This is a genomic window from Micromonospora alfalfae, from assembly GCF_022230925.1.
GTDB classification, from domain to species: domain Bacteria; phylum Actinomycetota; class Actinomycetes; order Mycobacteriales; family Micromonosporaceae; genus Micromonospora; species Micromonospora alfalfae.
This window is the reverse complement of the sequence record NZ_JAKKFH010000001.1, coordinates 57,672-113,810: the sequence shown is the minus strand read 5'-3', so window position 1 is coordinate 113,810 and position 56,139 is coordinate 57,672. Positions and strand designations below refer to the sequence as shown.

Sequence of the window (56,139 nt, the reverse complement as noted above, 5' to 3'; positions counted from 1 at the left end):
TGGGCACCGACGACCGGGCGTACGCCACTGTCGAGATGGTCACCCGCCTGGCCGGCGCGTTCGATTTGGCGGTGGTCGCCGAGGGGGTGGAGACCGAGCGTCAGCACGAGGCGGTCACCGCGATCGGCTGCCCACGAGGCCAGGGCTATCTGTACGGGCGGCCGGACGGCCCCGCAATGGTGGGCCAGAATCGGAGTTGACTCTCACGTAGCGGCAGGCAGGAGCCTGGTTCCCGGAAGGGAGGGGGACCATGGCGTACACGGTGGGTCAGGTCGCGAAGGTGGCCGGCGTGACGGTGCGGACGCTGCACCACTACGACGAGATCGGGTTGCTCTCGCCCAGCGGGCGCACCTCGGCCGGTTACCGCCGCTACGACGACGCGGACCTGCAACGGCTGCAACTCGTCCTGTACTACCGGGAGCTGGGTTTCCCGCTTGAGGAGATCACCGCGATCATCGACGACCCGGCGGCCGATCCGGCCGCGCACCTGCGCCGGCAGCACGAACTGCTGACGGTACGGCTCAAGCGGTTGCAGGAGATGGTCACGGCGATCGAGTTCGCGATGGAGGCGAGCAAGATGAACATCCAACTCACGCCGGAGGAGCGGTTCGAGGTCTTCGGTGACTTCGACCCGGAGGAGCACCAGGCCGAGGCGGAGCAGCGCTGGGGTGACACCGACGCGTACCGGGAGTCGAACCGGCGGGTCGCCCGTTACAGCAAGGACGACTGGCTGCGGAACAAGGCGGAGAACGAGGACTGGGGTCGGCGGATCGTCGCGCTGATGGCCTCGGGGGCACCGGCGGACAGCCCGGAGGCGATGGAGTTGGCCGAGGAGCACCGGCAGCTCATCAGCCGCTGGTTCTACGAGTGCTCGTACGAGATGCAGACCGGGTTGGCCGACATGTACCTGGCCGACGAGCGGTTCACCGCGCACTACGAGAACATCGCGCCGGGGCTGGCCGCGTATCTGCACGAGGCGATCCACGCCAACGCGATCAGCCGGGCGTGACGAGGGGCGGTCCGGCTAGTCTGGCCGGACCGCACCGCCCGGGGGAGATGACAGTGCAGAAACCGAAGCTGATCGCCGCTGGTGTCATCCTCGCCGTGGCCGTCGCCGCCGGGGTGTGGGCGTTCGTGACCACCGGGGACGAACCCGATGAGGGTCGGCCGGCGGCGTCGGCGGGCCCGACCGAGGCGATCGGTGTGCTCAGGGCCGCCGCCGGGAAGGTCGACCAGCAGACCTACAGGCTGGCGTTGAGCAGCGGCGGGACGACGGGCGGGGACGCCACGCTGGTCCTCTGGGACCCGAAGGCGAAGCGTGGTCTGGAGACCACCTCCCTGAAGGTGCCCACGGGCGAGGTGAAGATCGAACGGCTGACCACCGGACCGGACGTCTACGTGCGGATCAGCGCCCCGGACCGGCGCGTTCCGGTCTGGGACGGCAAGACGTGGTGGCATGTCGGCGCTCCGGGTTCACCCCCCGCCCAGCAGGGCCTGGACAACACCAGACTGGCGAGCACGCTCAGCACGGCGACCGCCGTCCGGCAGACCGGTGCGCGGGAGTACGCGGGCACACTGGACCTGCGCCAGAGCGGCGCGGTGCTGGGCAACGGGGTCGGCGGTGTGCTCGGTGACCGGGCCGCCGCGGTGCCGTTCACCGCTGCCGTCGACGAGCAGGGTCGGCTGGTCCGCTACCGCATCGAGTTGGCCAGCCAGCAGTCGGAGGTCGCCCAGCTCGACCTGACGTACTCGGATTTCGGGCTGCCGGTGTCGGCGGACCCGCCGGCGGCCGACCTGGTCGGCGAGGACCCGCCGGCGAACATTCCCGGCGCCTGAGGTCGGCTCACTCCTCGACCGCCCCGGCGACCGGGGTGACCAGGAAGTCGTAGACGGTGCGGGCCATCCGCCGGACCGTCTCGTCGCCGGTGGCCATGGGACCGGCGGTGAGGAACGCGACGGCGGTCTCGGTGCCGGGGATCAGGTAGTAGCCGACGTCGTGTGAGGCGTCCGGCAGGTCACCGGTCTTGTGGGCCACCGGCACCCCGGGTGGCAACGCCGCCGGGATCTTCGTGTTCAGTGTCTGCTCCCGCATGAACCCGATCATCAGGTCGCGGGAGGCGGGGGTGAGGATCTCGCCGTCCCAGACCGCGCCGAGCAGTGACACCACGTCGTCGGGGCTGGTGTAGTTCTCCTCGCCGCGCTGGGCCGCCGCGCTGTCGAGCATCCGGCGGGCCAGGATGGTGGACCGTTGGTTCATCGAGTCGATCAGCGCGTTGACCGGGGCGAACCCACCCAGGTAGGTGATCAGCACGTTCGCGGCCACGTTGTCGCTGTACTTGATCAGATACTGGGCGAGCCGGTGCACTGTGACCACCTGCGGGAACGTCTCGAACTGCAACTGGCCGGTGCCGCCGACCACGTCCTCCGGGGTGACCAGCACACCGTCGTCGAGGAAGACCTGTCCACAGTCGACCCGACGCAGCAGTTCGACGAGGATCCACAGCTTGATGACGCTGGCCGCCTTGGGGCGCAGCGATCCGTTGACGGCGATCTGCTGGTCGCCGTAGCGGCCGGACAGGTCGCGGACGGTGACTCCGGCCGGGTTGAGGCTCGCGTCGGCGACCACCCGGGCGAGCTGCCCGCTGAGCGGGAACAGCCGGGCCCCGGCGACCGGGTCGGTGGGCGGCTGCGGGCTGGTGACCACCACGCCGGTCAGCGTCGTCGGCGGGCGGTGCCGTTGGATCACCTCCAGCGTGCCCTCACTGCGCCCCACCAGCGGCACCCGGTAGCGGTAGGCCGTCCCCCCGACCACGACAGCCCCGCTGGCCACCCCGGCGGCGACCCGCATCGTCGGGTCGGCGACCCGGCCGGTGTCGCCGTCGCAGGCGCGGTAGCGCACCGTGTGCCCGAGTGAGTCCACAGCGAACACCCCGCCGGGAAACGACAGCCAGGACACCTCGCTGGTCGGTGGGCGCTCCGGTGTGGGGTCCACCCCGGGCTCGTGGCTCTCCGCGACGGGCGCTTGGCCTGGATTGTCCGCGGTGGCCGGCCCGGTCGTCGCGAGCACCGCGAGCGCGACCGCCGCCGTCAGCACCTTCAGTGGTACGCGGGCAGAGTTCCCCAGCAGGGAAGATGAGCGCCTCTTGTCGCTTTTTCTCACGTTTGCACGATATGAAGCGCCGGGGGCTGGTGAGGCCGACGGGACCGGTGTCACCCGTCTGGGCTGGGATGTCCTGACGAGCGTGATGACACGCAGACATCACGATGACTCACAGGCATCATGCTCATCAGCAACCCCCATCTCTGGAGGTCCATCATGTTGATCATCGCCGGCAGTCTGCAGGTCGAACCGGGCACCCGCGAGGCGTACCTGTCCGACTGCGAACAGGTCATCGCGCGGGCGCGCGCCACCGCCGGCTGCCTCGACTTCCTGCTGGCGGCCGACCCGTTGGAGCCCGGCCGGATCCACGTCTACGAACGCTGGGAGTCACCAGAGCAGTTGGCCGCGTTCCGCGGCTCCGGGCCGGACGACGCGCAGGAAGTGGCCATCCTCGACGCCGACGTGCAGCGCTACCTGATCGCCGCCGTCGAAGCGCCCTGACCCGGCGGGCCGGCACCGCTCACGTCTGCGGTTCGGGGCCGGTGGGCAGGCCGGGCGCCATCCGGCGGATCGAGGTGAAGGTGGGCGTGAGGGCCTCGTACAGCTCGGCGAAGAGCGGCAGCAGCGCCGCGTAGGTGGCGGCGGCGGCCGGGTCGGGGCGGACCGTCTCCTCGATTCGCACCAGGTCGGCGGCGACGTCGATGCTGGGGATCAGCCCGAGCGCCTCCATGCCGAGCAGCGCCGCACCGAAGCTCGACCCCTCGTGCGCGGCCGGGAAACTCACCGGCAGGCCGAGGGCGTCGGCCAGCATCTGCCGCCACAGGCCGCTGCGGGCGAAGCCGCCACCGGCCCGGACCTCCCGGACCTCGTTGCCTGCCGCGCGCACCGAGCTGAGCACCAGCGCGAGCTGCTGGCAGACGCCCTCCAACGCGGCCCGCACCAGATGCTCGCGGCGGTGTGCGTGGGTCAACCCCACGTACGCGCCGCGCGGCAGGGCGCTCCAGTGTGGTGCCCGTTCGCTGTGCAGGTACGGCAGCATGATGAGCCCACCCGAACCGACTGGCGCGCGGGCCGCCACAGCCACCAGTTCCTCCTCGGAGTGCTCGCCCAGGTCCGGTGCGAGCGCCGCGCCGGCCCACTTGAGCACGATGCCGCCGTTGTTTATCGCGCCACCGACAGCCCAGCGATGCTCGGTCAGCGCGTAGCAGAACACCCCGCCGAGCGGGTCCACGCCGGGCCGCTCAACCATCACCCGCATCGCCCCGCTGGTGCCGATCGAGCAGGCCACCATGCCGGGGTGCACCGCGCCCAGGCCCAGGTTCGCGAGCGGCCCGTCGCCCGCGCCGACCACCACCGGCGTGCGTTCCGGCAGGCCGGTCTCGGCCGCGGCCTGCGGGGTCAGTGTGGGCAGCACGGCGGTGGTGGCGACAAGCTGTGGGAGCTGTTCCGTGGTGATGCCGGCGATGGTCAGCGCCTCGCGGTCCCACTCCAGCTTGTGGATGTCGAGCAGGCCGGTGGCCGAGGCGATCGAGTGGTCGGTGACCAGCGCGCCGCAGAGCCGCAGCAGCACCCAGTCCTTGATGCCCACCCAGTGCGCCACCCGCTCGAAGAGTTTCGGCTCCTGCTCGGCGAACCAGAGCAGCTTGGGCAGCGGCGACATCGGATGCATCGGCGTGCCGGTACGCCGGTGCAGGGCCAGCCCCGACGGCACCGCCCGTAACCGCTCGGCCTGGCGGGTGGACCGCGAGTCGGCCCAGGTCACCGACGGGGTCAGCGGATTGCCGTCCCGGTCCAACCCGATCAGGCTGTGCATGGCGGAGCCGAACGACAGCCCGGCCACCGGCTGGACCAGCTCGGCCACGACGATGCTGATCGACTTGAGCACCGCGTCGAGGATGAGCTGCGGGTCCTGCTCGGCGTAGCCGGGTTGCGGGTTGTTCAGCGGGTAGTCGGCCAGGTGACTGCCGAGCTGCCGCCCGTCGGTGTCGTACGCGACGGCCTTGGTGCTCGTGGTGCCGATGTCGACCCCGATCACGACCCCGGGCAGCGTGACACGCGGCACGACCGTCACCCCCTCGGAAACATGAACGTCGGCATCAGTATCCCCCTATCGTGCTGGTTGCTCCGCCGATCGGGTACTTCGCCCGTTTCGGCGTTTCCGTGCGGCGCGCCGGACCTGTTAAACCTCGTGACACCCCAGATTGGTGGCCAGCGCGGCGAAGGAGTCGGCGTGGCGAAGACTGATTCGACGGGTTCCACCTGGCGGTACCGGTGGGCGCACCGGCAGAACGTGCGGCGGGTCAGCACGTACCGCGGCGCTGAGGCGGCGTGGCGGCGACGCGACGACGAGTTGCGGCGGCTACGCGTTCTGGCCGCCGACTTCCAAGGCTCGGCAGCCGCCGGCGCGGGGCTGGCATTGGAGCTGGCCGCCGACGAGGTGGTGCTCTGGGCACTACCCGCCGCGCAACTGGTCGAGGTGCGGCACAGCACGGTGCTGCCCGCGCCGGACCTCACTGTCGCCCCGCGAACCGGGCAACTGCGCCCGCGCCGCCCGGACGGCGTACGCGTCACCGACGCCGGCATGGCCGTGATCACCAGCCGTCGGCTCGTGCTGCTCGGCGGGCGGGGCCGGCGCGACTGGGCGTACGGCCGGATAACCGGCCTGGCCCACGACCCGGCGGCGCCCGTCACCCTGATCCAGGTGCTGGACCGACGGAGCACCTCCGGGTTGTTGCTGCCCACCGACGCGACACCGGACTTCCGGTTCAAGCTCACACTGGCCTTCGCCGACGCGATCGAACAGCGCGCCGCGGTGATCGCCCAACTCGACGAGCTGATCGCCGAGCACGCCCAGCTCAAGCCGTTCCGGCCGGCTGCGGCCACCCCCGGGCAGGCCCGGCTGTCGTCGTTGGTGCCCGGTGGCCGCAGGACCATCGCGGTGGCGGCGGCCATCGCCCTGCTGGTGCCGGCGGCGCTGATCGAGTCGGACCCGTCCGACCCGACCGGTGGCGCGGAGGTCGCCGTCGCCGCCACCCCGGCACCCACCACCAGCGCGGCGCCCGCGCGGATCCGCCAGGCCGGCCCGGCGCTCGCGCTGAAGACCCCGCCGCCCAAGCCGACACAGTCACCACGCCCGTCGCCCAGCGCCACCCAGCGATCGCGCTGCGGGGGACCGGAGAACCCACTGGGGTACGGCTTCTGCGGCGGCACCCGGATCCGCAAGCCGGCCGCCGAGGTGTGCGACTGGTTCGACTGCGTACCCCAGTTCTGGGCCGGTCGCGGTTACCTCGTGCAGTGCCGCGACGGTTCGGTCAGCCTGGCCGGCGGCCGGGCCAACGCCTGCGCCCAGCACCAGGGCGTGCGGCGAACCATCACAAAGTGACCGATTCAGGGCCTGAAGTCTGCTTCGCTCGGCCAGAATGATCGAGTGGAGATCCGGTCTGACGATGGCGCTCGGGTGCGGGTACGCCCCGTCGGCTACCAGCCCGGCATCGACCCGCCCGACGACCTCGATGGGACCACGTCCGGCTGGCACGACTGGCTGCTCATCGAGGTGGACGCCCGGACCGCCGACGGTCAGACCTGGTCGCACCACTACCCGAGCCTCATGGTGGAGGAGGCCCGCGCGCTCGGCGGTTGGCTGCACGGGCAGGCCACCGCTGCCCTCGGGCTGAGCGCGCCACCGGCGATGGTCCGCTTCACCGAACCCAACCTGGCCCTGCGCAGCCGGGTGCTGCGCCGCCGCCGGCTGGAGCTGATCGTGGAGTTCTCCGCCGAGTCACTGCCACCGTGGATGCGCCGCCCGTCCAGCGCGATCTACCCGCTGATCCTCACCGTCTCCGCTGACGCCCTCGCCACCGCCGCCGAACACTGGGCCGAGCACTGCGAGGCGTACCCACCGCGTACCCAGTCGAGGTTCCCGACCCACGGCCCGCAGCCGTACCGGCGGCGAGCCGGCTGATCACCGTCAGGTACGGTGATCGTCGTCAGCCACGAGAGGAGGTGAGCCCGGTGACCATCCACCGTCATTCCTGGGCGCTCCTCTCCGCCGTCCCCCTCAGCTGACCTCTCGCGTCGGGGAGCGCCCTCCTTTTCCGGAGGACCAATGTCTTTCTCTTCCTTCCGCATCGACGTGCCCGATGCGGTTCTCGACGACCTGCGGGCCCGACTGGCCCGTACCCGATTCACCGACCGCAGCGGCAACCAGCCGTGGCAGGGCGGCGTCGACCCCGACTACCTGCGGGACCTGGTGTCCTACTGGCACGACGGGTACGACTGGCGCTCTCGCGAAGCCGAGCTCAACGCGTACCCCCAGCACCTGGCCGTCGTCGGCGGCCGGAAGCTGCACTTCCTGCACGTCCGGGCCGCGCGCCCGGCGGGTACGCCCGCGCCGTTGCCGTTGATCCTCAGCCACGGTTGGCCCAGCAGTTTCATCGAGATGCTGCCCCTGGTCGACCGGTTGACCAGCCCTGCCGGCGGCGGCTTCGACGTGGTGGTGCCGTCACTGCCCGGCTTCGGCTTCTCGGAGGTCCCGGACGAGCCGGTCACCCGGGCGTCGCTGGCTCGGACCCTGCACGAACTGATGACCGACGTGCTCGGCTACGAGCGGTACGGCGCCTTCGGCGGCGACGTCGGGGGAGTGGTCACGGGCTGGCTGGGCGCCCTCTATCCGGAGCAGGTGGCCGGCATCCACATGATCCATCCACCGTTCCCGGCCAGCTTCGACGCCCGCCCATTGTCGGCGGCCGAGCAGGCGTACCTGGACGCCGAAGCCGCGTACGACGAGACCGACGGCGGCTACAGCGCCATCATGGGCACCCGCCCGGACACTCTCGCGGCGGCGCTGGCCGACTCACCCGCCGGGCTGGCCGCGTGGATCGTCGACAAGTACCGCGACTGGAGCGACAACCACGGTGACCTGGCGAACAGCGTCGACCGGGACACCCTGCTCACCATCATCACGCTCTACTGGGTGTCGGGCACTATCGGCTCGTCGTTCCGGCAGTACGCCGACTTCGACCACAACACACCACGACCCGACATCACGGTGCCGGCCGCGTTCACGGTGAGCACCGAACCCGCGCAGGCCAACTTCCCGCGGGAGATCGCCGAGCGGGCCTGCACCGACATCCGGCACTGGAGCGAGCCGGGCCGGGGCGGGCACTTCATGCCGCTGGAGGAGCCGGATCTGCTGGCCACTGAGATGAGGCAGTTCTTCACCTCGCTGCGCCCGTAGTCGGGGCCCTGGCGTCGTAGGTCCAGACTGGCCGGCGGCTGTTGTGGTGACAACCGCAGCAACCGCCGGCACCCGGGCTACGCGCCGAGCGACGCCTTCGCGGCGTCGATGGCGTCGGACAGTTCCTCGGTGTACGTGAAGCCGTCCTCGACGATGGCCATGTCGACCCCGCATTCGCGCTGTCGCGCTCGCAGCAGCGTCTCCTCCACCGGGGCCACCGGGAAGGCCAGCGGGTCGAGACCGTTCACGCCGTCCACATCCTCGACCAGGAGCCACCTGCTCTGCTCGTCGTAGACGACCACCCCGGCGTTGATGCCCCTGGTCCACTGATCGAAGAGCGTGGCCAGGCTGGTGGCGGCGCGGACCGAGTCCCAGGCGTCGGGTGAGATCTCGTAGCGCCAGATCTCACCCTCGTGATCGCTGGCCAGCACGAACGTGTAGAGGACGACATCGAAGAAGAACAGGGGCAGTTGGTGCCGCCAGGGGAACGGCGTGCCGATCGACAAACCCAGATAGTGCAGCGCGTCCGCGCCCTCTGGCCATGGCATCCGCCACCCCACGTCGGGTAGCACCTGCCGGTCGGGCCATGGCTGCGCCTGCAACCAGGTCAGTTGCTCCGCGATGTGCTCCACGCCGAAGATCCGGTAAACCTGCTCCGGCGCCTGCCCGGCCGGCGACTCGCCGTAGTCCGGCCAGTCGAGGCCGGCAGCCGTCGCCGCCAGGCGATAGTCGCGTACGGCCTCCCGCAGCACGCGCAGGTCATCGAGCACCAGGAAACTCCTCCGCTGTAGGGATCACGCGCAGGCTAGCCCGGCGGCACGCGCCTCGGTGTCCGTCAAATCTCTCCTTTCGGACGCAACGGGATGCATCGATCCGGGTCGCGTTGCCTGTCACGTACGTGGGCGGTTGTACCGCGTGTGACCGTGACGTCTGTGTCCTGTGCCCCCTGGCGGATCGCCTGGGCCGAGCGCGAGAACGAGCGCCGGCAGCGCGCGTACCGCGACGCCACCGACGCCTGGCGGCGCCGCGACGACCACCTGGCCCGGCTCCGCATCGAAGCCGCCAGCTTCCTCGGGTGTACGCAGCCCCGCGCCGGCCTACCGGTGGACCTCGACGACGACGAACTCGTCTTCCGCGTCCTCCCCGTCGCCACGCTCGTCGAGGCCGAAGCGCGGCACGTCCCCGGCCTACCCAGGCCGGACGGCTTCTGTTCCTTCGCCGAGGCTTCTTCCGAGGCCCTGCCGCCGGGCCTACGGGCCGTCGACATCGGCATGGCCGTCGTGACCAGCCGACGGGTGGCCTTCGGCGGTCGGGAACACCGGCGCGAATGGCGGTACGCCGACCTGGTCGGCCCCGCCCACCACCCCGACGTCCCGGTCACCCTGCTGCCCGACCGCAGTCGACTTGATGGGTTGCTGGTCCCGGCGGGTGCCGTGGTGAACTTCCGCTTCTATCTCACCCTCGCGGCTGCCGACGATCGCGCTGCCGTCATCGCGCAGGTCGACGCGTTGCTGGCCGCACACCGGGCCGCCCCGCCTGCGCCAGTTGTGTTGGTGGACCCCGACGACGCGCCGCTGACGGCGGTACGCCCCGACCGGCGGGCGCTCGGCGCTGCCGCCGTCGCGGCCATGGTGTTCGTGACGCTCGGCCCGGGCGCTCTGGGACCTGGCGCATGGGGGGCTCGCGGGCCGGTGCCCTCGGCGGAGATCGTCGCCTTGGACGCCCCTCGGGCCGGGGTGGGCCTCGTTCCGATCGGTCCCGTCGGGCCGGCGGCACCCAGGTCACGGGTCGGCTCGGCCGACAGTGCCGTATGGAGCCCCCCGAATGCCCCGGCTGTCCGGCCGTCGGCTCTCTCTACAGTGGAAGCCGCTGTTGCGGTGGCCCTGCCGCCGGCTGCTCCGCCGTCCGTCGCTCCCGCGCCGTCCGTCGCTCCCGCGCCGTCCGCCAGCTCGGTGCCGACGCCTGGTCCGGTCCCCACTACCGACCCGCCCGCGTCGGCCCTGCCGACGCCGCCTGTCGTGTCGGCCTCGCCGACGCCGACCCCGGCTGTTACGGCGACACCCTCCGCGGATCCGGGGCTACTGGCGATCTGCCTGGACCCTCTTCAACTGCCGTTGCTGGACCCGCTGCTCTGCCCGTCTCCGGCGCCCTGATCAGCGATCGTGCCTGACGGTCTGGCGTTTGCTCAGCTCATGGCGCTGAAGTCGGGGACGGTTAGGGTGCCGTCCTCCGCGAGGGTGAAGCCGGGGTTCCAGGCAATCTCCCACAGGTGACCGTCCGGGTCGGCGAAATAGCCGGCGTAACCACCGTAGAAGGTCTCAGCGGCCGGCTTGGTCACCGTGGCACCGGCCCTGGTCGCCGTGGAAATCACCTCGTCTACCTCGGCCCGGGAGCGGACGTTCTGGGCGAGGGTCATCCCACCGAAGCCAGCGCTGCCCGGGTCGTCGATGCCCGCGTCTTCGGCCAGCTTGTCGCGGCCCCAGAGGACGAGGGCCAGGCCGCCGGCCTGGATGAAGACCGTCTCCTCGACCTCCTGGCCCTGCCAGCCGAGCTGTTCGTAGAACGCCTTCGCGCGGGCTACGTCCGCGACTCCCAAAGTGATCAGGCTGATCCGCTGTTCCATGCCCTCAACCTAACGCCAGGAGCATGCTCGCGGCCTCATCCCATAGCATTGACGCTATGAGGTGGAGCGATGAGTGATCGCCTGGAGTGGAAAAACCTGCGTGAGCGTCGGATGGCGGAGCCGGGAGCGGCCGAGACCTACGAGGCCACCCGGCTCGCCTTCGAGCTTGGGCAGGAGGTGCGCCACCTGCGCGAAGGGCACGGCTGGAGTCAGAGCCAGTTGGCCCGCGCCGCAGGCATGACTCAGTCTGCGGTGGCCCGCTTCGAAGCGGGTGGGACGGTGCCGACCCTGCCGGTCCTGGAGCGTCTGGCTCGGGCCCTGGACCGAAGGCTGGACGTCAGATTTGCCGCGAACGCGGACGCTGCCTGACTGTGCAGGGCTAGGCGGCGATCGTTCGGGCGGTGGCGTACACGTCGGCGGGTAGGGCGTGGTGGAGCTGCCACAGGACGCGCATGGGTCGGTCGCCAGTGTGCGAGTCGTACGTCATGGTGCCGGCGTACAGGTACGGCGGTGCGCCCAGGTCGCGGTCGGCGATGCGGGTTTCCCGCACGAAGAGGTGCACTGTCGAGCCGCCCGAGGTGTAACGCTGCCCGGTCACCGACGCCGCAGAGGTGGTGCTCTGCGACTCCCACTGGAACAACGTGTCGGTGATGGCGCGGTCGGCGTACATGGTGGTGGGGGAGTAGTGCGCCTCCGACTTGACCAGGGTGACGAAGAACAGGTCGGCCTGGGCGTCGGGCAGCCACTTCACCCCCTCGCGCAGCGACCCCGGGTTCGTCATCCCGAAGGCGGCGCATGCCTCGTTGCGGCTGTAGCGGGCGTGCACCCGCAGCGGCACCGCACCCGGAGTTGCGGTCGGCGTCACCCGGTGGATGCGGTCCCGCAGCACCTCGGCGACCTGCCGCAACTCGACACAGCGCGCCGGTTCCTTCCACAGTCGTGCCAGCCGTTCGTCTCGCGTCGCGAGTGGGGCGTTCGGCCCCCAGAGGCTGAAGTGCAGCATGTCCAGCAGTCGGCTGTTGCCCGCGTACACCTGCTGACCTGGCGCGGGCGGTCCGGCCGCGACCCGGGTCAGCAACTCCAGCCGGTCGGCGTCGTCGGTGTGCAACATGCGGCCAATGGCACGGCCCAACTCCCGGTCATCGGGGCCGGGTGCGGACGTCTCGATACCGGCGAGCCGCCGCAGTCCGGTCCAGCCGCCGATGCTGGCCGACCGGTACACGTCTTCGACCTCCAAGCCGGTCTCGCGCAGGAACATGGCGAGGCTGACGTCGCCGAGTTGCCGCAGCTCGGACACGAGTCCGGCCTTCGAGGTGGGCAGTGCCGATCGCAGGTTGGCGAGCACGATCTCCTTCGCCACCCGGTCCAGCTCGACATGGCAGCCGCTCGGCAAGCTCGGGAAGTCGTCGCGGACGGCTTCGGTGATCGCCCGCCGGCTCACCCCGGTCAGTGCGCGCCAGCGCAGGTCGAAGCGGAAGTTGGCGTTTTGACCGCCGATGAAGTCGAGCACGGTGAGGCAGGGCTTGTCGTCGTCGAGGCGCAGGCCACGGCCGAGCTGTTGCAGGAAGATCGTGGCGCTCTCGGTGGGCCGCAGCATCAGGATCGTGTCGACCATCGGCAGGTCAACGCCCTCGTTGAACAGGTCCACTGTGAAGAGCACCCGCAGCTTGCCGATCTTGAAGTCCCGCAGCAGCGCGGCCCGATCGGTGCCCGCTCGCGAGGTCACCGCCGCCGCCTCGACACCGTGCTCTCTGAACGAGTTGGCCATGAACTCGGCGTGCCCGATGCTGACGCAGAACCCGAGCGCGCGCATCCGCCCGACGTCCACCTTCTCGCGGACCGCCCGCAGCACCGTCCGCGCCCGCGCATCGTTGCCGGTGTAGATCGTGCTCAGCTGCGTCGGGTCGTAGCCCTGGCCGCGTTTCCAGGTGAGGTGCGAGAGGTCCTCGTTGTCGTGTAGCCCGAAGTACTGGAACGGCGACAACAACTGCCGCTCCAACGCTTCCCACAGGTGCAGCTCAACGGCCGCCCGGCCGTCGAACCACCGACGCACGTCGCCGCCGTCGGCCCGGTCGGGGGTCGCCGTCAGCCCCAGGAGTACGCGGGGACGCAACCGCTCCAACAGTCGCGCGTACGTCGGTGCCTCGGCGTGGTGGAACTCGTCCACGATCACCATGTCGTACGCCTCGGGATCGACCTCCCGGCGGTGCAGCGACTGAATGGAGGCGAAAACGTGCTTCCAACCGTTCGGTTTCTCGCCCGCGACCAGCATCTCGCCGAAGCTGCCGTCGCCCATCACCTGCCGGAACGTGGACAAGCTCTGCCGCAGGATCTGCTCCTGATGAGCGACGAAGAGCAGCGAGTCTGCTCGTTTCGCCTTGTGTAGCCGGCGGTAGTCGAGGGCGGCCACCACCGTCTTGCCCGTACCGGTCGCCATCACCACCAGGTTGCGCCAGCGCCCGTGCACCAGCCGCTCGGCGTCCAGGTCGGCAAGGATTTCTGCCTGATAGGGGTACGGGCGCACATCCAGGTTCGAGATCTCGGTCGGTGCCTCGTCGCGGCGCTCGCCGCTCAACGCATGCCGTAGCCGTTCGGCATCCCTGGTCGCGTCGTACGCCTCGAACGCCGGATCGTTCCAGTAGTCCTCGAACGTCGCCGTGAACGTGTCGATGACGTGCGGCTGCTCCAGGTTCGAGATGCGCACGTTCCACTCCACGCCGTCTACCAGCGCGGTCTTCGACAGGTTCGACGAGCCGACGTACGCGGTGGTGGTGCCGTTGTTGCGGCGGAACAGCCATGCCTTGGCGTGCAGGCGGGTGGTCCTCGTCTCGTAGGACACCTTGACCTCAGCGCCCAGCTCGGCGAGCCGGTCCAGCGCTCGCTGATCCGTCGCGCCGAGGTAGGTGGTGGTGATGACCCGAACCTTGCCACCTCGGGCGATCAGCTCGCGGATGGCCGGCTCGACGATGCGCAGGCCGTACCACTTGATGAACGCGCAGAGCAGATCGACGCTCTCGGCCGACGCCATCTCGTGGTTGACCTCGTGACCGATGCGGGGCTGGTGACGGCCGTTGACCAGCAGCGCGCCGGTGGAGAGGGGGGTGGTGGGGCGCTGCGGGAAGGCTGGCAGCGCCGGTGGAGTTGGTGGGGCGGCGATGGCGTGGAGTAGGTGCTTGGTGTCGGTTACCTGGTCCTGATCCGTCGCTGCCTTCGGGCTGAGGGCGGCGATGGCGTCGGCGATCTGGTTCGCCATCTCGACCTGGTGGTGGAGCTTGTCATCACCGCTGGGGACAGCCTGGAGGGCGCGGGCGGCCAGGGTGGCGATGTGCCGGGCGAGGGCGGTGTGTGCGTCGGCAGGGTCGAGCTTGTACTGCTGGACCAGGGCGGGATCGACATGCTGGAGGCGATCGGCCAGCTCACGGGTGATGAGATGCTCGTAAACACCCCGCTCAAGATCCTTCATCCACGCAATCTAATCCGTCCCGAGCTGAGGCGATGCCCTGACTACGCGTCGAATTACGTCTGTCGGGGCGCCGACAGAAGAGTAAGTCGGTCGTTAGCCACCACAGCTAGCTGAAGGGACGAGGGCAAATTTGGGTGATGCGTACCATGACATCGAAAGTCGGCGCAGTCTCCCAGTCGGGGCGCAGCTTAGTGACCTTGTTCCAGCCCCAGGACCGGTACGCCATCTGGGCGGCATCATTGTCAGGCCGGACCAAGAGCGTGATCCGCGGTTCAGCCCGACCCACGACCAACTCGTCATGCAGTGCCGCCGCCACGCCCTTACGTCGCCAGTCGGGGTGTACGAGCAATTCGCTGAGCGCGAAGGTGCGGTTTCCATTCTCCTCGGTAAACCCGGGTGGCACCGGCTCATGGATGCCTTCCCACCACCGTGTCTGTGCAGCTAGCGGAAAACCATATACGTAGCCGATTAGACTCCCGTCGACCGTTGCGGTAATCAACTCCCAGCCAACTCGCTGCATATGCAGGTCGAGCTGACGCCGGTAGCGGTCCTCGCTGTAGAACTCGCCGCCGCCCGCGTAGACCCTTAGGTAGAGGTCCACGAGCTGATCGAGGATCCCCTCAGCCTCGTCGGCATTGTGATGGCGAAGCTGCAAGCCCTCGATCATGCACTCACCGCTCGGTCGTAGGCGGTGACGAACTGGCGCGTTGCCGTGGTCGCCTGCCGTGGTGCCGCCAAATTCGAGCGCACCTGCCCAAGGTGCCGGCTGATCCGCCCGGAGTTCATCTGGCTAACCGTGGGCAGGACGTCCAGCGCGATGCGTGCTGCCTCGTTGACGTTGCCCTGCTGATACTCGGCCTCCGAGAGGTGCACGGTGTAGTAGACCTGATTGCGGCGATGGCCGGGCGACGGGTTGGCGATGATTGCGCGGAACGACTGTGCGGCACGGTCGGGCCTGTCCAGCGCGAGGTAGGAAAGCCCCTGGATGCCGTTCACTTCCTGCTCGTTCACGAAGTCGACAAAACCCAGGTCATCCTCGTGCGGTCCGCGCTCCAACTCGCGGCGAGCCTTGGTCATCTCCCGGCTGAAGCCGCCGGCATCCGTCAGCACGGCGTACGTGTGCGCTCGCCGCAAATGAAGCAGGGTGGAGAGCCGAGGCGTTGCCCACCTGGCGGAGACGCGCAGCGCGGCTTCGGCGCAGTGCAGCGACTCGCCGGGCTGACTCTCGCGGAGCAGCATGGATAGCTGGGTCAGCGCCTGCACTTCCATACGAGGGTCGTCGGCGATGCGGGCACGGGTAATGGCTTCGTTCAGGTAAGGCCTGGCTTCGGGCCTACGTTCGGCATCGGTTGCGAGCCACGCGGCCTGAATGCTGAGGTCAGCCAGGGCGCTTTGAAGGGCATCGCCGACCTCTCGACTGTAGTTCGCCTTCGCCGCCCACGTGGACAGCCGGGCATGTGCCTGGACGGCAACGTCGCAGAGCTGGTCGGCGCCGGCTGCCGCATCGGCTCGCCGGAAGTCTTGAACCAGCGAACTGGCCAGTCGTACCTGTTCCATGCCAATGTTCCGGGGCACTTCGGCGGGGTCCGTCATCAGGTATGGGTGACCGACTGCGGCGATTCCCGCGAGCGCGGCCATTGCGTTGAAGCGTCGCCGGTCCGTAGCGCCACCCCCTCCGGTTGATGCCCTCTCCACGGTAACCGCCATGGCCGGCAGTTTGCCCTGCTCAGTTATCGCGTCATGCGCATAAGGATCGTCTGCTGTGCCCTCTGCGGCGCGATCGTCGACTCGGTAGGGCTGTCCAGGAAGACCGAACCAGAGACGGGAAGCCGGTATCCCGAGAAGCTGCGCCCAGTGCGCCAGTCTGTCCAGGTGCACGAGCGGCGGGCCGTTCTCCACCCGGCTCAACTGTGCCTGCGTGATCCCCAACCACCCCGCCACAACGGACTGCGGCAGGGCGACCCGCCCGTGGTACGGATGGCACCGGTACGCCCGGATCACCCGCCCCAGGTGCCGCTCGGCGAGGGCCTGTCGTACCGGCTCGTGCTCCCAGAAGCTCGCCGGCACCGGCGGCGGCGCGCTCAGCCGGTCCCGCTCTGCGGCCTGGCATGGCGTACACCGTCCGCTGTCGTTGTCCCGGGCCAGCCGTCCGCCGCACCGAGGGCAGTTCGCGTGGGTCACCGGCGGCTCCGTCCATCTCGCCTCATCGAGCCTATCCATTGAACACGCTGCGTGGGGCGCTGGTATACGCACAACGCATATCGTCAACGGGCCGCCAGGCAAGGGAGCAGACGGCAACTGCTCAGGACGGGCGCACCGCCCGCGCCGCTTCGACGACCACGCCCCAACGCCCCGGCCCGTTCATCGAGTCCAGCGGCTTCCCGTCGGCGACCACAACGCCAGCAGCCCGCAGCACCGCCAGGTGACCCGCGTACGCGGGATGGGCAGCCAACTCCGCCTTGGTGTGCGGAAACGCGATGATCGGCAACCCCGCCCCCAGCGATTCGTTGAGGACGCCGAGCGCCAGCGTGTCGTTGATGCCCAACGCCCACTTCGTCACCGTGTTGAACGTGACCGGCGCGGCCAGCACCACATCAGCGGGCGGGTGCGGCTCCGGGTCGCCGGGCATCCGCCACTCCACGCGTACCAGATAACCGGTCTTGTCTTGCAGCGCGGCCCGGTCGAGCCACGGCGCGGCGGTCGGGCTGACGATCATGCAGACCCGCCACCCGTCGTCGACCAGGAGGTCGACCAGCTCGTCGATGTGTTCCGCCGGGCCCGCGGCGCAGACGACCAGATACAGCACCGGACGTTCCGTCATGCCCGCAGTCTGCCCGATTCGACAGTCGCGACGTCGAGCGCATACCGATTGCGCATGCCACCGATGATCACCGTGACATGGCGTCGTACCTGGTCAGCCGCGACAGTCGACGCATGGCCCGGGGCGGGTGCCTTGTCCCGGAGTTGCGCCGGCCCTCAACGGCGCAGCTTCTCCCTGCCCGCCCCGGTGCCAGCCCATGACTCAACGACTTGGAGCCGGCATGCCCACCGTGAACGACGACTATCCGCCTCGGGTGGGGCTGGCCGCCGCCTGGGAGTCGGTTGATGTGCGGGCCGCCGCCGACTTCTGGTGCACCCTCGAAGACCGCCGCTCCGGGCTGATCCCACACCGCGACGCGCCGCTGTTCTTCACCGCGCTGGGCCGCCTCCTGGTCGGCGGCGACGACCCGGCGAGCCGGGCGGCGCTGCTCCGGGTGCTCGGCCACGCGTACCGTCATTTCGACCTGCTCCCGTACTCCACCACCATCGGCGACGCGCTGCTCGCCACGGTTGCCCGCCACGTGCGCCCACTGTGGACGCCGCAGCTCACGATCGCCGCCGAGCGCGCCCTGTGCCGCGCCACGCACGCGATCCGCCGCGCCGCCGCCCGGGCCGGCGACGGCCGGGCCTGGTGGCACGTCGAGGTGATCGGCCACAATCGGCCGTCGTCCGACATCGCCATCCTGACGGTACGTCCCTGGCGGCGCCTGCCCTTCCAGCCAGGTCAGGCCGTGCCGGTCTGCACGCCGCGCCTGCCGGGGCACTGGCGCTGGCTCTCACCGGCAAACGCCCCACGCGCGGACGGCACCGTCGAGCTGCACGTCCGCGCCGTACCCGCCGGCACCGTCTCCCACCGCCTGGTCCATGAGGTACGCCCCGGCGAGCTGCTCTGGCTCGGCCCGCCCGTCGACACCGGTCTGAGCCTCGACCCGGCGAGCACCAACGACCTGCTCCTCGTCGCCGGTGGCACCGGCCTGGCGCCGCTGCGCGCCCTGGTCGAACAGGTCGCCGCCGCACCGGACGGCCGGCGGGTGACGCTCATCGTCGGCGCGCGCACCTTCACCGACCTGTACGACGCGATCGCCCTCGACAAGCTCCAGTGCGCCCACGACTGGCTGACGATCGTGCCGGCCCTCTCCGACGACCCCTGCGCCGAACCGGCCGAGTGGGGCGACGCCCTGACCATCGCCCTCGACCACCACCAGCCCGGCCAGGACGTCTACCTCTGCGGCCCACCCGCGATGCTGGCCGGCGCGCGGCCGCGGCTGCTCGCCCTCGGCATCCCCGCCGCGCGCATCCGCCTGCCCGAGAGCTACACCTGCTGATGGCCTGCCTGCCGCACTCGACACACCCTGACCGGGCCGTGCACCCCTCCGGCCGAGGTGGCGATCAGGATTCTTGACGTTCGTTCACCAATGGGAACTGAGCTGCCTGGCGGCCTGGCGGACACGCCGCGGCGGCAGGACGGACCGGAGCTTGTCGGCGGCGTCAGCGAAGTCCGAGATCGTGGTGACGCAGCCGTGGCCGAGGTGGGCGAGCTGGATGACGCCAAACCGCTCGACCACGAGTGCCTGGGACAACGGGACCGTGTGCACGTTGCCATCACCATCCACAGTGGAGAGGGCGTCGGTGCCGACGACCAGCGAGCCCTTGTTGCGGAACCTCTTGGAGAACGTCGGCCTGACCACCTCACCTGTCGGCACGAAGCGGGTGGTCGGGCAGGAAGCGTCGGTGGTGCCAGGAAGGTTCGGCGTCGACCCGTACGGCACGACGATCATGGCGCTTGAGAGCCAGGCCGATACGATGTCCCGCGCCGATTCCGGAGTGAGTCCGGCCAGTTCGCTGAGCGATTCCCAGTAGTCGATCTTCGCCGTGCCGAGCAGCTCCCGCTGGGTCAAGGATTCGAGGCTGGAGATCGCGTCGATCCATTCAACGTCGACCGTCGGGTCCTCGTCCTGCGTTGGCATCAGGTCAGCGATCTCCACCCGGTCGATTCCGTCGGAGACAAACCGCCGCAGCTCGGCCCAGAGCAGCTCCGCCGCGACGGTGGCGTCGAAACTCTTGCCCTTCCTGCCGAACTCCGGCGTGACCCTCAACCCGAGCTCGTGCCGCGTACTGTCGACGACCTCGCACACGAACTCGGCACCGAGGGCCACCCCGGCCCGGTGTACTGCCTCAGCGACCCGCGACCGCAGGGCCCACATCAGGAAGGCCGCTTCCGCGCTGGGCTCGACACTGATTATCAGCGCTACGCCGCGGACCTCGTCGGCGTACCAGATGGGCCCGACCTCGTGGTTCACGAGTGCCGTGCTGCGGGTGACTCGCGGGCCAGCGGGCAAGGGGAGTCGCATCGCCTGCGGCGGTTCGCCAGTCAGGGTGAGAACCGCGTTGCCGCTGGTGAAGAACCTTTCGACATGCCGTCGGATCTCGTCCGCCGTGAAGAGCTTGTAGTCCACTGCGGGCCAGCGCGACAGGCCGTATCCGCTGGGCCCGAAACGCCGCGACAGCAGCGCTCCCCACGGGTCGCGCAGACCTTCTTCGATGTTCGAGACATACCGGCTGTCCGCATCGAGGCCCACGACGGCGTCGGACAGATCCTCCGGCGGAAGATTACTGATAGCCGAGCAGATAGTGGCGAAATGCTCGGCGACCCGATCCGGTGGGCCGCCTGCGAGGAATTGCGTTTCGTTCATCCACACGTGGTCCTGGTAATTCTCCGCGACGTGATCCTCGGTCCAGTCCACCAGGTGCTGTACGAGATGAGTCAGGCCGATGGAGTCGATCTCTTCGTCGCGGGCACCGCAGCCAAACGTCAGCGACGCGGCCAGGGTGCCAGGCACATTGCGTTGGATGACAGTAACTGCGTCTATCTCCTCACGCCGCATGAGCGGATCGTAAGGTGACCGGTCAAGCCAGGGGCTGAGGCGCTCAATCATCAGAGGAGGCGGTGCCGTTGGGACGCCAGAGCCAGGACGCGGGACGGTCGGGAGTAGTTCCCCGAGAAGCGTGATGCCTGTGAGTCATCATGATGATTCACAGGCATCACGTCCGTCAGGACAAGGCCACCCAGACCCGGGGCACGCCGGTCGCCCGGCGCGTGCCCGGGAGTGGTCAGGAGTAGGTGTCGCCGAACTCGCGGACCCCGTCGACGTCCAGTGTGATCCGGTCGTTCTCGGTCCACTGGCCGGTGGCGGCGAGCCAGCTCGGGTCGTCGCGTTCGTCGATGTCGCTCCAGCTGTGCCGGTGGTGCCGCAGTTGGATCGGCCCGGTCGACTGGCCCGGCGCGAGCGTGCCGTCGGTGAAGGTCAGCTCCACCCAGCCGGGGACCGGCGTTCCCGGGGCCGGGTACGGCGGTGCTGGCGTCGTCATCGCGCCGGGCGGCCCTCCGGACGGCCCGCCCGGCGGCCCGCCCGGCGGGACGAAGAACTGCACGGTCTGCCGGATCCGGTCGCAGCCAAGTGCGGCCCAGTCGCAGTGCGGCACGAGCGAGGTGTTGCCGCCCTCGAAGCGCAGGTGGTAGCGGACCTGGACGGTGCTCAGGTCGAGTGGCGCGGTGCCGGTGTTTGTCACCTTCAGGAGGTGCTGGATCTGGTTGTTCGTCGGTGACCAGTCCAGGTTGAGGTAGCTGACAGTCGCGCGGCCGGCCGCGGTGCGCACTGTGGTGGTGGGCGAGGTGTCGGAGTAGCCGCCGAGCGCGCGGGCGGCGATCCCGATCCGGTACGTCGTGCCGGGTGCCAGGTCGGTCAGGGTGATCGTGGTGTCGGTGGTGGAGCCGAGGAAGCGGTACGTGTTCGGCCCCAGCGGCACCTGCACCTCGTAGTTGATCGGCTGCTCCGTGCCGGGCTCGACCCAGGTGGAGGGCGTCCAGTTGAGCGTGAGCTGGTGGGGTTCGTTGACCACCACGGTGGGGGTGCCCGGGGTGCTGATCGCTGGGCCGTCGGCACGGGCGGCGTTGACGGCGAGCAGGCTCGCCAGCGCGGCGAGGGCGATGGTGGCGGTGACGCGGCGAGCAGGCATAGCCGAATGGTATGCATGGTCATCGATGCATGCGCATCGTCCATCAGGCCAGTGACGCCGACGGCGAGACCAGTCCGTTACGCGACGTAGTCGGTTTGGAGATAATGCCTGGTCGGGTGGCTACCTAGCGTGAACCCGTCATCACGAACGGCCTCGACGTCGGCGTCGCACCTGCCGCCCCGTCCGGCCTCAGACGGGAGAAACACATGCGTACTCAGAACGAAACCCGGCGGATCGGCGCCCGAGCGTCAGTACTCGTGCTCGGTCTTGTCGCGGCCGGGGCGGTGCTCGTCCCGGCGAGCCCGGCGTCCGCCGCGGTCCCCGGTCTGGTGCGGGTCGCCGCGACAAGCGTCAGCAGCTCGGCCGACTACCACAGCGTCACGGCGACCTGCCCGGTCGGGAAGGTGCTCACCGGCACCGGCTACGAACTCAACGGCGTCACCGGCGAGGGCATCGTCGACGACCTGCGCCCCAACGGTGGCGTCGCCACCGCGCCGACCGCTGTCACCGTCGGCGCCTACGAGACCGAGGCGTTCGCGGGTAACTGGTCGGTGACGGCGTACGCGATCTGCGCCAACCCCCTCGCGGGCCTGGTCCGGGTGGCCACAACCAGCGTCAGCAACTCGACCGACTTCCGCAGCGTCACCGCGACGTGCCCGGTCGGGAAGGCGCTCACCGGCACCGGCTACGAACTCAACGGCGTCACCGGCGAAGGTGTCGTCGACGACTTCCGCCCCAACGGTGGCGTCGCCACCGCGCCCACCGCGGTCACCGTCGGCGCGTACGAGTCGGACGCCACGGCCCTGAACTGGTCCGCCACCGCGTACGCGATCTGCGCGAACCCCCTCGCGGGCCTGGTGCGCGCCTCCGCCGTGGGAGCCAGCACCTCCCTCGACTTCCGCAGCGTCACCGCGACCTGCCCGGTCGGGAAGGTGCTGACCGGCGCCGGCTACGAGCTGAACGGGGTGACCGGCGAGGGAATCGTGGACGACTTCCGCCCCAACGGCGGCCCCGCGACCGCCCCGACATCAGCGGCGTCCGGCGCGTACGAGGAGGACGCCTTCGCCGGAAACTGGTCAGACACGGCGTACGCCATCTGCGCCACGCCGTAGAGACCGCTCAGCCGGTGCAGCAGCCCTGCGAACAGGAGCCGCTGCACCGGCTGAATGCTCGGCTCAGGAGCCGCCTTGGCGCTTGAGGCGCAGGTCGCCCGGCTGGATTTCCGCGTAGACCTCGGCGAACTCCTCCTCGTCCGGCGGGAAGTCCGGCGGATATTGTTCTCGCTCCTCGACGGCCACGCCTGCCGGCACATACATGACTTCGCCGTAGCGCTTTCTTCAGGCCAGCCGAACAGCAGCAGTTGGCCGTCGGACGGCAGGGGGAGGTCGGTCACGTCTGCCGGAAGAGCAGCGCAGTCGATGGTGGCGATCAACGGGTACTCGGGGTCCTCGGCGTCGGCCGGAAGCATCACGGGCCCACGGATGGCGCCCACGACCGGCCCGTCACCCCCCCTGTGTCAGCAGGGCGGACGGGCGGGCAAGCTCCAGCCAGCGCTCCACGTCGGCAGCGGGGATGTCGCGTCGCAGCGCCTCGGCGCGGACCTGATCGAGGATCTTCACTTTTCGGGGAAGCGCGGGAGCACCGTAGGTCAACAGTGCGACGTTCTCGACCCGCCAGATGCGGTGTCTCTGATAGCTGCCCGGAAGGTCGATACCGCGATTTGCCGTCGGCGGGCGGTGTGTGGGAGCGCCCGACCATAGCGTCCGAACCACGGAGTTCCGCGAGCGCGCGCTCCGAGGGAGGCGACGATGCAGACGACCAAGGGTGTGGAGTTACCGGGCGAGCGGGCTCCGGTCCGGGTCAACATGGACCGCTGGCGGGCGGGGCTACCGCCCGACGCGTGGCCAGAGGGCCTTCCGCCGACCGGCGAGCTCTGGCGGCGCGACGTCTTCGCGGTGGCCGACGCTCACCGGGCGGGGTCCGCGAGCCCACGGCACCTACTGACGGCCGTGCTGGCCTGGGCTTACGGACCCATCGGGTACGGCCCGTGGCGCGCCGCCAGGTCGCTCGACGCCGATCCGCACGGCAAACGCCTGGCGTACGCGCTGGAGGAGGTGTCCACGCCAGCGCCCGACGAGGACGCGCTGCGTACGGCGTACCGCCGCTTCCGCGACCCCGACCACGCTCGTCTGCCCTGGTTGGGGCCGGGCCTGTGTACGAAGGTCCTCTACTTCGTCGGCTACCGGCGAGGGGCGGGCGGGGTGCAGCCCCTGATCCTCGACCGGGTCGTGGCCAGCCAACTCCCCGCCGAGGCGGGTGTCGGCCGGCGCAACTGGTGGTCGTCCGAGGAATGGCTGGCCTATCTGCGGTGGGCGGCCGAGCAGGCTCGGATCAGGGGAGTGGAGCCGGACGCGGTGGAGATGGCGGTCGTGCCCGACCGGTGAGGTGGCTATCGGGCGGTGCGGAGGCGGGTGTCGAGCGCGTCGAGGTCGGGGACGAACCAGATCTGTCCACCCTGGTTCGACTCGTGCACCAGCGCGCGCAGCGCGGAACTCTCCGCGAGCTGCGCCGAGATGTCGCCGACGACGGCCAGCCGCACCCGGTAGTTGACGAACTTCTGCATCACGTCGCCGGCGAAGCGGGTTCCCAGCGAGAAGAAGCGTTCGTCGAGTCGGTTGGCCGGCACGGCGACCACCTGGGCGCCGAGGAACGCCGCCCCGATCAGGTCCAGCGCGTCCTGCTCGGTGGCCACCGGCGGCCCCGCCGGGTCGCAGACCAGCACCGGCACTCCGGCCCGTTCCTGGATCTCGTCAGACATCGTGGACCTCCCGGTCGAGCAGGCCGTTGTCGGCGTTGAGTACGGCGTCGAGCAGGTGCAGCAACTCGGCGGTGGCGGCCGGGTCACCCAGGATGATGATCTTCAGACGGTGGCGTTCCTCGTCGTGCACCGTCTGCACCCGCAGCGGGTTGGCCTGGTCGTGGCCCGTGTTGGCGCTGGTGAGCACGAGCGTGCCGAGCCGGTCGGCGGCGGCTCTGCCGACACCGTCGATCTGGACGATGCTCGACACCTCCGCCTGCCTGGCGACGCTGGGCGCGGTCGGGGCCTGTCCGGTGAGGGCGTCGAGATCGCTGGCGGCGATCCGGTACTGCTTACCGATCCGTACCGCGCGCAGCCGGCCCGAGCGGATATAGCCGCGCACGGTGCGCACATGCAGGTTGAGCCGTTCGGCCACCTGCTCAACTGAGTACATGTCTTCCGTCATCGTTCCCTATGCTACCCGGATAGGGAAGTATAGGTAACGATGGGGCCGACTCGTTTGTGACATCAGCTCCAAAGGCTCCGAACCCGCCTGGACCGGTGAGACCCCGCGAGGCGTCCGGCCGGCTAACTCGCTCGCGCTGTCGGACAGGTCCAGTACCGTCTGGAAACCATGGACGCGCTCGGCGACGCCATCATCGGGCGGGATCACCCCGCGGGTCTGCTGCGTGCCGAGTTGGATCGCGCCACCACCAGCCACGGCGGTCTCGCCCTGGTCACCGGCGAGCCGGGCATCGGCAAGACCACCCTCGTCACGTCGGCGGCCCGGGAGGCCCGGCAGCGGGGCGCGCTGGTGCTCGGCGCCGCCTGCTGGGATTCCGACAGCGCCCCCGGCTACTGGCCGTGGGTGCAGGTGCTGCGTTCCCTGCGGCGATCCGCCGACGACTGGGAGGTGGCGCGGCAGTCCGCCGAGCCGGCCCTCGCGGCCCTGCTCGGCCAGTCCGGCGTCGGCGGCGAGCAGGCCGGTCGCCTCGTCAGTTGGGCCGGCGTCGACCCCGGCCCGGACGCCGCCGACCAGGAGGCGTTCGCGCTGTACGACGCGGTGACCGCCGCCCTGGTCGCCGTCTCCCAGCACCGGCCGGTAGTGGTCGTCCTCGACGATCTGCACTGGGCCGACCCGGCCTCACTGCGGTTGCTGAGCTTCGCCGCCCAGCACACCTGGTTCGAGCGGCTCCTGCTGATCGGCACCTACCGCGACGCCGAGGTCGAGTCGGGCGAGCATCCGCTGCGCCCACTGCTGATGCCGCTGGTCGCGAAGGCCACCACGATCACCCTCACCGGTTTCACCCGCGACGAGGTAGCCGCACTGATGACCCGGACCGCCGGCCGGGAGCCCGAGGCCAGCCTGGTCGACGAGGTGCACCGGCGCACCGGCGGCAACCCGTTCTTCGTCGAGCAGACCGCGCGGCTGTGGCACGCCGACGACGCGGTCGGCACTATCGCACCCGGCGTACGGGAGGCGGTGCGCCGCCGCCTGGCCCAACTGCCCGCCGCCGTTGTGGAGGCGCTGACCGTCGCCGCCGTCCTGGGTCGCGAGTTCCACCGTCAGGTCCTCGCGGCCTGTGCGGCCGCACCGGCGGCGCAGGTCGACCGGCTGCTCGACCGGGCGGTGACCGCCCGACTGGTGGTCGCCCGGGGTGGTGGCCGCTTCGCCTTCGCCCACGACCTGGTCCGCGAAACCCTCTACGACGGGCTGACCGACGACGACAGGCGGGCCCGCCACGGCGCTGTCGTCCGGGCGGTCGACGACCTGCGGGAGCTCACCGACCGGCTGATCCCGGCCGACCTCGCCCGCCACGCCTACCTGGCCGGCCCCGCGCTCGACCGGGCCCGGGTGGCCACGCTGCTGGTCGCCGCCGGGCGGGACGCGTTCGCCCGGCTGGCCGGCGACGAAGCGGCGGTGCACTTCCGCCGAGCCCTCGAGGTCGTCGAAGACCCGGCACAACGTGTGCGGATCCTCGTCGAGTTCGCCGAGTCGCACTATCACCACGCCCGCCGGGAAGAGGTCGCGCGACTGCTGGCCGAGGCCGCCAGGCTGGCCCGTTCGCTCGACGACCCGGTGCTGCTGGCCCGGGTCGCGCTCACGGTGAACCGCTCCCGCCAGGTCGATACCGCCCAGTCGGTCGAGGCGGCCGATCTGGTGCGCGAGGCGTACCGCCGGTTGATCGGCGAACCGGACGCCACCGCGACGGTCGGCGCCCTGGTCGCCGACCTGATCACCGCCAGCGAGACGATCGCCCGTCGAGGGCAGGACGACGAGGCGCTCACCTTCAGCCTCTGGGCCCGCCACGACACGACCTGGGGGCTCGGCACCGCCGCGACCCGAGCCGCACTCACCGCCGAGATCCGGGACGTGGCCCGTCGGACGGGCGACCGGGAGACCGAGCTGTGGGCGACCTCGCTGCGCTGGGTGGCGCTGCTGGAGCTGGGCGACCCTCGCTTCGCCGAGGAGCTGACCACCTTCGTCGACGCCGAACGGCAGGGCGACTTCGCCCGGCACCGGATGGCCGCGGCCGTCGACAGCGGGATCATCGCGGCGTTCCGCGGCGACTTCACCGCGGCCGACGAGCGGTTCACCGTGCTCGGCGACCACGCCGACCCGAGCCACGCCGAGTTCGGCTTCATGGGCCACCACCTGCGCTGGTCCCGACTGCTGCTCCAAGGCCGGGTCGCCGAGGCCGCAGCGCTGGTGGACGGGCTGGCCCCGATCGACTACCCCTACCGGGAGCTGCTGCGGGCGATCACCGCGGCCGAGCGGGGCGACGGCGAGACGGCGATCCGGCTGACCGCCGGCATCGAGGCCGACGGCATCCGGTACCCGCGCCCGGTGTCACCGCTCTGGCTACGGCTACGCGCGCAGGCCGCCGCCGCGTCCGCCGACCCGAAGCGCTGCGACGCCGCGCGAGCCGCGCTGGCCCCGCACCGTGGAGAGTGGACGGTAGGGCTCTTCGGCTGCGATATCAGTGGCCCCGTCGACCACTGGCTGGCGCTGATCGACGCCGCCCAGCAACGCTGGGACGACGCCATCGCCGGCTTCACCGCCGCTCGGGACTCCGCCGACCGGCTGGGCTCGCGACCCTGGTCGCTGCTCGCCCGCACCGGCCTCGCGAACGCCCTCGCCGGCCGAGGTCACCCGGGCGACACCGCGACGTCGACAGCGCTGCGCGCCGCCGCCATCCAGGAGGCGACCGCCCTCGGCATGACGCAGGTGCTCCACCGTCTCGCCGCCCCGACAGCCGCCGACGCCGACCTCCCGGCTCAGGCCGTCGGGTCGGCTCAGGCCGTCGGGGCAGGCCAGGCCGTCGGGGCAGGCCAGACTGCTGGGTCGGGTCAGGTTGTCGCGCCGGGCCAGGCCGCTGGGTCGGGCAAGGACGTCGGGTCGGGCCAGGTCGTCGGGTCGGGCCAGGTCGTCGGGTCGGGCCAGATCGTCGGGTCGGGTCGGGTTGTCGCGCCCGGCCAGGCCGTGCCGGTCGCGGCTGCGATCGAGGGGTACGAGTTTCGACGCGACGGGCCGGTCTGGCAGCTCGCGTACGACGGTGTCGTGGTGCACCTGCCCGACGCCAAGGGCCTGCACGACCTGCACCTGCTGCTCAGCCGCCCAGGCAGCGACGTGTCCGCCGTGGAGTTGCTCGACCCGGCGGCGGGTCCGGAGCTGGTGGCCGCCCGCCGGATGGGCGCCGACCCGGTCCTCGACGACGAGGCGAAGGCCCGCTACCGGCGGCACCTGGCCCGCCTCGACGAGGAGATCGACCGGGCAGCCGCCCGCGACGACGACCAGAAGGTGTCCAAACTGGACGTCGAGCGGGGCGCGTTGCTCGACGAGCTGCGTGCCGCGGCGGGCCTCGCCGGCCGGAGCCGTCGTCTGGGCGACGAGGCCGAACGGGCCCGCAAGACGGTGACCGCGCGGATCCGCGACACGCTCCGCAAGCTCGACGACCGACACCCGGCACTCGCGAGCCACCTACGCGAAGCCGTCTCCACCGGCACCACCTGCCGCTACCTACCCCCGGCTCCGCTGCCCTGGCAGCTCTAACCCCCGCCCCGCCCCCGCCCCCAGCCCTCAGCCCTCAGCCCTCAGCCCCGCGATCTTGCACTTTCGGTCGTCGATTCAGGGGGATTTGCCACCCTTGTCGGGACAGGAAGTGCAAGATCGCGGGGGTCGAGCGGGGGCGGGGCGCGGGGTGCGGGGTGGGGGTGGGGTTAGCGGCGGTTGTACTTGTACATGGTCAGGGTGCCGAAGACCAGGACGAAGCCGGCGCTCCACAGCAGCAGCCACATCGTGGCCGACGGGTCCGACTCGCCGCTCATCGCTCCGCGGATCGCGGCCACCAGTTGCGTCACCGGGTTGACCTTCACGAACGCCTGGAGCCAGCCGGGCATGGTGCTCGGCTCGACGAAGACGTTGCTCAGGAACGTCAGCGGGAACAGCACCATCATGCTGACGCCCATCACCGACTTCTCGCTGCGCAGGATCAGCCCGAAGAACGTCCACACCCAGGAGAACGCGAACGAGAAGACCACCAGCAGTCCGATCCCGACGACAACCCCGACCACACCGCCTTCGGGGCGGAACCCGAGCACCAGCCCGAGACCCAGGATCACCACGGCGGCGAGGATGTAGCGCAGCACGTCGCCGAAGATCATGCCGACCAGGGCGGCCGGACGCCAGACGGGCAGCGTTCGGAACCGGTCGAAGATGCCCTTCTCGATGTCGGTGTTGAGGCCGACGCCGGTGTACATGGTGATCATGACGACGCTGGTCACCATGATGCCGGGCAGGAAGAACTGCAGGTACTCACGCGGGCTTCCGGCCAGGGCGCCACCGAACAGGTACGTGAACATCAGCACCATGATGATCGGGAACGCGGTCACGTCGAAGAGCTGCTCCGGCACGTGCTTGATCTTCAGCATGGCCCGCCAGCCGAAGGTGAGCGACGCGCCCAGCGCGCTCGGCCGGGGCGGTCGGGCACCGGGCGCGAGCACGGTAGCCAGCGCCTCGGCGGACGGAACGTACACGGCCGGTGCCCGTTCGGTAGTGGTGGTCGTGGTGTCGCTCATCGGGCTGCCTCCAGCTCGTCGTCGCGCTCGCCGGCCGGCACGGCGGGGTGGTCGGTCAGGGCCAGGAAGACCTCGTCCAGGCTCGGCTGGCCGAGGGAGAAGTTGTCGACCACGATGCCGGCGCGGGCCAGGTCGCTGAGTACGCGAGCGGCCTGGGCGCTGGCGTCGAGGTCGGTGCCAGCCTCGCCGACTCGGGCTGTCAACGCCACCGGATCGGCGGCGAGCTGCACCGGCACGTCGAGCGCCTCCCGGAGCACCCGCTCCGCCTCGGGGCGCTGAGCGGGGTCGCGCAGTCGCAGGTGGACGGTGCCGGACCCGACCGACGACTTCAACTCACCAGGGGTGCCCTCCGCTATCACCCGCCCGTGGTCGACGACGGCGATCCGCCCGGCGAGCTGGTCGGCCTCGTCGAGGTACTGGGTGGTCAGCAGCACCGTCGTGCCGTGCGACACCACCGCCCGGACGATCTCCCACACCTGGTTGCGGCTACGTGGGTCGAGGCCCGTCGTCGGCTCGTCGAGGAAGAGCAGATCCGGGGTGTTCAGGATGCTGGCGGCGATGTCGATGCGTCGCCGCATCCCGCCCGAGTACTTCTTCACCTGGCGGTCACTCGCCTCGGTCAGCCCGAACGCGGCGAGCAGGGCCGCCGCGCGCTCCCGAGCTGCCGGCTTGGGCAGGCCGAGCAGGCGGGCGAGGAGCACCAGGTTCTCCGTACCGGTCAGGTCCTCGTCGACGGAGGCGTACTGGCCGGTGAGGCTGACCCGGGAACGGACCTTGTCGGCCTCGGTGACCACGTCGTGCCCGAAGACCCGGGCCGAGCCGCCGTCGGGTCGCAGCAACGTGGCGAGTACCCGGACCGCTGTGGTCTTGCCAGCGCCGTTGGGGCCGAGCAGACCGTAGACGGTGCCGGCGGGCACCTGGAGGTCGATGCCGGCCAGCGCCCGGGTGTCCCCGAATGAGCGGGTGAGCCCCTCGGCTTCGATGGCCAGGCCGGTGGTGCGTCTACTCATGATCCTTACCTTTCGTGGTGGACGTGTTCAGGAGACGTAGGGTCGAGCCGCCCGGCCGTCGCGCAGGGCCAGACCCCACCAGCGCAGCTGGTCGAGCAGGACGCCGACGTCGCGTTGCAGCTCGTCGGCGCACTGGGTGGTCGGCTCGCCGGCGAGCAGGTCGATCCCGACGACATCGCGCACCGTCATCGCGTGCAATGCGGTGAAGACGGTACGTAGCTGGTCGACAGCGTGCAGTCCGGTGGACCCACAGCCGTACGACACGAAGCCGACCGCTTTGGCCTGCCACTCGTCGTACGCGTAGTCGATGGCTTGTTTCAAGGGTGCCGGGAAGCTGTGGTTGTACTCGGGGGTGACCACGACGAACGCGTCCGCCCGGCCCACCTCGCTGACGAACGCCCGGATGGACGCGGTCGGCTCGGCGGGGTAGGTGGCCGGGAAGTCGTACCCGGTCAGGTCAACGACAGTCACCGCCAGGTCGTCGTGCCGCGCTGCCTGCTCGACGAACCAGTGGGCGACCCGGTCGCCGACCCGCCCCTCCCGGGTGCTGCCGACGATCACCGCGATCCGCAACTGGGCCATGGCCCACCCCCCTTCCACACTGAAGGCGCGAGGTGACGACAGGCGCCCGCTAGATCCGATCTAGCGGGCGCGGTTCGGGGCGAAATGTCGGTGCGATCGGTTTGACTGGGGGTCGACAAATGAAGGAGCGGAATGGCGCAGGTACGCATCGAGCAGTGGCACGAGGACGACCTCGACCTGCTGCGGCAGCTCAACTCACCGGACACCCGCAAGCACACCGGCGGCCCGGAGACCGACGAGCAGGTGCTCGCCCGCCACGACCGGTACGTGCACTTCTCCGGCACCGGGCAGGGCTGCATGTTCACGCTGGTGCTGCCGGACGGGGCACGGGCGGGCAGCGTCGGCTACTGGGCCCGCGAGTGGCGCGACCAGCCGGTGTACGAGCTGGGCTGGGCGGTGCTGCCCGCGTACCGGGGGCAGGGGCTGGCGACAGCGGCGGTGCGCGCGGTGGTGGACGTGGCGCGCGCCCGACGGGACCGGCACTACGCCCACGCCTACCCCTCGGTGGACAATCCCGCCTCGAACGCGGTGTGCCGCAAGGCCGGCTTCACGCTGCTCGGTGAGACCGGTTTCGAATACCCGCCGGGGCAGATGATGCGGGCCAACGACTGGCAGCTCGACCTGACCGCCCCACCGACAGTGAGCTGAGGTCGGCGGGGCGGCCGGCGACTGTCACCAGGTGGTGTCGAGGCGGTGCCGCTGCTCGGCGGTCAGCTCCAGGTCGACCGCTGCCAGGCTCTCCTCCAGTTGCGCCACCGACGAGGCGCCCACCAGCGGGATGGACGGCAGCTCACCGCCCAGCAGCCAGGCGAGCACCACCTGGTTGACTGTCGCGCCGATCTGCCCGGCCACCTCTCGCAGCGCGGCCAGTCGCCGGGGCGCGCTCGGCAGGTCGTACGCCGAGCTGAGCGGCTTGTCCGCCCGGGTGAACGCGCCCTTGAGCAGTGGCGAGTACGCCACCAGGGTCAGCTCGGGCTCGGCACGCAGGTAGCTGAGCAGGTCACCGCTGACGCCGCCCGGCTCGCCGTCCGGGTCCAGTTCGCTGACCATGTCGGTGCGGTTCGGCAGGTAACTGCGGTGGTACTGGAGCACCTCGTACCCCGGCAGGCCGGCGGCGGCGGCCAACGCGCGGGCCCGCTCCACCCGCCAGGCCCGGTGGTTGCTGGCGCCCAGCAGACCCACGGTGCCCTCGGCGACCAGCTCGGCGAAGCCCTCCACGGTTTCCCGCAGCGGCACGGTCCGGTCCTCGATGTGCGCGTAGAGCAGGTCCAGCCGCTGCACCCCGAGCCGTTCCCGGCTGCGCTCCGCGGACTCGCGGATCACAGTGGCGGAGAGGCCCTCGGCGTTGTCCAGGTAGCTGGTCCCCGGTGCCAGCGGTCGGGCGCCCAGCTTGGTGGCGATGACGATCTCGGCGCCGACGCCGCGGCTGCGCCGCCACCGGCCGAGCAGCTCCTCGCTCTGCCCGCCCTGCCCGCCGTCCACCCAGAACGCGTAGTTGTCCGACGTGTCGATGAACGTGCCGCCGGCCTCGACGTACCGGTCGAGGATCGCGTAGGAGGTGGCCTCGTCGGTGGCGCTGCCGAAGAGCATCGCGCCGAGGCTGAGCACACTGACCTCGCGCCGGGTCGCCGGGTCGGTGCCGATCGTGCGGTACCGCATGGGGATCTCCTCTCGTGCGCCCTACCGGTGGGCGCACGAGTCACAGTGCCGGCTGGAGCGCGCTCCAGGTCAAGCGCTCGGTCACCAGGGCAGCACGCCGTACCCGCCGCCGGCGTCCATCTGGAAGCCCCAGAGCAGCCCGCTCGGCCCGTCGGCCGGCAGGGTCGCCAGGTGCACGCTGACCTCGGCGCCCTGTTCGGCGGTGCGGAAGCCGCTGTTGCCGTTGAGGTCGGTGGCGCAGTAGCCCGGGTTCGCCGCGTTCACAGTGATCGGCGTGTTCCGCAGCTCCTTGGCGTACATGGCGGTGAGCATGTTCAGTGCCGCCTTCGACGACGGGTACGGCACGGAGGTCAGCTCGAACAGCGCACCGTTCGGGTCGGTCATCACGGCGATCGAGCCAACCTCGCTCGACACGTTGACGATCCGGGCGGCCGGTGCCCGGCGCAGCAGCGGCAGCAGCGCGTTGGTCACCGCCACCACCCCGAAGACGTTCGTCTCGTACAGCTGGCGCAGCGTCGCCACGGCCGTCTCGCTGGGTAGCCCCCGAGCGCCGTCGGCGAGGATGATGCCGGCATTGTTGACCAGCACGTCCAGCCGGCCGTACTCCGCCTCCACCCGCTTCGCGGCGGCCGCCACCGACTCGGCGTCGGTGACGTCGAGTGGCAGGAACACTGCGTCCGCGCCGCCGTCGCGCAGCTCCCGCTCCGCGGCCCGACCCCGCTCGGTGTCGCGTGCCCCCACCAGCACTGTCATCCCGAGGGCGCCGAGCTGCCGGGCGGTGGCGAAGCCGATTCCCTTGTTGGCCCCGGTGATCAGGGCGATCATGTTCGTCATGCCGTCGAGCCTCGCCGGGCCGGCCGCGCCCGGGGAGAGCCGGGCTGAGGCTGGGACCGGTGGTACCACCCTCGCCGGCCTGGCCCGGGGCATGCTGGGGACATGACGAGCAGCGGGCTGCAGCGTGACGAACTGGCGGCGTTCCTGCGCACCCGCCGCGCCCGGTTGCGGCCCGCCGAGGTCGGGCTCCCCGAGGGTGAACGCCGACGGACCCCCGGGCTGCGCCGGCAGGAGGTGGCCCAGCTCGCCGGGATGTCGATCGACTACTACATCCGGTTGGAGCAGGGCCGCGGACCGCATCCGTCCCGGCAGGTGCTCGCGTCGATGGCCCGGGCGCTGATGTTGAGCCGGGACGAGCGCGAGTACCTGTTCCGGATCGCCGGGGAGAACCCGCCGCGTACCGTCGGCCCGAGCCGGGAGGTGACGCCCGGACTGCGGCACCTGCTCGATGCCATGACCGAGAGCCCGGCGTACCTCGTCGACGCCGCGTACCACGTGCTGGCCTGGAACCACCTGGCCACGTACTTCGTGGGTGATCTCGCGGCCGTGCCGGACGCAGACCGCAACATGATCCGTTGGACGTTCCGGCAGCCGGTGACCGACGCCCACTGGACCGACGCGGACGCACGCTGCTTCGTGCAGAGCACGGTGGCGGACCTGCGCGCCGCCTACGGTCGCTACCCCGCCGACCCGGCGATCCGTGAGCTGGTCACCGAACTGCTCGGCACCTCGCCCCGGTTCGCCCAGCTGTGGGCCGAACACGACGTCGAGGAGCGGCGTCCGATGATCAAGAAGGTGCCGCACCCCCGCCTGGGGTCGTTGGAGTTCGAGTGCCGGGTGCTGCTGGTGCCGGAGACCGAGCAGCGGCTGATCGTCTACGTCCCCGAGCCCGACTCGCCGACCCAGGCGGTGTTCCGCCGGATCGCCGGCCGCGTCGGCTCCTGACCTCGCCGAAGAGCGCTGTACCTCAGCGTCGACATCGACAGTGAGGTACAGCGCTCACCGGGGCATCACCGCCGACGTGTCGGCGGCTGAGGTCAGTTGGGCAGGTAGGCGAAGGTGTCCGGGTTCGGGCCCTGCCGGCCGGCGTCGCCCTTGTCCAGCGCGGTGATCCGCTCCATCGCCGCGTCGTCCAGCTCGAAGTCGAAGATCCGGGTGTTCTCCTCGATCCGCTTCGGGGTGGTCGACTTCGGGAAGATGATGTCGCCACGCTGCACGTGCCAGCGGAGCACCACCTGCGCCGGGGTCCGGTCGAGCTGCCCGGCGATGTCGACGACCGTGGGGTCGTCGAGCACCTTGCCCTGGGCGATCGGCGACCACGCCTCGGTCAGGATGTTGTGCTCACGGCCGTAGGCGCGGACCTCGTCGTTGGTGAAGTACGGGTGCGCCTCGATCTGGTTGACCGCCGGCACGACGCTCGCCTCGGCGGCCAGCCGCTCCAGGTGTGACACCTGGAAGTTCGACACGCCGATCGAGCGGGCCCGGCCGTCGCGCTGGAACTCCTCCAGCGCCTTCCAGGTCGAGACGTAGTCGCCGTCGTACAGGGTCGGCAGCGGCCAGTGGATCAGGAACAGGTCTATGTAGTCCATCTTCAGCGCCGCGAGCGTCGAGTCGAACGCCCTGCGGGCGTCGTCGGGGCGGTGGAAGGCGTTGCTCAGCTTGCTGGTCACGTAGACCGCGCCCCGGTCCAGGCCGGACATCCGGACCGCCTCGCCGACCTCGGCCTCGTTGCCGTACATCTCGGCGGTGTCGATGTGCCGGTAGCCCACCTCAAGGGCGGTGGTCACCGCCGCGACGGTGTCCTTCGGCTCGATCTGGAACACCCCGAAGCCGAGCTGCGGAATGGTGGTGCCGTCGTTCAGGCTGATGTCGGGAATCGTGTTTGCCACTGCGGCTCCTTCGCGTCTTCGTTACCCGTCATCCATACCCGGGTGGGTGGACGATCCACCGCCCAACCGGGGGTGACGAACGCAACGGCGGACGGGTTCACCCGGTCGTGTCGAACAGCACCGGCCACGGCCGTGCCGCCGGTACCGACGTCGCGGGCGGCGCGGGCGTGACCGGCTCGGCGTCGGCCAGCACCTCCGCGGCGAGTTGGCCGAACATCGCCGCCGCCGGGTGCGCCGCCCGGTCCGGCCAGGCCGCCGAGGTGCGCCTGGCCAGCGGCGCGTCGGTGATCGGCCGCCAGGCCATTCGGGGTTCCCGGCGGGCCACCGCCGCCGGTTCCACGGCCACCCCGCCGCCGGCCAGCACCAGCCCGCAAAGAAACTCCGGGTTGCGGGCCGGACGCACCCGGGCCGGGCGCCACCCGTGCTGCCGGCACACCGCCAGCAGGTGGTCGTGCCAGCCGGGGGCGGTGGCGCGGGGAGCGGCCACCAGATCCAGACCGGCCAGCGACGCCAGCGTCACCTCGCGGTCGCGGGCCAGCGGCGAGGTGCGCGGCAGCAGCACCCCCAGGGGTACGTCGACAGGGGCGCCGAAGCGCAGCCCGTCGGCCGTCACCGGGTGATGCACGAGCCCCACGTCCAGGGTCCGTTCGGTGAGCATCCGCACCTGCTCGGCGGTGGTCAGCTCGTGCAACTCCACGTCCAGGCCGGGCGCCCGGGTGGTGAGCCCGTCCAGCAGTGAGCGCAGCGTCACGGCGGGTGTCTCCGGTGGCACCCCGGCCCGGAGTACGCCCAGCTCACCGGCGCGGATCTGCCCCATCAGGCTGCGGAGTCGACCCTCGCCGGCGAGCAACTCCTCAGCCTCGCCGAGCAGCAGCTCACCGGCGGTGGTGAGGCGCACCTGGCGGCGGGACCTGTCGAACAGCTCGACGGTCAGCTCCCGTTCCAGCCGCTGAATCGACTGGCTCAGTGGCGGCTGGGCCATCCCGAGCAGTTCGGCGGCCCGCCCGAAGTGCAGTTCGTGTGCGACCACCACGAAGTGCCGCAGGTGCCGGAGCAGATCCACGGCCGGGACCCTACGCCAGCGCCGCCACGGCGGCGCTGGATACCGTGCTGCCGTGGACGTGGAGAAACGCATCGGAGCCATCTTCGCCGCCGTCGGGGTGACGGCCAGCCTGCACGTCGTGGACCTGGACGCCGTCGACCTGAGCGCCGTCGAGGGCGGCGGACCGGGCGGCGGTCTTCGGGAGGTCGGGGTGCGGGCCGACGAGCAGGTGGTGATCGCCTCGATCTTCAAGATCCTGCTGGTGTTGGAGTTCGCCCGGCAGGTCGAGGCCGGTCAGCTGGACCCGACCGAGCGGGTGGTGGTCACCGCCGCCGACCGGCTCGGTGGGTGGGGTCTGGCCGGCTGCGCCGACGACGCCGAGGTGTCCCTGCGCGACCTCGCGTACTTCGCCATGTCGGTCACCGACAACACGGCCGCCGACCTGCTGCTGCGCCGGGTTGGCCCGGACCTGCTGCCGATGCTCGCCGTCGAGTTGGGGCTGGCCCGTACCCGGGTCCTCGGTGGCCCTCGGGAACTGGTCGAGATGATGCTCGCCGACGTGGGCGCCCGGACCGAGGCGGAGTTCGCCCGGATCTTCCCCACGCTGCCGGCGGATCGGGTCCGGGCGATGCGGGTCTTCGACCCCGCGCACACCACGTCCAGCACCGCCCGGGAGATCACCCGGCTGCTCACGCTGATCTGGCGGGACGAGGCCGGGCCGGCGGCGGCCTGCGCGATGGTCCGCACCTGGATGGCCCAGCAGATCTTCTGGACCCGGCTGGCCGCCGGTTTCCCGCCTGGCGTCCGGGTCTCCGGAAAGACCGGCACCCTGCCCGGGTTCCACCTGGAGGCCGGGGTCGCCGAATACCCCGACGGCGGCCGGTACGCGATAGCCGTCTTCGCCCGCGCCGAACAGTTGACCCCACGCCGCATCGACGTGGACCTGGCGATGGGGGAGGCCGCCCGGACAGCCGTCGAGGCGCTGCGCGGCAACTGATTTCGTGACACTCCGAGCGTCTCCGCGCCCCTTCTGAGCAGTACCGATATCCGCTGACGTATCGAATCCGACGGCGCTTGATCTTGGACCGCTGCCCGGTGCCGCTGGTTGGCTCGTGGTCGACACATCACCCGACCACGGGGAGTAGATCCGCATGCCCAGTCTCGACCGGCGACGCTTCCTGCGCGACGCCGCCGCCACCACCGCCCTGGTCTCCGCCGGTGGCCTCGCCGCCGGTGTTGCCACCCCGGCCCAGGCCGCGCCCTCGACCGCCGCGCCCACGCCGACCGCTCGTCGCAAGGGCGCGGTCAGCTTCCGCTGGTGGGGTACGGCCGGCTGGCGCGTCGACATCGGCGACCGCACCGTCCTCGTCGACCCGTTCCTGAGCCGGATCGACACCGGGCTGTTCACCGGCCCGTTCAGGACCGACACCGCGTTGACGGTGCGCACCGACGTGATCGACCCGCGGGTCGACCGGGCCACGACGGTGCTGGTCACGCACACCCACTGGGACCACTTCATGGACGTGCCGTACATCGCCAAGCGCACCGGTGCGCGGGTGTTCGGCACGCTGACCGCGTACCACCTGGGGTTGGCCTACGGAGTGCCGTCGGCGCAGCTCAGCGCCGTCAAGGGCGGGGAGGTGCTGGACTTCGGCGACCACAGCGTCGAGGTGGTCGGCTCGCTGCACAGCCGCAACCCGTCGTACTCGGTGGCCTTTCCCGGGGTGCGGGTGAGCCCGCCGCCGCAGCCGGCCACCATCGCCGACCTGCCGGAGGGCGACACGCTGGGCTACCTGCTGCGGGTCGACGGCGGCCCGTCGGTCTACTTCACCGGGGCCAGCGACGTCGCCGAGCGGAACCTCACCGGCCTCGCGCCCGACGTGGCGATGGTGGCCATGCAGAACGCCACCACCACCGGGGACTACCTGCCCCGGCTGCTGGCCGGCCTCGACTACCCGAAGGTAGTGGTGCCTGTGCACTACGACAACTTCGAGACGGAGCTGCGGAACCCGCCGCCGGTCGCCCCGACCGACCGCACCCGCCTGAACGAGATGATCGCTGCGGTGCGCCGGATCTCGCCGCGCAGCCGGGTGCTGGTGCCCGAGTACGAGACCGCGTACCACTTCTGAGCAGCGCCGGTGGGGGTCGTCGGGCGGCGACCCCCACAGTGCTCAGGAGGCGGTCAGCTCGGCCAGCGCCCGCACCGACTTCCAGTTGCGGGAGGTGGCCACCACGCCGAGCTTCTTCTCCAGGTACGCGTTGGTGAACTTCGACCGTCCGTAACCGCCGTCGACGTAGTGCAGGAACACCTCCCGACCGGTCACCGTGAACGACACGTTCTCGGCACCGGGCACGGCCAGTGCGTCCACGGCGGACGTCTGCGGTGCGGTGGCGAGGAAGGCCACAAGCAGCCGGGTCGGGTCGTCCTCCCGGTCGGCGTACGGGTTGCCGCCGGCGATCGCGGCCAACTCCCGGCCGCTGCGCACCAGCACCGGCACCGTCAACGCCAGCTCGTCGGTGAGCGCCCGCGCGATGCCGGCGGCCAGCTTCTCCGCGTCGCGCACAGTGCTGCCGAAGGCCACGTTGCCGCTCTGCAGGTACGTCGTGACGTCCTCGTGCCCGAGGTCGGTGACGATCCGGCGCAGGTCGGCCATCGCCAGCCTGGTGGTGCCGACGTTGACCCCGCGCAGCAGGGCGACGTACCGGGTCATCAAGTCCTCCTCTGTCCACATCGGTACGGCGTCAGCCTAGCGGTGTGAGCGGCTCTGTCGGACGGGATCGGTAGGCTTCCAATGCCGGCCGCGACTCAGCGAATCGCCGGCCTTTCCTGGAGGTCAGCTTTGATCCGTTCCCGTTTTGCCGTGGCGATCGCCGTCGCCGCGGCGACGGCGATCGTGGGGCTTCCCACGGCCGCACACGCCGACGAGGTTCCGATCGTCACGTCCGCCCACAGCGACTACGACCTCGATCGGGGCACGTTGCTGGTGTCCATCACGTCACCCAGCGACGTCACCGACGTCCGCGCGCACATCCGCGAGTACAACACCGGGGCGGAGGTCGCCGTTCAGGAGGACTTCTACCTCCAGTCCGGCACCGAGCGTGACGGCGTGTGGCGATCCAACCCGATCGTCCTCGACAAGCTCGGCTACTACCGGGTCGACGTGGAGGTCACCGACGAGGCCGGTCACCACGTCACCCAGACCGATGCCGGCGACCTGGACTACTCGGTGGTCACGTTCTTTGACAACGTCACGCTGAACCGCACCACTGTGACCTATGAAAACCGCAACGTGACGGTGCGGGGATGGCTCAAGGGTCGCTGGCCGGGCAGTGGCGAGATCAGGTCCCTGGGGAGGTTCCCCATGACGGTGAACGCCGACTTCAGTTGGGACGCGGTCACCACCAGGACCGACGGTTCCTTCACCGGCACGGTCACGATCGGCCGCAAGGACGAGCGGGTGTACGCGACGTACACCTACGACAACGACCACCTCTTCCACGGCTCGTCGCGTTCGGCCGAGACCACCATCGCGATCAACAAGCGGCCGATGCGGATCACCATTGGGGCGGATCGACCCAAGATCCTCAAGGATGAGACGGTCACGGTGAGCGGCCAGCTGACCTGGCGGACGCCGGAGGGTTGGGTGCCAGTGCCCAATGTCCAGCCAGGGGTTTCCCTCTGCTCCAGCGTCGACTACTGCCAGACCTACCTCGGCTCCGCCACCACGGACGCGGACGGTCGATACTCGCTGACCGCCTCGCCGTACCAGAGCGGCCGCCTCCAGGTCGGCTACTCGATGGGCGACGAGTTCGTCAGCCCCGCGATCGCCAGCACGAACGTCGCCGTGCTGCAGCCGGCCGCGTTCCGGAACTTCTCGGCGGCCCGGGAGAACGCGACGACGGTGACGCTCAGCGGCGAGATGGAGTTCACCGGCGGTATGTCCCCCGGGACGGTGCCGCTGAAGGTGCAGTTCTCGGCCACCGGTGACGACGGCACCTGGAGCACCCCGGCCACCATCTACGCCGGCGGCAGTTACGACTTCGCCACATCGGTCTACAAGAAGACCGCTGGCTTCTGGCGGGTCGTCTACCCGGGCACTCCGACCGACTTCCAATCCGCGACCAGCGCGTCGGTGTACGTCAGCTGATCGCGGTGAGCGCGGGGGCACCCCTGGCGGGTGCTCCCGCGCCCACCCGTCGGAGCTACCCCGACCGGCCCGGCCCCACCAGGCCCGTCTCGTACGCCACGATGACCAGTTGCGCCCTGTCGCGTACCGCCAGCTTCGTCAGCAGCCGCCCGACGTGCGTCTTGACTGTGGCCTGGCTGAGGTTCAGGTGCGCGGCCAACTCCGCGTTGGACAGGCCCCGGGCGATCAGCGCGAGCACCTCCCGCTCCCGATCGGTCACCCCGTCGAGCTGCCGGGGCAGCGGCCGGGTCGGCTCCGGCTGCCTGGCGAACTCGTCGATCAGCCGGCGGGTCACCGTCGGCGCGAGCAGCCCCTCCCCGGCCGCGACCACCCGAATTCCGGTCAGCAGGTCCGCCGGTGGGGTGTCCTTGAGCAGGAACCCGCTGGCCCCGGCGCGCAGCGCCCCGTAGACGTACTCGTCGAGGTCGAACGTGGTCAGGATGATGACCCGGGTGCCGGCCGTCGCCGGGTCGGCGCAGATCCGCCGGGTCGCCTCGATGCCGTCCATCTCCGGCATCCGGACGTCCATCAGCACCACATCGGGCCGGTGCTGCTCGGTCAACGCGACAGCCTCCACGCCGGTGCCCGCCTCACCGACGGTGGTGCAGTCCGGGCTGAGATCGACCAGCAGCCGGAAACTGCCGCGCAGCAACGCCTGGTCGTCGGCGATCAGCACGCGGATCACGCGGCCACCCGGTAGGGGAGGCTGGCCGTCACCGCGAAGCCGCCGTCGGAGCGCGGGCCGGCGCGGAACTCCCCGCCGTGCAACGCCACCCGTTCCCGCATGCCGATCAACCCGTGCCCCTCCCCGCCGAGCAGGACCGGCCGTTGGCCGTCGTCGGTCACCTCCACCCGCACCTCGTCGGGCAGAACTGTCACAGTGGCCCGGCAGGCGGCCGGCGCCGCGTGCTTCACCACGTTCGTCACCGCCTCCTGCACGATCCGGTACACAGCGAGGCCCACCGAGTCCGGCACCGCGCCGACCGGCTCGTCCCGCCGCACGTCGAGCTGCACGTCGACGCCGCCGATCGCCGCCTGTCGGGCGAGGAGGGGCAACTCGTCCAGTCCGGGTGTCGGCGCGTACGGGCTGTCCTCACGCAACACGCCGAGCACCCGACGTACGTCGGTCAGCGCGGTGCGGCCGGTCTCCTCGATGACCCGCAGCGCGGCGCCCGCCTCGCGCGGGTCGGCCTCGGCGACGTGGTTGGCGACCGCCGCCTTCACCACGATGAGGCTCAGCGTGTGCGCGACCACGTCGTGCAGCTCGCGTGCCACCCGCAACCGCTCCTCGGTGGCGGCCTGACGGACCAACTGGTCACTCTGCCGGCTGGCGAGGGCGCGTCGCTCCCGGATCTGCCAACCGAGCATCCAGGCCGGCGCGACAATGACGGCGGCGTAGACGACAGCGCCGGTCCGCGACCAGAGGTCGCCCGCTGTCAGCACCAGGCCGACGCTCACCAGCGCCAGACAACCGGCGGCGCAGAGCATCGACCGACGCGTCGGCGTCGCCACTGCCACCGTGTAGAAGGACAGGCTGATGGCGAACGCCGGCGCGGCGGCGGCGAAGTTGGGTATCACCGCGGTGATCAGGGAGACGGTGGCGATCGAGCTGATCACGACGGCCACCGTCATCGGCCACCGTCGCCGGACGGCCAACGGCAGCCCGAGGGCCATCCCGACCAGCACCGACACCCAGAGCGGCTCGTGTACGCCGCCGTTCTGCGGCGACTCCAACGCCGCGTACGGGCAGAGCAGCCCACCGACGGCAACAGCCAGCAGGGCGTCCACCGTGTACAGGTCCACCGGCCGCAGTCGTCGGGTCAGCAGGAGAGCGGTCACCCGTGGAACGGTAACGGCCGGGCCGGGTTCGCCGCGTCCGCCTGCGGGTGGTCATCCCGCAGGACGACGCGCTGGCGGTTACGGGCCCCGGAGTCCACCCGCAGGAGGGCCGGAAAGTGCCCGCTCCGGCCCGACGCGCCGTACCCGTCCCATTCGGCACCGTAACGGTCATGACCACAGACACTGTGACCCTGACGGGGCTGCGCGCGGTGTACGGCACCGGAACCCGGCGGGTGGCGGCGCTCGACGGCGTGACCACCGGCTTCGCGAGCGGCACGTTCACTGCGGTGATGGGCCCCTCCGGCTCGGGGAAGTCCACCCTGCTGCACTGCGCGGCGGGGCTGGACCGCCCGACCGAGGGGATCGTCACCATCGACGGCACCAGCCTCAACGACCTCGGTGAGGACGAGCTGACCCGGCTGCGGCGCGACCGGATCGGCTTCGTCTTCCAGGCGTTCAACCTCGTGTCCACGTTGACCGCCGCGCAGAACGTCGAGTTGCCGTCGCGCCTGGCCCGTCGCCGTCCGTCGGCCGGGGACGTGGCCGCCGCGCTCGACGCCGTCGGCCTCGCCGACCGGGCCGGGCACCGGCCGAGTGAGCTGTCCGGCGGGGAGCAGCAACGCGTCGCCGTGGCCCGAGCGTTGCTCACCCGTCCGGCGGTGGTCTTCGCCGACGAGCCGACCGGGGCGTTGGACAGCGCGTCCTCCCGGCAGGTGCTCCGGCTGTTGCGGGCGCTCGTCGACGACCACGGGCAGACGGTGGTGATGGTGACGCACGATCCCGCCGCCGCCGCGTACGCCGATCGGGTCCTCCTGCTCGCCGACGGCCGCGTCGTCGATGAGCTGACCGGCGGGATCACCGCCGCCGCCGTCGCCGCCCGGATCGCCGAGCGCGAGACCGTAGCGGAGTCGTCGTGCTGAGCGTCCGACGGTCGGCCAGCGCGTTCGTGGCCGTCGTCATCGGGGTCACGCTGGTCGCGGCGGCCACAGTGCTGCTCGCCTCCGGCCGTCCGCAGGTGCCGGACCGACTGGCACGGGCCTCGGTCGTGGTGCAGAGCCCCGAGGCAGGTGCGTCAGCTGAGGAGTTCCTGCCGACCCGGCCCTGGTCCGCCAGCGCGGCGGCGGAGCTGGTGGGCAGGCTGTCCGGTCTGCCGGACGTGGTGGCGGCGGTGCCGGACCGCACCTTCTACGCGCAACCGCTCGTCGACGGCCGGCCTTCGGCCGCCGACACCCGGCGGGAGGACGCCCACCAGGGGCACGGCTGGTCCAGCGCCCAACTGGGTGGGCTGCGCCTCACGGCTGGCGAGCCACCCCTCCGGCCCGGCGAGGTGGTGGTCGACAGCGCGCTCGGACTGCGCGCCGGCACACCGGTCACCCTGCTGACAGCCGTGGGCCCGGAGTCGTACACGGTCACCGGTCTGGTCGACGGACCGGGTGTCCATGTCGCGGACGAGGTCGCCGCCGCGCTCGCGCCCGGTGTCCGGGCCATCGGCCTGGTGCTCGCCCCGGACGCCGATCCCGAGCGGGTCGCCACTGCGGCTCGCGGAGTGGTCGGCGACGGCGGACAGGTGCTCACCGGCGCCGCCCGTGGTGCGCTGGAACCGCGCGGCGACGCCCGTACCCGGTGGATCGGCATGCAGGTGCTCACCGCCACGGCGGCCCTCGCCGGCTTCGTCACGGTGTTCGTGGTCGCCTCCACCTTTGCGTTCACCATCACGCAGCGCCGCCGTGAGCTGGGCCTGCTGCGCGCCGTCGGCGCCACCGGACGCCAGGTCCGTCGCATGGTGTACGCCGAGGCGCTCGCCGTCGGCGTCTCGGCGGGACTCGTCGGCCTGCTGGTGGGCGCGGCGCTCGCCCCGTTGCTGGGTCGGCTGCTGGTCGACGTCGGCTACGAACCGTCGACCTTCCGGGTCCGCTACGAACTCTGGCCGGTGGCGGTCTCGCTCGCCGCCGGGCCGGTGATCGCGTTGCTGGCCGTCTGGTCGGCGTCCCGCCGGGCGGCGCGAATCCGTCCGTTGGAGGCGTTACGCGAGGCTGCTGTGGAACAGCGACCGATCGGGCGGCTGCGCGCCGCCACCGGGGTGCTGCTCCTCACGGCGGGGGCCGCGCTCAGTCTCGCCACGGCGACCTCCGACGAGGCGCGGGTGGGGGCGCAGTACGCGCTCTACGCGGTGATGGCGCTGGTGGCCGGCACCACAGTGCTCGCCCCGGTGGTGGTCGGTCCGCTGGTGTGGCTGCTGCGTTCTCCGCTGCGTCGGCCCGGTGGCGCGATCGGCATGCTGGTCCGGGGCGGGGCGTTGACCGCGACCCGCCGGACCGCCGCCGTCGCCGCGCCGGTGCTGCTCACCGTCGCATTCGCGGTGCTGGTGTCCGGGATGGTGCGCACCAGCACCGCCGCGTACGCGGCGGGACGGGCGGACAACGTGAACGCCGGCTGGATCGTCGTGCCGGACCGCGCACCCGGCCTGTCCGACCGGGCCGTCGCCGCGACCGGCGGGACCGCGCTCCTGCCGACCATCGTCTACCGCACCGACCCCGGAACGTCGCCACCGGACCGGCCGATGACAGCGCTCGGCGTGGATCCGGAGGGCTTCGCCGCCGCGAACCGGGTGCTCACCGTCGTCGCCGGTTCGCTGAACGACCTGAGGGGCGGCGACACCGTGGTGGTCGCCGCCTCGGCGAACCGGCTGCCGTCCGAGCCGTACCCGGTGGTCTTCGCCGACGGGACGACTGTGTCGTTGCGCGTCGTCGCGGTGGTCGACGACACCTCGATCCCCGGTGACCTGCTCGTGCCCCGGGCCGTGGTGCGGGCGCACGACCCGTCCGCGCTGACGTCCACCGTGTACGTGCGGGACCGCATCGATCCCCCTGTCGGCGCGCGGATCCTCGACGTCCCGGCCTGGGCGGCCGAGGCGGACGCCGCCGAGGACCGCCTCGTCTGGCTCTTCACGCTGCTGCTGATCGGGGTGTCCGCCGGCTACGGGGCCATCGCGGTGGCCAACACGCTGCTGCTGGCCGCCGCCGGTCGCGCCGCGGACCTGCGGCTGATCCGGCTGGCGGGGGCGACCCGACGGCAGGTCATCTGGCTGGTCACCGCGGAGTCCGCCCTGGTGGTCCTGATCGGCGCGCTGCTGGGCGGGGCTGTCGCGTTCGTCGGTCTGCTCAGCATCAGCGCGGGCCTCGCCGAGCAGGTCGGTGCCCCCGTCGACCTGGTGATGCCGTGGTCGGTGGTCGCCGGGGTGGTGGGGCTGTGCCTGCTGCTCGCGGTGCTGTCCAGTGTGTTGCCGACGTGGCGGCTGTTGCGCCACCGTCCCGCCCGGTCACCGGTCGGCCTCGTCGGATGACCGTGCCCCCCGCGCGTGCCGTGGGCCCGCTACCGTCCACTGATGCGATCCGCGCGCCCGGTCGGGCTGCTCCTCTCCGCCGCCGCCGTCGTGCTCTGGGCGTACGGCATGACCACCTGGCAGCCGCTGACCGAGCCGCTCGGCCCGTGGTCGGAGAGCCTGCCGGGCAACAACGCCTACTGGGCGCGCGACCTGCGGTTCATCGCGATCATGGCGGTGCCGCTCGGGTTGGTGCTGGCCGGCCGGGGGCAGTTGCGCTGGAGTCAACCGGCGGTGGCGCTCGGTGGCTGCTGGGTCGCCGCCGACATAGCGATCGACCGGGCCGACCCGTCCGGCATCGAGGCGACCGTGCTGCTCGCCGTCGCCGGTTGCGGCGTGCTCGGCGTGCTCGCGACGGTTCTGCTGTGGCGGGAGCGTGGCAGGCCGCTGGCCGCCGATCGGAAGAGGCTGACCGGTACGGCCTGCCTGGCCGGGGTGCTGATGCTGGTGGCTGTCGGGATCGAGTCACCAACCGACCGGGAGCCGGAGCTGAACCAGGGCGCCCTGGCCACCGCGGCGCTGCTGGTGGCAGTGGCCGTCGGTGCCGCGCTGGCGGCGGCTCCGGCGCGGACCCGGGCTCGCGTCGGGCTGGCGCTCGGTCTCACCGTGGTGGCGTTGCTCGGCGTCGGGCTGGTCCGTGCCGCCGCGCCCGGCACACGACTGCTGCCGGAGGCCGCTCTCGGGGCGGTGCTGCTCACCGGGGTCACCCTGCTGGCCTGGGACTGGCCGGGCGGTCGGCCGATCTGGTGGCACCACGCCCTGGCCGCTCTCATCGCGTTGGTGGGCCCGCTGGTGTTCCTGGTGGCAATTGCCGTACCCATCATGATCCTGCTGCCGATCGGCGCGACGTTCACCGCGCTCGCCGGCAACAGCCCGATCAACGCCGCGGATTCCGACGTGCTGCTGTCCCTGTTCGGGCTGCTCTCCGGGCTTGCGATGTCCCTGCTGCTGGCTCGGCCGAGGGTCGAGGACCGTCGGCTGCTCCGCTAGCTCACTCGACGACCGGCAGCACCACCTCGTTGCGGCGCAGGAACCACGGCTTCCACGGCGGGTCGAAGCGCGCGTACCGGATGGCGCCGGTCGGTTGCAGCCCGGCCGCGGTCACCGACCGGCCGAGCATCGTGGCCCGCTGGCTGAACGCCTGCTCCGTCCACCGCCCGGAGAACCGCATCGCCGCCGCCAGCCGCGCCGGAACCGCGCGGATCCGCACCCGCGCATCCACCGGCTCGGGCACTGTGGCGGCGGTGAAGCTGGCCGGCATGACGAACTGGATCAGGTACGCGCCCGGCCACTCACCCTCGATCTGCACCACCGGCACGGTCATGGCGATCTTCTCCGAACCGCTGGCCGCCGCCATCGCGGGCGCGGCGGAGCCGATCGGGTGCCGGGCCCGATTGGCACCGCCGATGTACGCGGCCAGCGGCCGGAACGCCTCGATCGGCGCCCTGGTGAACGACGCCTGGATCTGCATCTCGGCCACCAGGTGGGCGGGGTACCGACGCAGCTCGAAGCCGGGGTGTCGGGACACCACCCGGTACGGCTGCTGTTCGGTCATCGCGCGGCTCCCACTGTCTGCTGGGACAGACGCTACCGCCCGTCCGCCTCCCGCTCGGCCGAAGTCGGCCGCTCCGGCCCGGAGGCGAGGGCCCGGGTGGTCAACCGCCAGTATTGCCGCTTGCCCTCGTCGCGCAGCACCACCCCGATCTGGCCCAGCTCGCGGCGCAACTCCCGGGTGTCGTCGCGGCGGTCCCGCTCGATGGCCCGGTCCCGGGCGCGCAGCAGCGCGTCCGCGCCGGCCGGCAACCCGGGCAGGTCCGGAACCCACAGCCGGTACGTCGACCGGTGCGGGTCGTCGTCCGCCCAGCCCCAGCCGTGCTCCCGGAACGCCGCGGCCAGTTGGGCGGCCGGCAGGTCCGTCGACTCCCGGACCAGTTCCGCGCCGTCGGCGTCCAGCAGCACCAGATGTTTGTCGGCGAGGAAGACCACCCGGGTGTCGACCCGGGCGATGGTCCGGTTCTCATCAGAGCGGCGCAGCTGGACCTGCGCCCCGTCGACCGTGACGATCAGCCGTTCGGCGGTGCCGATCCCGGCGATGACCAGGCCGGCCAGGACGCCCACCCCGATGGTGGCGGCGGTGGCCTGCGGCTCGGGCAGCCGGTCCAACCACTCGATCAGGTCGCTGAACGGCACCCAGGGCAGCCGGGCGAGCCAGCCCGTCGCCGCCGCGAGGAGCCATCCGGCGCCCGCGCCGAGCAGCGGGAAGCCACCCCACATGACCGCCAGCTCCAGCGGGCCGCCGCTGACCACAGTGCGCGGACGGTAGCGGGCCACGTCCATGGTCAGGACACCTCGCGGCGCAGCGTCCGGAACAGGCCGGCGGCCAGCGGGAGGACCATCCAGACCAGCAGGGAGACCGCTACCCGGCCCCACTGCTCGCCGGTGACGGCGTCGCTGCTGAACAGCGGTTCCATGGTCTTGCTGGTGTCCAGCCATTCGGACGGACCGCGCAGCGGCTTGACCATCTCGCCGAGCACCCCCCACAGGGTGGGCAGCAGCAGGTAGCCGACGATCGCCAGCGGCGGGTTGAGCAGCAGCAGACCGAAGGCGGCGCCCATCAGCACGCTGGTGACCTGGAGGATCCCCGCGTTCAGGACCAGCGACCAGTCGAACTGCCAGGTGCCCGCCCCGCCGGTGGCGGACGCCACCAGCGTGCCGACGGCGGCGACGGCGAGACTGGCCAGCACCGAGGCGAGCGCGGTCAGTGACACGGCGATCAGCTTCGCGGCGACCACCCGCTCCCGGCGGGGCACCAGGGCGTACGTGGTGAGTGCGGTGCGCTGCGACCACTCACTGGTGATCGACAGGATGCCCAGGACCGGCAGCAGCACCGACACCGGTAGCAGCGAGGGGACGAAGAAGTTGAGGAAGGTCTGGTCGGCGTCCCCGGCGTAGATCAGTTGCAGGGTGACGATCGCGGCGGTGACCAGACCGATGGTGATCATCAGCCAGCGACCGGCCCGGGTGTCGACGAGCTTGCGCACCTCCACGGCGGTGAGCCGGAGCAGCGACGGTCGGCGTACCGCAGTGTGCTGCCGGGGTGCGACGGCACCGGCGGCGGGCGCGGTGGTGGTGGTCATCGGACGGCCTCCTTGGTCGATTCGCCGGCGGTCAGGGTGAGGAAGAGCTGTTCCAGGCCGCCGCCGCTGGCGGGGCGCAGCTCGGCCAACGCGACGCCGGCATCGGCGGCGGCCTGGCCGACCGCCTCGGCGTCGGCCTGCACGAGCAGCCCCTCCGAGCTGTCGGCGGCGCTCAGGTTGGCCACCTCCAGCGCCCGGCGCAGCGCCGCACTGTCGCGGGCCCGGACCACGGTGCCGCCGCCGGCCAGCAACTCGTTCTTGTCGCCCTGGGCCACGATCCGGCCACCCCCGATAACCACCAGCCGGTCCGCGACCGCCTCCACCTCGCGCAGCAGGTGGGAGGAGAGCAGCACGGTGCCGCCCCGGTCGGCGAAGTCGCGCAGCAGGCCGCGCATCCAGAAGATCCCCTCCGGGTCCAGGCCGTTGGCCGGCTCGTCGAGGATCAACACCCGGGGGTCGCCGAGCAGCGCGTGCGCCAGCCCGAGCCGTTGGCGCATTCCCAGCGAGTACGCCCGTACCCGACGCTTCGCGGCCACCGCGTTCAACCCGACCAGGTCGAGCTTCGCGGCGACCTCGCGCCGGTCCAGACCCATCGTGTACGCGGACAGCGTCAACGCCTCGCGGCCGGTGCGCCCGGCGTGCTGGGCGGAGGCGTCCAGCAACACCCCGACCTCCCGCCCCGGGTTGGGCAGTTCCCGGTACGGGTGCCCGGAGACGGTGGCGCGGCCGGCGGTCGGCGCGGTCAGCCCGCAGATCATGCGCATGGTGGTCGACTTGCCGGCCCCGTTGGGTCCGAGGAAGCCGGTGACGGTGCCCGGCTGGCACTGGAACGACACGTCGTCCACGGCCGGGTGTGGCCCGTATCGCTTGGTGAGGTTCTCTACCGTGATCATGCGGTTGAGCCTGCCCGCGCCACCCGGCCATCCGCTGCGGCCAGCGGTCGGTGCCGCGTCGACCTTGGTCGACCGGTGGCTCTCGACTTTGGTAGCTGGTCGGGCCGACCATCGTCTGCCTAGCATGGGCCTCGTGACCAGCATCGCCGTCCCGGAGCACCCCTGGCTGCTGCCAGGGGAGCTGGTGGTGCCGGCCGACAGTGGGCGTCCGCGCCCGCGCCGCACCACCCGCGACTGGATCGTGGACAGCCTCGCGTTCCTGGTCTCCGTGGTCTGGGTGCTGTTCGCCACCGCCGACGCCCTGTCGCCCGACCCGGCGATGGCCGCCCCGCTCCCGCACGACTGGATGACCGGCGCCGACGCGGTGATCGGGCTGGTCTGCTGCGGGCTGCTCTGGTTGCGCCGACGGTGGCCGCTCGGGCTGGTGGTGGCGACGACACCGCTGACCCTGTTCTCGATGGCCGCCGCCATCCCGCTGTTGATCTTCTACTTCACCGTGGTGGTGCACCGACGGACCGCCATCGCGATCGCGGTCACCGGTGCGGGTCTCGTCACCAACCTGGTCTTCAGTTGGACACGCCCGGATCCGAGCATGCCGTACTGGGCCACCGTGTCCTGGGGCGTGGTGCTCAGCTTCTCCGTGCTGGCCTGGGGGATGTTCGTCAGGGCCCGCCGGCAGTTGATCGTGTCGCTGCGCGAGCGGGCCGAGCGGGCCGAGGCGGAGCAGCAGCTGCGGGTCACCCAGGCCCGCCACCTCGAACGCACCCGGATCGCCCGGGAGATGCACGACGTGCTGGCTCACCGGATCTCCCTGCTCAGCCTGCACGCGGGTGCGCTGGAGTTCCGCCCGGACGCGCCGGCCGACGAGGTGGCCCGGGCCGCCGGGGTGATCAGGGGCAGCGCGCACGCCGCCCTCCAGGACCTGCGGGAGGTGATCGGGGTGCTCCGGGCCGAGGACGACGGTGGCGACGCCCCCGAGCCGCCGCAGCCCACCCTCGCCGACCTGCCGGCCCTGATCGCGGAATCACGGTCGGCCGGGGTGCGGGTCAACGTCAGCGACAGCGTCGCCAGCCCGGGGGAGGTGCCGGCGGCGCTGGGCCGGGCCGCGTACCGGATCGTGCAGGAGGGGCTGACCAACGCCCGTAAGCACGCTGCCGGCGCGGCCGTCAGGGTGGACGTGGCCGGCGGTCCGGGCGCCGGGCTGACAGTGGCGATCGGCAACCGGTGGCCGGTCGGGGCGCCGGCCGGCGGCACACTGCCGGGTGCTGGCACCGGCCTGATCGGCATCAGCGAACGGGTCACACTGGCCGGCGGGCGGCTCGCCTACGGTCGTGACGACAGCGGTGACTTCCGGTTGGCCGCCTGGCTGCCGTGGCCGGCGTGACCGGGCCGCCGGACGCGGCCGGGCCGGCCGGCCCGGATGTGCCGCCGGTGCGCGTGCTGATCGTGGACGACGACGCGCTGGTCCGGGCGGGGCTCTCGATGATCCTCGGCGGTCTGCCGGACCTGACGGTGGTCGGCGAGGCGGCCGACGGTGGTGAGGTGCCGGCTGCCGTCGCCGCGTACGCCCCGGACGTGGTGCTGATGGACATCCGGATGCCCCGGGTCGACGGGCTGACCGCCACCGAGGCGCTGCGTGCCCAACCGCACCCGCCGGAGGTGCTGGTGCTGACCACCTTCGACGCGGACGAGCAGGTGCTGCGGGCGCTCCGGGCCGGGGCGGCCGGTTTCCTGCTCAAGGACACCCCGCCGGCGGAGATCGTGCACGCCGTACGCCGGGTCGCGGCGGGCGAGGCGACGCTCTCGCCGACGGTGACCCGGACGTTGATCGCCCACGTGACCGCCGCCGCTCCCGGCCCGGTCGGCCCGGATCCGCGCCGGGCACGGGCGCTGCGACAGCTCACCGGGCTCAGCGAGCGGGAGCGGCAGGTGGCGGTCGCGCTGGGGCGGGGGCACACCAACGCGGAGATCGCGGGGGAGTTGTTCATGAGCGTGGCGACGGTGAAGGCGTACGTCTCCCGGCTGCTGACCCGACTGGAGCTGAACAACCGGGTCCAGGTGGCGCTGCTCGTGCACGACGCCGGCCTGGTCTGACGAGCGGTCGCACCAGGCCAGATTGGCGGGCGCACCAACACGGACGAGGTTACACTCATTTTTGGTTGTTTCATCGTTGGTAGTGTCAGGAGTGACCGTGGACGGCTTTGTCGGGCGGGACCGTGAGCTCCACCTCCTGGGCGGCATGCTGTCCCGCGTGCAACAGGGTGGCCGTGCCGGTCGGCCCGGGCGAGCCCTTCTCATGCGAGGTCGCCGGCGGGTAGGAAAGTCCCGCCTGGTCGAGGAGTTCGTGGAGCGGGCCGGGGTGCCGTACCTCTTCTTCACCGCCTCCGCGCAGCCGGCCGTCGCCGCCGAGCTCGCCCTCTTCGTTGAGGAGGCGGCCGCCTCGACGCTGCCGGGCGCTCAGATTCTGCGTGAACAGCAACCACAGACCTGGGACGCCGCGCTGACCCTGCTCGCGGCCGCGCTGCCGTCCGACCGGCCGAGCGTCGTCGTCCTAGATGAGATGCCGTACCTCATCGCGGGCGACCCGGGCTTCGAGGGAACGCTGCAGAAGGTCTTCGATCGCGAGTTGTCCCGACGGCCGGTCCTCCTGATCTGCGTCGGATCGGACCTGGCCATGATGGAAGCCCTCAACGATTACGGCCGGCCGTTCCACCAGCGCGCCACGGAGATGGTCATTCCGCCGCTGAGCCCGGCCGACGTCAGCGACATGCTCGGCCTGTCCGCCGCCGACGCCTTCGACGCCTACCTGGTCTCCGGCGGTCTGCCGCTGATCCTCGACGAGTGGCCGAACGGTGCATCCGTCCACGAGTATCTGGCCGACGCGGTACGGGATCCGACCTCTGCCCTGCTGGTGAGCGGTGAGCGGGCACTGGCGGCGGAGTTCCCGCCCCAGTCCCAGGCGGGTCTTGTGCTGCGGGCGATCGGCTCCGGTGAACGGACCTTCTCGCTGATCTCCCGCGCGGCAGGGGACCTGCCACAGGCGTCCCTCAACCGCGCCCTGCGCCTGCTGACCCAGAAGCGGGCAGTGGAGGTCGCCGTCCCGCTGTCGACCAAGCCGTCGCGGGAGACCCGGTACGCGGTGGCCGATCCGTATCTGCGCTTCTGGTTGTCGTTCCTGGGGCCGCACCTCCCCGAGATCGAGCGGGGCCGTGGCGACCTGACCCTGGACCGGATCGACCGGTCGTGGACGTCCTGGCGGGGACGGGCCATCGAACCTGTCGTCCGGGAGGCGCTGCGCCGGCTGCCCGGCGACCATCTCCCGGCCGAGGCGACGACCATCGGCGGCTACTGGACCCGGACCAACGACCCGGAGATCGACATAGTCGGCGCCGACCGTGCGCCAGTCGCTCGAAGGATCAGCTTCGTCGGATCGGTCAAGTGGCAGGAGAGCCGACCCTTTGACGCGCATGACCTGGGCCGGCTGCTCCTGCATCGGTCTCTGCTTCCCGGCGCCGACGAGTCGGTACCGGTCGTTGCCGTGTCGCGCAGCGGCACCGCAGTGGACGGCGTTCGGGTGCTGTCGGCGGAGGATCTGCTTACCGCGTACCGGAATTGAACTTTCGTCCGGTGTCCGCCGTATCCATGGCCGAGGATGTCGGTGCGGTAGGTCCGCCGTACCGCTGCCGAACTGCGGGAGGCCTGCCGTGCGAGTTGGTGAGCAGTCGACGGATCCCATCGATCAGGTACTGGGTGAGGTGCCGATGCCGGCACCACTGACCCCCGAGGATGTCCGGCTCGCGGTCCGGGCGGTGGTCGTGCACACCGCCGAGGAGTGGCCCACCGGGCCGCTGTGCCGCAACGACGGCGCTTCCTACCCGTGCCGACTGCACCGCTGGGGGCGTCGGGTGTTGGAGACACACGGGCTCAACGAGCGGCAGATCGAGGCGTTGATCCGGCATGGCAATCCGTTCGTGCACGTGCCGTTTCCGTTCACGGCAACCGGGCCTTCGCGGCAACAGGCCGCGCGGGTCGTCCCCCAGGGGGTACGGCCCACCGCTGCTGGCCGGTCGGTGACTCCCCCCGTCACCGCGCCGCGCTGGCCCCGGGCGAGCTGAGCGCGCTACCCCTCCGCCCACCCGACCCGGGGCGACATGACGTCGGCCCGGCGCGAAGATTCCCCCTCCGCGTCGGGCCGACGTCGCTCTGAGCGGGTGGGCTCAGTTGCCGACCCCGCAGTCCGGGGCGGACCAGCTCGTCGTGTTCGAGCTGTTGTCGCTGTTGTTCTCCCGACGCGAGTCGACGTGCACGTGGTCGTCGTGGTCGGGGTAGCCCGGCCCGTAGATCCCACTGAAGCCGTTGTTACGGGCGCCGCGGGCGACCTGGCACAGCGAGGACGTCCGTGAGGTGACGTCTGCTGCGTTGCCGTACAGGTGCTGGCTGTCTGACGCGCCGCCGACCCGGTTGTTGCAGGCGCGACTGCGGAACCCGCTCGACACGTAGAGCGGTTTGTCGCCGAGGCTCTTGCGCAGCGCCTCCAGCTTCCACATGGTGCGCAGCGCGTTCTGCTTGGTCTGGTTCGCCGACAGCGGGCCGCCGCTCCACCCGCTTCCGCCGCAACCGTTGTCCAGCTCGCTGTAGGTGAAGTGCGCGGGTGTGCAGTCGCTGTCCTGGAGTTGGTACAGCTTGGCGAAGGTCTGTGGGCCGGCGATGCCGTCGGCGCGCAGTCCGTACGCCTGCTGGAACCGCTTGACCGCGGCGGCGGTCTTCGGCCCGTAGCGGCCGTCGTTCTCCACGATGTCCCGGTATCCGGCCCATCCAGCGACCCGGATCTGCAACTGGCGGACGTCGTCGCCGGAGCGCCCCTGGCTCAGGGTGCGGTTCCAGGTGTAACAGCCGTCCGCGTACGCCGCCGGTGCGGCGATCACCGTGGCGATTGCGGCCCCGGGCAGTGCCAGGGCGAATGCGACGGCGACCCGCTTCAAGGTGTTTACGCGCACAGAAGTCCTCCCGATAGGAGAGCGAATGGGGTGGCTCCAGGACATCGACCGAGAAGTCCCGTGATTTCCACCCTCGCACTGATCGGTGCCGTTGGCGGTGGTTAACGAGAATTGTGCTCACAATCCGCTGTCCCTGGGTATTGCCTGGGAATTCGGCTGATTTGCGAAACAGCCATTCCCGACCGATCGCCCCGCCTACGGCGAATAACACCGAACGTCGCAATCTGCTACACCGAGGGCGATGTTCCCGGGGCGATGGTGGCCGGTAACGTCACCTCCGGGTCGGCGGACTGGCGGAGGTGCGCGTGGCACGCGGTGGCGTCTTCTGTGTCGAGGGTCAATGGCACCGTGACCTCAACGAGCGGGGCTCGGTGCTGCCCACGCTGGAGCTGCTGGAGCGGCTGGGCAAGATCCGCTTCATCCACAAGGACGCGGCCACCCGCGACGAGTTGTTCTACTTCCTGGACCGTTGGCTGCTCAAGCAGTACGCCGACCACCGGGTCGGCTTCTTCGCCATGCACGGTGAGCCGAGCCGGCTCTGCCTCACCGACTGGCAGTCGGTGGAGTTGAACGAGGTGGCCGAGCTGATGGCCGGCCGCGCGGAGGGGCGGCGACTCTATTTCGGAAGCTGCTCGGTGCTGCGCGCCTCGGACGCGGTGCTGCGCGAGTTCCTGGAGGTCACCGGCGCCGCTCTGATCTGCGGTTTCACCCGGGAAGTCGACTGGGTCGAATCGGCGGCCTTCGAAACCGTGCTCCTCGACGTGCTCGCCAACGGCCAGCGACACAACGCCGCCGAGCTGCGGATGGGCTCAGCCCACTGGGCGCCGCTCGCGTCGTACCTCGGCTTTCGGGTGATCTACGCCAACGGTCGGGCCTGGCGTCCGTCCGGCCGCCCCCGGGTGCCCACCCAGGCGGTGCACCGCGCCGCGGCCCGACCCCGCTGACCCGCCGCCGGCGCTGCGCCCGCACCCTGGTAGGAACGGGGAATGGCACCCAGCATCGCAAGGAACACCAGTGTCGACCGGGACGGCCTGCTCGACTTCCTCCGGCCGCGACACCGCGTCGTGCTGATGACCACCCGGGCCGACGGGCGACCGCAGTCCTCCCCGGTCTCCGCCGGGGTCGACGGGCAGGGGCGGCTGGTCGTCTCCACCTACCCGGAGCGGGCCAAGGTGAGCAACCTCCGCCGCGACCCCCGGGTGTCGGCCTGCGTGCTCAGCGACGACTGGAACGGCCCCTGGGTGCAGATCGACGGCACCGCCGAGGTGCTCGACCTGCCCGAGGCACTGGAGCCGCTGGTCGAGTACTTCCGCAGCATCTCCGGTGAGCACCCGGACTGGGACGACTACCGGGCGGCCATGGTGCGCCAGGGCAAGTCGCTGATCCGGGTCACCATCGACACCTGGGGTCCGATCGCCACCGGTGGCTTCCCGGCCCGCCTAGCCGACTGACCCTCGTTCGGTGGATCCACCCGCTGGTACGCATCGACTACGGTGAGCCAGGCAAGATCCACTGACCCGAACGGGGACCCATGAGCAACCTTTCTGCTCCTC

At 71.1% G+C, this 56,139-nt stretch carries 57 protein-coding genes (2 of these 57 running past the window's edge); 28 read left to right on the top strand and 29 right to left on the bottom strand.

All coding sequences use genetic code 11. The annotated features are described in order from the left end of the window. The 3 genes in view from MED01_RS00525 to MED01_RS00515 are tightly spaced (at most 53 nt apart) and all read left to right on the top strand, a layout consistent with a single transcriptional unit that may run on beyond the window. A protein-coding gene (locus tag MED01_RS00525; protein ID WP_238666553.1) for a putative bifunctional diguanylate cyclase/phosphodiesterase crosses the window boundary here: on the top strand, positions 1-200 show its end. It extends 2,056 nt beyond the left edge of the window; only the last 200 of its 2,256 coding nucleotides appear in the window; its start codon lies beyond the left edge, outside the window; the stop codon is at positions 198-200. A gap of 50 nt (positions 201-250) precedes the next feature. Further along, a complete protein-coding gene (locus MED01_RS00520; RefSeq protein ID WP_238666552.1) occupies positions 251-1,009 on the top strand; it encodes a MerR family transcriptional regulator in 759 nt (252 codons plus the stop codon). A 53-nt stretch (positions 1,010-1,062) separates the two neighbouring features. Continuing rightward, positions 1,063-1,836 (top strand): hypothetical protein, encoded by a 774-nt coding sequence (locus MED01_RS00515; RefSeq protein WP_238666551.1) that lies wholly within the window; start codon positions 1,063-1,065, stop codon positions 1,834-1,836. Between the two features lie 7 nt (positions 1,837-1,843). Here MED01_RS00515 and MED01_RS00510 read toward each other — a convergent pair whose 3' ends face one another. Next, entirely contained in the window at positions 1,844-3,160 is a 1,317-nt protein-coding gene (locus tag MED01_RS00510) for a serine hydrolase (protein WP_238666550.1), read from the bottom strand. Positions 3,161-3,316: 156 nt separating this feature from the next. Here MED01_RS00510 and MED01_RS00505 point away from each other — a divergent pair, with 156 nt between their 5' ends. Beyond that, a complete protein-coding gene (locus MED01_RS00505; protein WP_238666549.1) occupies positions 3,317-3,601 on the top strand; it encodes a putative quinol monooxygenase in 285 nt (94 codons plus the stop codon). Positions 3,602-3,620: 19 nt separating this feature from the next. Here the strand turns inward: MED01_RS00505 and MED01_RS00500 are convergent, their stop codons facing one another. Then, positions 3,621-5,162 (bottom strand): gluconokinase, encoded by a 1,542-nt coding sequence (locus MED01_RS00500; RefSeq protein ID WP_238666548.1) that lies wholly within the window; start codon positions 5,160-5,162, stop codon positions 3,621-3,623. Positions 5,163-5,330: 168 nt separating this feature from the next. Between MED01_RS00500 and MED01_RS00495 the strand changes: the two genes are divergently transcribed. From MED01_RS00495 to MED01_RS00485, 3 genes are all read left to right on the top strand, one after another. Next, complete coding sequence (locus MED01_RS00495; protein WP_238666547.1) at positions 5,331-6,482, top strand: hypothetical protein; 1,152 nt, start codon at positions 5,331-5,333, stop codon at positions 6,480-6,482. Between the two features lie 45 nt (positions 6,483-6,527). Continuing rightward, on the top strand, positions 6,528-7,061 hold the full coding sequence (locus tag MED01_RS00490; protein WP_238666546.1) for a WapI family immunity protein: 534 nt from the start codon (positions 6,528-6,530) through the stop codon (positions 7,059-7,061). Between the two features lie 144 nt (positions 7,062-7,205). After that, positions 7,206-8,336: an epoxide hydrolase family protein gene (locus MED01_RS00485; RefSeq protein WP_238666545.1), complete on the top strand. Its 1,131-nt coding sequence runs from the start codon at positions 7,206-7,208 to the stop codon at positions 8,334-8,336. A gap of 77 nt (positions 8,337-8,413) precedes the next feature. Here MED01_RS00485 and MED01_RS00480 read toward each other — a convergent pair whose 3' ends face one another. Further along, a complete protein-coding gene (locus tag MED01_RS00480; protein WP_238666544.1) occupies positions 8,414-9,106 on the bottom strand; it encodes a hypothetical protein in 693 nt (230 codons plus the stop codon). Positions 9,107-9,268: 162 nt separating this feature from the next. On the opposite strand from MED01_RS00480, the gene MED01_RS00475 reads away from it, so the two are divergent. Beyond that, positions 9,269-10,489 (top strand): hypothetical protein, encoded by a 1,221-nt coding sequence (locus tag MED01_RS00475; protein ID WP_238666543.1) that lies wholly within the window; start codon positions 9,269-9,271, stop codon positions 10,487-10,489. Positions 10,490-10,521: 32 nt separating this feature from the next. On the opposite strand, the gene MED01_RS00470 is transcribed toward MED01_RS00475, so the two are convergent. Beyond that, on the bottom strand, positions 10,522-10,959 hold the full coding sequence (locus tag MED01_RS00470) for a VOC family protein (RefSeq protein WP_238666542.1): 438 nt from the start codon (positions 10,957-10,959) through the stop codon (positions 10,522-10,524). 69 nt (positions 10,960-11,028) lie between these two features. On the opposite strand from MED01_RS00470, the gene MED01_RS00465 reads away from it, so the two are divergent. Beyond that, positions 11,029-11,328: a helix-turn-helix domain-containing protein gene (locus MED01_RS00465; protein WP_238666541.1), complete on the top strand. Its 300-nt coding sequence runs from the start codon at positions 11,029-11,031 to the stop codon at positions 11,326-11,328. 10 nt (positions 11,329-11,338) lie between these two features. Here the strand turns inward: MED01_RS00465 and MED01_RS00460 are convergent, their stop codons facing one another. The 4 genes from MED01_RS00460 to MED01_RS00445 all read right to left on the bottom strand — a co-directional run bounded on the left by MED01_RS00460 (position 11,339) and on the right by MED01_RS00445 (position 17,243). Further along, complete coding sequence (locus MED01_RS00460) at positions 11,339-14,422, bottom strand: DEAD/DEAH box helicase (protein WP_238666540.1); 3,084 nt, start codon at positions 14,420-14,422, stop codon at positions 11,339-11,341. Between the two features lie 106 nt (positions 14,423-14,528). Next, positions 14,529-15,089 (bottom strand): GNAT family N-acetyltransferase, encoded by a 561-nt coding sequence (locus MED01_RS00455; RefSeq protein ID WP_238666539.1) that lies wholly within the window; start codon positions 15,087-15,089, stop codon positions 14,529-14,531. Next, positions 15,086-16,603: a helix-turn-helix domain-containing protein gene (locus MED01_RS00450; RefSeq protein WP_238666538.1), complete on the bottom strand. Its 1,518-nt coding sequence runs from the start codon at positions 16,601-16,603 to the stop codon at positions 15,086-15,088. Before MED01_RS00450 ends, MED01_RS00455 begins: the two co-directional genes overlap by 4 nt. A gap of 121 nt (positions 16,604-16,724) precedes the next feature. Further along, positions 16,725-17,243 (bottom strand): flavoprotein, encoded by a 519-nt coding sequence (locus MED01_RS00445; protein WP_238666537.1) that lies wholly within the window; start codon positions 17,241-17,243, stop codon positions 16,725-16,727. Between the two features lie 220 nt (positions 17,244-17,463). Between MED01_RS00445 and MED01_RS00440 the strand changes: the two genes are divergently transcribed. Further along, positions 17,464-18,567 carry an FAD-binding oxidoreductase gene (locus MED01_RS00440; protein ID WP_238666536.1) on the top strand — a complete coding sequence of 368 codons (1,104 nt, stop codon included), beginning with the start codon at positions 17,464-17,466 and terminating at the stop codon, positions 18,565-18,567. Positions 18,568-18,651: 84 nt separating this feature from the next. On the opposite strand, the gene MED01_RS00435 is transcribed toward MED01_RS00440, so the two are convergent. Together MED01_RS00435 and MED01_RS00430 are read right to left on the bottom strand one after the other, a co-directional pair. Further along, positions 18,652-20,127 carry a peptidase M16 family protein gene (locus MED01_RS00435; protein ID WP_238666535.1) on the bottom strand — a complete coding sequence of 492 codons (1,476 nt, stop codon included), beginning with the start codon at positions 20,125-20,127 and terminating at the stop codon, positions 18,652-18,654. A 226-nt stretch (positions 20,128-20,353) separates the two neighbouring features. Further along, positions 20,354-21,259, bottom strand: a complete 906-nt coding sequence (locus tag MED01_RS00430; protein ID WP_238666534.1) for a cellulose binding domain-containing protein — start codon at positions 21,257-21,259, stop codon at positions 20,354-20,356. 206 nt (positions 21,260-21,465) lie between these two features. On the opposite strand from MED01_RS00430, the gene MED01_RS00425 reads away from it, so the two are divergent. Further along, on the top strand, positions 21,466-22,371 hold the full coding sequence (locus MED01_RS00425; protein WP_238666533.1) for a hypothetical protein: 906 nt from the start codon (positions 21,466-21,468) through the stop codon (positions 22,369-22,371). A gap of 63 nt (positions 22,372-22,434) precedes the next feature. On the opposite strand, the gene MED01_RS00420 is transcribed toward MED01_RS00425, so the two are convergent. Together MED01_RS00420 and MED01_RS00415 are read right to left on the bottom strand one after the other, a co-directional pair. Next, positions 22,435-22,575 (bottom strand): hypothetical protein, encoded by a 141-nt coding sequence (locus MED01_RS00420; RefSeq protein WP_238666532.1) that lies wholly within the window; start codon positions 22,573-22,575, stop codon positions 22,435-22,437. Between the two features lie 186 nt (positions 22,576-22,761). Further along, positions 22,762-22,911: a hypothetical protein gene (locus tag MED01_RS00415; RefSeq protein ID WP_238666531.1), complete on the bottom strand. Its 150-nt coding sequence runs from the start codon at positions 22,909-22,911 to the stop codon at positions 22,762-22,764. A gap of 156 nt (positions 22,912-23,067) precedes the next feature. Here MED01_RS00415 and MED01_RS00410 point away from each other — a divergent pair, with 156 nt between their 5' ends. Then, a complete protein-coding gene (locus tag MED01_RS00410) occupies positions 23,068-23,703 on the top strand; it encodes an 8-oxoguanine DNA glycosylase OGG fold protein (protein ID WP_238666530.1) in 636 nt (211 codons plus the stop codon). A gap of 5 nt (positions 23,704-23,708) precedes the next feature. On the opposite strand, the gene MED01_RS00405 is transcribed toward MED01_RS00410, so the two are convergent. Both MED01_RS00405 and MED01_RS00400 read right to left on the bottom strand, forming a co-directional pair. Beyond that, complete coding sequence (locus MED01_RS00405) at positions 23,709-24,077, bottom strand: DUF4180 domain-containing protein (protein ID WP_238666529.1); 369 nt, start codon at positions 24,075-24,077, stop codon at positions 23,709-23,711. Beyond that, positions 24,070-24,522 carry a helix-turn-helix domain-containing protein gene (locus MED01_RS00400; protein WP_238666528.1) on the bottom strand — a complete coding sequence of 151 codons (453 nt, stop codon included), beginning with the start codon at positions 24,520-24,522 and terminating at the stop codon, positions 24,070-24,072. The genes MED01_RS00405 and MED01_RS00400 overlap by 8 nt, the downstream gene beginning before the upstream one ends. A gap of 168 nt (positions 24,523-24,690) precedes the next feature. On the opposite strand from MED01_RS00400, the gene MED01_RS00395 reads away from it, so the two are divergent. Beyond that, positions 24,691-28,110, top strand: coding sequence for an ATP-binding protein (locus MED01_RS00395; protein WP_238666527.1), 3,420 nt, complete (start codon positions 24,691-24,693; stop codon positions 28,108-28,110). A 167-nt stretch (positions 28,111-28,277) separates the two neighbouring features. Here MED01_RS00395 and MED01_RS00390 read toward each other — a convergent pair whose 3' ends face one another. The 3 genes from MED01_RS00390 to MED01_RS00380 are packed head-to-tail and all read right to left on the bottom strand — an operon-like array spanning position 28,278 to position 30,727. Next, positions 28,278-29,135 carry an ABC transporter permease gene (locus MED01_RS00390; RefSeq protein WP_238666526.1) on the bottom strand — a complete coding sequence of 286 codons (858 nt, stop codon included), beginning with the start codon at positions 29,133-29,135 and terminating at the stop codon, positions 28,278-28,280. After that, on the bottom strand, positions 29,132-30,145 hold the full coding sequence (locus MED01_RS00385) for an ATP-binding cassette domain-containing protein (protein WP_238666525.1): 1,014 nt from the start codon (positions 30,143-30,145) through the stop codon (positions 29,132-29,134). The genes MED01_RS00390 and MED01_RS00385 overlap by 4 nt, the downstream gene beginning before the upstream one ends. Positions 30,146-30,172: 27 nt before the next feature. Continuing rightward, a complete protein-coding gene (locus MED01_RS00380; protein WP_238666524.1) occupies positions 30,173-30,727 on the bottom strand; it encodes an NADPH-dependent FMN reductase in 555 nt (184 codons plus the stop codon). Between the two features lie 132 nt (positions 30,728-30,859). Here MED01_RS00380 and MED01_RS00375 point away from each other — a divergent pair, with 132 nt between their 5' ends. Then, positions 30,860-31,375, top strand: coding sequence for a GNAT family N-acetyltransferase (locus tag MED01_RS00375; protein WP_238666523.1), 516 nt, complete (start codon positions 30,860-30,862; stop codon positions 31,373-31,375). 24 nt (positions 31,376-31,399) lie between these two features. On the opposite strand, the gene MED01_RS00370 is transcribed toward MED01_RS00375, so the two are convergent. Further along, entirely contained in the window at positions 31,400-32,386 is a 987-nt protein-coding gene (locus MED01_RS00370) for an aldo/keto reductase (RefSeq protein ID WP_238666522.1), read from the bottom strand. An 81-nt stretch (positions 32,387-32,467) separates the two neighbouring features. Then, positions 32,468-33,220, bottom strand: coding sequence for an SDR family oxidoreductase (locus tag MED01_RS00365; protein ID WP_238666521.1), 753 nt, complete (start codon positions 33,218-33,220; stop codon positions 32,468-32,470). 102 nt (positions 33,221-33,322) lie between these two features. On the opposite strand from MED01_RS00365, the gene MED01_RS00360 reads away from it, so the two are divergent. Further along, entirely contained in the window at positions 33,323-34,165 is an 843-nt protein-coding gene (locus tag MED01_RS00360; protein WP_238666520.1) for a helix-turn-helix transcriptional regulator, read from the top strand. 92 nt (positions 34,166-34,257) lie between these two features. On the opposite strand, the gene MED01_RS00355 is transcribed toward MED01_RS00360, so the two are convergent. Together MED01_RS00355 and MED01_RS00350 are read right to left on the bottom strand one after the other, a co-directional pair. Beyond that, complete coding sequence (locus MED01_RS00355; RefSeq protein WP_238666519.1) at positions 34,258-35,109, bottom strand: aldo/keto reductase; 852 nt, start codon at positions 35,107-35,109, stop codon at positions 34,258-34,260. 97 nt (positions 35,110-35,206) lie between these two features. Further along, positions 35,207-36,172 carry a LysR family transcriptional regulator gene (locus MED01_RS00350; protein WP_238666518.1) on the bottom strand — a complete coding sequence of 322 codons (966 nt, stop codon included), beginning with the start codon at positions 36,170-36,172 and terminating at the stop codon, positions 35,207-35,209. Between the two features lie 52 nt (positions 36,173-36,224). On the opposite strand from MED01_RS00350, the gene MED01_RS00345 reads away from it, so the two are divergent. After that, the gene (locus tag MED01_RS00345) at positions 36,225-37,148 is read left to right on the top strand and encodes a serine hydrolase (protein WP_238666517.1); all 924 of its coding nucleotides are present in this window, start codon (positions 36,225-36,227) and stop codon (positions 37,146-37,148) included. Positions 37,149-37,302: 154 nt separating this feature from the next. Next, on the top strand, positions 37,303-38,280 hold the full coding sequence (locus tag MED01_RS00340; protein ID WP_238666516.1) for an MBL fold metallo-hydrolase: 978 nt from the start codon (positions 37,303-37,305) through the stop codon (positions 38,278-38,280). A 42-nt stretch (positions 38,281-38,322) separates the two neighbouring features. Here the strand turns inward: MED01_RS00340 and MED01_RS00335 are convergent, their stop codons facing one another. Beyond that, positions 38,323-38,862, bottom strand: coding sequence for a DUF1697 domain-containing protein (locus MED01_RS00335; protein ID WP_238666515.1), 540 nt, complete (start codon positions 38,860-38,862; stop codon positions 38,323-38,325). Positions 38,863-39,012: 150 nt separating this feature from the next. On the opposite strand from MED01_RS00335, the gene MED01_RS00330 reads away from it, so the two are divergent. Beyond that, the gene (locus tag MED01_RS00330) at positions 39,013-40,299 is read left to right on the top strand and encodes a hypothetical protein (RefSeq protein ID WP_238666514.1); all 1,287 of its coding nucleotides are present in this window, start codon (positions 39,013-39,015) and stop codon (positions 40,297-40,299) included. Positions 40,300-40,354: 55 nt separating this feature from the next. Here the strand turns inward: MED01_RS00330 and MED01_RS00325 are convergent, their stop codons facing one another. After that, a complete protein-coding gene (locus MED01_RS00325) occupies positions 40,355-41,023 on the bottom strand; it encodes a response regulator (protein ID WP_238666513.1) in 669 nt (222 codons plus the stop codon). Further along, positions 41,020-42,177 (bottom strand): sensor histidine kinase, encoded by a 1,158-nt coding sequence (locus MED01_RS00320; RefSeq protein WP_238666512.1) that lies wholly within the window; start codon positions 42,175-42,177, stop codon positions 41,020-41,022. The genes MED01_RS00325 and MED01_RS00320 overlap by 4 nt, the downstream gene beginning before the upstream one ends. Before the next feature lie 170 nt (positions 42,178-42,347). Here MED01_RS00320 and MED01_RS00315 point away from each other — a divergent pair, with 170 nt between their 5' ends. From MED01_RS00315 to MED01_RS00305, 3 genes are read left to right on the top strand one after another with little or no spacing between them, the layout of a single operon-like run. Next, positions 42,348-43,097 (top strand): ABC transporter ATP-binding protein, encoded by a 750-nt coding sequence (locus tag MED01_RS00315; RefSeq protein ID WP_238666511.1) that lies wholly within the window; start codon positions 42,348-42,350, stop codon positions 43,095-43,097. Next, positions 43,091-45,520 (top strand): ABC transporter permease, encoded by a 2,430-nt coding sequence (locus tag MED01_RS00310; protein WP_238666510.1) that lies wholly within the window; start codon positions 43,091-43,093, stop codon positions 45,518-45,520. Before MED01_RS00315 ends, MED01_RS00310 begins: the two co-directional genes overlap by 7 nt. Positions 45,521-45,562: 42 nt before the next feature. After that, positions 45,563-46,549: a hypothetical protein gene (locus MED01_RS00305; protein ID WP_238666509.1), complete on the top strand. Its 987-nt coding sequence runs from the start codon at positions 45,563-45,565 to the stop codon at positions 46,547-46,549. Between the two features lies 1 nt (position 46,550). On the opposite strand, the gene MED01_RS00300 is transcribed toward MED01_RS00305, so the two are convergent. Genes MED01_RS00300 through MED01_RS00285 form a run of 4 tightly spaced genes read right to left on the bottom strand, consistent with a single transcriptional unit; the run spans position 46,551 to position 49,589 of the window. Then, entirely contained in the window at positions 46,551-47,114 is a 564-nt protein-coding gene (locus tag MED01_RS00300) for an SOUL family heme-binding protein (RefSeq protein ID WP_238666508.1), read from the bottom strand. A gap of 32 nt (positions 47,115-47,146) precedes the next feature. Beyond that, positions 47,147-47,896, bottom strand: a complete 750-nt coding sequence (locus MED01_RS00295) for a YqeB family protein (RefSeq protein WP_238666507.1) — start codon at positions 47,894-47,896, stop codon at positions 47,147-47,149. Positions 47,897-47,898: 2 nt separating this feature from the next. Further along, positions 47,899-48,696 carry an ABC-2 transporter permease gene (locus MED01_RS00290; protein ID WP_238666506.1) on the bottom strand — a complete coding sequence of 266 codons (798 nt, stop codon included), beginning with the start codon at positions 48,694-48,696 and terminating at the stop codon, positions 47,899-47,901. Further along, entirely contained in the window at positions 48,693-49,589 is an 897-nt protein-coding gene (locus MED01_RS00285; protein WP_238666505.1) for an ABC transporter ATP-binding protein, read from the bottom strand. Before MED01_RS00285 ends, MED01_RS00290 begins: the two co-directional genes overlap by 4 nt. A 133-nt stretch (positions 49,590-49,722) precedes the next feature. Between MED01_RS00285 and MED01_RS00280 the strand changes: the two genes are divergently transcribed. From MED01_RS00280 to MED01_RS00265, 4 genes are all read left to right on the top strand, one after another. Beyond that, positions 49,723-50,973, top strand: a complete 1,251-nt coding sequence (locus tag MED01_RS00280) for a sensor histidine kinase (RefSeq protein WP_238666504.1) — start codon at positions 49,723-49,725, stop codon at positions 50,971-50,973. Further along, on the top strand, positions 50,952-51,683 hold the full coding sequence (locus MED01_RS00275) for a response regulator (RefSeq protein ID WP_372493553.1): 732 nt from the start codon (positions 50,952-50,954) through the stop codon (positions 51,681-51,683). Before MED01_RS00280 ends, MED01_RS00275 begins: the two co-directional genes overlap by 22 nt. A gap of 202 nt (positions 51,684-51,885) precedes the next feature. Continuing rightward, positions 51,886-53,205 carry an ATP-binding protein gene (locus MED01_RS00270; protein WP_238666503.1) on the top strand — a complete coding sequence of 440 codons (1,320 nt, stop codon included), beginning with the start codon at positions 51,886-51,888 and terminating at the stop codon, positions 53,203-53,205. 88 nt (positions 53,206-53,293) lie between these two features. Beyond that, a complete protein-coding gene (locus tag MED01_RS00265; protein ID WP_238666502.1) occupies positions 53,294-53,704 on the top strand; it encodes a hypothetical protein in 411 nt (136 codons plus the stop codon). Between the two features lie 102 nt (positions 53,705-53,806). Here the strand turns inward: MED01_RS00265 and MED01_RS00260 are convergent, their stop codons facing one another. Then, entirely contained in the window at positions 53,807-54,586 is a 780-nt protein-coding gene (locus MED01_RS00260; RefSeq protein WP_238666501.1) for a D-Ala-D-Ala carboxypeptidase family metallohydrolase, read from the bottom strand. Positions 54,587-54,891: 305 nt separating this feature from the next. Between MED01_RS00260 and MED01_RS00255 the strand changes: the two genes are divergently transcribed. The 3 genes from MED01_RS00255 to MED01_RS00245 form a co-directional block, all read left to right on the top strand. Next, positions 54,892-55,530, top strand: coding sequence for a DUF6642 family protein (locus MED01_RS00255; protein ID WP_091393643.1), 639 nt, complete (start codon positions 54,892-54,894; stop codon positions 55,528-55,530). A 42-nt stretch (positions 55,531-55,572) separates the two neighbouring features. After that, positions 55,573-56,037, top strand: a complete 465-nt coding sequence (locus tag MED01_RS00250) for a PPOX class F420-dependent oxidoreductase (protein ID WP_238666500.1) — start codon at positions 55,573-55,575, stop codon at positions 56,035-56,037. A gap of 80 nt (positions 56,038-56,117) precedes the next feature. Next, a protein-coding gene (locus MED01_RS00245) for a hypothetical protein (RefSeq protein ID WP_238666499.1) crosses the window boundary here: on the top strand, positions 56,118-56,139 show its 5' end (the start). Its footprint extends 1,040 nt past the window's final position; 22 of the gene's 1,062 nt are visible here — the first part of the coding sequence; the start codon lies at positions 56,118-56,120; the stop codon falls past the right edge of the window.

Coding starts and splice junctions, on each gene's coding strand:
- MED01_RS00520 (WP_238666552.1), top strand. CDS start 251: ATGGCGTACACGGTGGGTCAGGTCGCGAAGGTGGCCGGCGTGACGGTG.
- MED01_RS00505 (WP_238666549.1), top strand. CDS start 3,317: ATGTTGATCATCGCCGGCAGTCTGCAGGTCGAACCGGGCACCCGCGAG.
- MED01_RS00485 (WP_238666545.1), top strand. CDS start 7,206: ATGTCTTTCTCTTCCTTCCGCATCGACGTGCCCGATGCGGTTCTCGAC.
- MED01_RS00470 (WP_238666542.1), bottom strand. CDS start 10,959: ATGGAACAGCGGATCAGCCTGATCACTTTGGGAGTCGCGGACGTAGCC.
- MED01_RS00465 (WP_238666541.1), top strand. CDS start 11,029: ATGAGTGATCGCCTGGAGTGGAAAAACCTGCGTGAGCGTCGGATGGCG.
- MED01_RS00460 (WP_238666540.1), bottom strand. CDS start 14,422: ATGAAGGATCTTGAGCGGGGTGTTTACGAGCATCTCATCACCCGTGAG.
- MED01_RS00455 (WP_238666539.1), bottom strand. CDS start 15,089: ATGATCGAGGGCTTGCAGCTTCGCCATCACAATGCCGACGAGGCTGAG.
- MED01_RS00445 (WP_238666537.1), bottom strand. CDS start 17,243: ATGACGGAACGTCCGGTGCTGTATCTGGTCGTCTGCGCCGCGGGCCCG.
- MED01_RS00440 (WP_238666536.1), top strand. CDS start 17,464: ATGCCCACCGTGAACGACGACTATCCGCCTCGGGTGGGGCTGGCCGCC.
- MED01_RS00435 (WP_238666535.1), bottom strand. CDS start 20,127: ATGCGGCGTGAGGAGATAGACGCAGTTACTGTCATCCAACGCAATGTG.
- MED01_RS00430 (WP_238666534.1), bottom strand. CDS start 21,259: ATGCCTGCTCGCCGCGTCACCGCCACCATCGCCCTCGCCGCGCTGGCG.
- MED01_RS00425 (WP_238666533.1), top strand. CDS start 21,466: ATGCGTACTCAGAACGAAACCCGGCGGATCGGCGCCCGAGCGTCAGTA.
- MED01_RS00420 (WP_238666532.1), bottom strand. CDS start 22,575: ATGTATGTGCCGGCAGGCGTGGCCGTCGAGGAGCGAGAACAATATCCG.
- MED01_RS00410 (WP_238666530.1), top strand. CDS start 23,068: ATGCAGACGACCAAGGGTGTGGAGTTACCGGGCGAGCGGGCTCCGGTC.
- MED01_RS00405 (WP_238666529.1), bottom strand. CDS start 24,077: ATGTCTGACGAGATCCAGGAACGGGCCGGAGTGCCGGTGCTGGTCTGC.
- MED01_RS00400 (WP_238666528.1), bottom strand. CDS start 24,522: ATGACGGAAGACATGTACTCAGTTGAGCAGGTGGCCGAACGGCTCAAC.
- MED01_RS00395 (WP_238666527.1), top strand. CDS start 24,691: ATGGACGCGCTCGGCGACGCCATCATCGGGCGGGATCACCCCGCGGGT.
- MED01_RS00390 (WP_238666526.1), bottom strand. CDS start 29,135: ATGAGCGACACCACGACCACCACTACCGAACGGGCACCGGCCGTGTAC.
- MED01_RS00385 (WP_238666525.1), bottom strand. CDS start 30,145: ATGAGTAGACGCACCACCGGCCTGGCCATCGAAGCCGAGGGGCTCACC.
- MED01_RS00380 (WP_238666524.1), bottom strand. CDS start 30,727: ATGGCCCAGTTGCGGATCGCGGTGATCGTCGGCAGCACCCGGGAGGGG.
- MED01_RS00375 (WP_238666523.1), top strand. CDS start 30,860: ATGGCGCAGGTACGCATCGAGCAGTGGCACGAGGACGACCTCGACCTG.
- MED01_RS00370 (WP_238666522.1), bottom strand. CDS start 32,386: ATGCGGTACCGCACGATCGGCACCGACCCGGCGACCCGGCGCGAGGTC.
- MED01_RS00365 (WP_238666521.1), bottom strand. CDS start 33,220: ATGACGAACATGATCGCCCTGATCACCGGGGCCAACAAGGGAATCGGC.
- MED01_RS00360 (WP_238666520.1), top strand. CDS start 33,323: ATGACGAGCAGCGGGCTGCAGCGTGACGAACTGGCGGCGTTCCTGCGC.
- MED01_RS00340 (WP_238666516.1), top strand. CDS start 37,303: ATGCCCAGTCTCGACCGGCGACGCTTCCTGCGCGACGCCGCCGCCACC.
- MED01_RS00335 (WP_238666515.1), bottom strand. CDS start 38,862: ATGACCCGGTACGTCGCCCTGCTGCGCGGGGTCAACGTCGGCACCACC.
- MED01_RS00315 (WP_238666511.1), top strand. CDS start 42,348: ATGACCACAGACACTGTGACCCTGACGGGGCTGCGCGCGGTGTACGGC.
- MED01_RS00305 (WP_238666509.1), top strand. CDS start 45,563: ATGCGATCCGCGCGCCCGGTCGGGCTGCTCCTCTCCGCCGCCGCCGTC.
- MED01_RS00300 (WP_238666508.1), bottom strand. CDS start 47,114: ATGACCGAACAGCAGCCGTACCGGGTGGTGTCCCGACACCCCGGCTTC.
- MED01_RS00295 (WP_238666507.1), bottom strand. CDS start 47,896: ATGGACGTGGCCCGCTACCGTCCGCGCACTGTGGTCAGCGGCGGCCCG.
- MED01_RS00290 (WP_238666506.1), bottom strand. CDS start 48,696: ATGACCACCACCACCGCGCCCGCCGCCGGTGCCGTCGCACCCCGGCAG.
- MED01_RS00285 (WP_238666505.1), bottom strand. CDS start 49,589: ATGATCACGGTAGAGAACCTCACCAAGCGATACGGGCCACACCCGGCC.
- MED01_RS00270 (WP_238666503.1), top strand. CDS start 51,886: ATGCGAGGTCGCCGGCGGGTAGGAAAGTCCCGCCTGGTCGAGGAGTTC.
- MED01_RS00250 (WP_238666500.1), top strand. CDS start 55,573: ATGGCACCCAGCATCGCAAGGAACACCAGTGTCGACCGGGACGGCCTG.